Annotated in this window: 55 protein-coding genes and 2 tRNA genes (2 of these 57 cut by a window edge); 19 read left to right on the forward strand and 38 right to left on the reverse strand. The window is 36.9% G+C overall.

The features are described from left to right. A protein-coding gene (locus OO013_RS11270) for a DUF4407 domain-containing protein (protein ID WP_266056913.1) crosses the window boundary here: on the forward strand, window positions 1–226 show its end. Its footprint begins 788 nt before the window's first position; 226 of the gene's 1,014 nt are visible here — the last part of the coding sequence; the start codon falls outside the window, past its left edge; it ends in the stop codon at window positions 224–226. A gap of 32 nt (window positions 227–258) precedes the next feature. Here the strand turns inward: OO013_RS11270 and OO013_RS11275 are convergent, their stop codons facing one another. From OO013_RS11275 to OO013_RS11290, 4 genes are all read right to left on the reverse strand, one after another. Beyond that, window positions 259–1,953: a TolB family protein gene (locus tag OO013_RS11275; protein ID WP_266056914.1), complete on the reverse strand. Its 1,695-nt coding sequence runs from the start codon at window positions 1,951–1,953 to the stop codon at window positions 259–261. A gap of 141 nt (window positions 1,954–2,094) precedes the next feature. After that, the gene (locus tag OO013_RS11280; RefSeq protein WP_266056915.1) at window positions 2,095–2,850 is read right to left on the reverse strand and encodes a DUF6503 family protein; all 756 of its coding nucleotides are present in this window, start codon (window positions 2,848–2,850) and stop codon (window positions 2,095–2,097) included. A 38-nt stretch (window positions 2,851–2,888) separates the two neighbouring features. Further along, window positions 2,889–4,109 (reverse strand): BaiN/RdsA family NAD(P)/FAD-dependent oxidoreductase, encoded by a 1,221-nt coding sequence (locus OO013_RS11285; RefSeq protein ID WP_266056916.1) that lies wholly within the window; start codon window positions 4,107–4,109, stop codon window positions 2,889–2,891. A gap of 26 nt (window positions 4,110–4,135) precedes the next feature. Then, a tRNA-Val gene (locus tag OO013_RS11290) sits at window positions 4,136–4,210 on the reverse strand. Window positions 4,211–4,395: 185 nt separating this feature from the next. Here OO013_RS11290 and OO013_RS11295 point away from each other — a divergent pair. After that, complete coding sequence (locus tag OO013_RS11295; RefSeq protein WP_266056917.1) at window positions 4,396–4,854, forward strand: hypothetical protein; 459 nt, start codon at window positions 4,396–4,398, stop codon at window positions 4,852–4,854. A gap of 27 nt (window positions 4,855–4,881) precedes the next feature. On the opposite strand, the gene OO013_RS11300 is transcribed toward OO013_RS11295, so the two are convergent. Both OO013_RS11300 and OO013_RS11305 read right to left on the reverse strand, forming a co-directional pair. Next, window positions 4,882–5,268: a DUF3127 domain-containing protein gene (locus tag OO013_RS11300; RefSeq protein ID WP_266056918.1), complete on the reverse strand. Its 387-nt coding sequence runs from the start codon at window positions 5,266–5,268 to the stop codon at window positions 4,882–4,884. Window positions 5,269–5,415: 147 nt separating this feature from the next. Continuing rightward, window positions 5,416–6,858: a lipase family protein gene (locus OO013_RS11305; RefSeq protein WP_266056919.1), complete on the reverse strand. Its 1,443-nt coding sequence runs from the start codon at window positions 6,856–6,858 to the stop codon at window positions 5,416–5,418. Window positions 6,859–7,391: 533 nt separating this feature from the next. On the opposite strand from OO013_RS11305, the gene OO013_RS11310 reads away from it, so the two are divergent. After that, entirely contained in the window at window positions 7,392–7,805 is a 414-nt protein-coding gene (locus tag OO013_RS11310; RefSeq protein ID WP_266056920.1) for a hypothetical protein, read from the forward strand. A 4-nt stretch (window positions 7,806–7,809) separates the two neighbouring features. Beyond that, on the forward strand, window positions 7,810–10,653 hold the full coding sequence (locus OO013_RS11315; protein ID WP_266056921.1) for a T9SS type A sorting domain-containing protein: 2,844 nt from the start codon (window positions 7,810–7,812) through the stop codon (window positions 10,651–10,653). A 443-nt stretch (window positions 10,654–11,096) separates the two neighbouring features. Here OO013_RS11315 and OO013_RS11320 read toward each other — a convergent pair whose 3' ends face one another. Together OO013_RS11320 and OO013_RS11325 are read right to left on the reverse strand one after the other, a co-directional pair. Continuing rightward, window positions 11,097–11,348: a GIY-YIG nuclease family protein gene (locus tag OO013_RS11320; RefSeq protein WP_266056922.1), complete on the reverse strand. Its 252-nt coding sequence runs from the start codon at window positions 11,346–11,348 to the stop codon at window positions 11,097–11,099. A gap of 190 nt (window positions 11,349–11,538) precedes the next feature. Further along, window positions 11,539–11,611: transfer RNA gene (locus OO013_RS11325), tRNA-Met, on the reverse strand. A 106-nt stretch (window positions 11,612–11,717) separates the two neighbouring features. Here OO013_RS11325 and era point away from each other — a divergent pair. From era to OO013_RS11345, 4 genes are all read left to right on the forward strand, one after another. After that, complete coding sequence (gene era, locus OO013_RS11330; RefSeq protein WP_266056923.1) at window positions 11,718–12,611, forward strand: GTPase Era; 894 nt, start codon at window positions 11,718–11,720, stop codon at window positions 12,609–12,611. Between the two features lie 9 nt (window positions 12,612–12,620). Beyond that, window positions 12,621–13,934, forward strand: coding sequence for a ribosome biogenesis GTPase Der (der, locus tag OO013_RS11335; RefSeq protein WP_266056924.1), 1,314 nt, complete (start codon window positions 12,621–12,623; stop codon window positions 13,932–13,934). 61 nt (window positions 13,935–13,995) lie between these two features. Further along, complete coding sequence (locus OO013_RS11340) at window positions 13,996–14,274, forward strand: hypothetical protein (RefSeq protein WP_266056925.1); 279 nt, start codon at window positions 13,996–13,998, stop codon at window positions 14,272–14,274. A 71-nt stretch (window positions 14,275–14,345) separates the two neighbouring features. Then, the gene (locus tag OO013_RS11345) at window positions 14,346–14,978 is read left to right on the forward strand and encodes a SprT-like domain-containing protein (protein WP_266056926.1); all 633 of its coding nucleotides are present in this window, start codon (window positions 14,346–14,348) and stop codon (window positions 14,976–14,978) included. Here the strand turns inward: OO013_RS11345 and OO013_RS11350 are convergent. The 8 genes from OO013_RS11350 to OO013_RS11385 form a co-directional block, all read right to left on the reverse strand. Next, window positions 14,975–15,544: a hypothetical protein gene (locus OO013_RS11350; protein ID WP_266056927.1), complete on the reverse strand. Its 570-nt coding sequence runs from the start codon at window positions 15,542–15,544 to the stop codon at window positions 14,975–14,977. The two genes, OO013_RS11345 and OO013_RS11350, sit on opposite strands and share 4 nt — an antisense overlap. 5 nt (window positions 15,545–15,549) lie before the next feature. Further along, window positions 15,550–16,359, reverse strand: a complete 810-nt coding sequence (murQ, locus tag OO013_RS11355) for an N-acetylmuramic acid 6-phosphate etherase (RefSeq protein WP_266056928.1) — start codon at window positions 16,357–16,359, stop codon at window positions 15,550–15,552. Then, window positions 16,356–17,216 carry an N-acetylglucosamine kinase gene (locus OO013_RS11360; protein ID WP_266056929.1) on the reverse strand — a complete coding sequence of 287 codons (861 nt, stop codon included), beginning with the start codon at window positions 17,214–17,216 and terminating at the stop codon, window positions 16,356–16,358. Before OO013_RS11360 ends, murQ begins: the two co-directional genes overlap by 4 nt. Further along, entirely contained in the window at window positions 17,213–17,443 is a 231-nt protein-coding gene (locus tag OO013_RS11365) for a cytochrome b5 domain-containing protein (RefSeq protein ID WP_137088902.1), read from the reverse strand. The genes OO013_RS11360 and OO013_RS11365 overlap by 4 nt, the downstream gene beginning before the upstream one ends. Beyond that, the gene (locus OO013_RS11370; protein WP_266056930.1) at window positions 17,440–18,675 is read right to left on the reverse strand and encodes a 4-hydroxy-3-methylbut-2-enyl diphosphate reductase; all 1,236 of its coding nucleotides are present in this window, start codon (window positions 18,673–18,675) and stop codon (window positions 17,440–17,442) included. Before OO013_RS11370 ends, OO013_RS11365 begins: the two co-directional genes overlap by 4 nt. Window positions 18,676–18,720: 45 nt before the next feature. Then, on the reverse strand, window positions 18,721–19,863 hold the full coding sequence (locus OO013_RS11375) for a flavin-containing monooxygenase (protein WP_266056931.1): 1,143 nt from the start codon (window positions 19,861–19,863) through the stop codon (window positions 18,721–18,723). After that, complete coding sequence (locus tag OO013_RS11380) at window positions 19,860–21,065, reverse strand: J domain-containing protein (RefSeq protein WP_266056932.1); 1,206 nt, start codon at window positions 21,063–21,065, stop codon at window positions 19,860–19,862. Before OO013_RS11380 ends, OO013_RS11375 begins: the two co-directional genes overlap by 4 nt. A 102-nt stretch (window positions 21,066–21,167) precedes the next feature. Then, a complete protein-coding gene (locus OO013_RS11385) occupies window positions 21,168–22,529 on the reverse strand; it encodes an OmpA family protein (protein WP_266056933.1) in 1,362 nt (453 codons plus the stop codon). 214 nt (window positions 22,530–22,743) lie between these two features. Between OO013_RS11385 and OO013_RS11390 the strand changes: the two genes are divergently transcribed. Further along, window positions 22,744–23,154 (forward strand): TerB family tellurite resistance protein, encoded by a 411-nt coding sequence (locus OO013_RS11390; protein WP_266056934.1) that lies wholly within the window; start codon window positions 22,744–22,746, stop codon window positions 23,152–23,154. Here the strand turns inward: OO013_RS11390 and OO013_RS11395 are convergent. From OO013_RS11395 to OO013_RS11410, 4 genes are all read right to left on the reverse strand, one after another. Further along, on the reverse strand, window positions 23,151–24,068 hold the full coding sequence (locus OO013_RS11395; protein ID WP_266056935.1) for an aldo/keto reductase: 918 nt from the start codon (window positions 24,066–24,068) through the stop codon (window positions 23,151–23,153). The genes OO013_RS11390 and OO013_RS11395 overlap by 4 nt on opposite strands. A 3-nt stretch (window positions 24,069–24,071) precedes the next feature. Beyond that, a complete protein-coding gene (locus OO013_RS11400; RefSeq protein WP_266056936.1) occupies window positions 24,072–24,446 on the reverse strand; it encodes a co-chaperone GroES in 375 nt (124 codons plus the stop codon). Window positions 24,447–24,516: 70 nt separating this feature from the next. Then, window positions 24,517–25,086: a hypothetical protein gene (locus OO013_RS11405; protein ID WP_266056937.1), complete on the reverse strand. Its 570-nt coding sequence runs from the start codon at window positions 25,084–25,086 to the stop codon at window positions 24,517–24,519. Window positions 25,087–25,093: 7 nt separating this feature from the next. Beyond that, window positions 25,094–25,693 (reverse strand): DnaJ-like cysteine-rich domain-containing protein, encoded by a 600-nt coding sequence (locus tag OO013_RS11410; protein ID WP_266056938.1) that lies wholly within the window; start codon window positions 25,691–25,693, stop codon window positions 25,094–25,096. 109 nt (window positions 25,694–25,802) lie between these two features. Between OO013_RS11410 and OO013_RS11415 the strand changes: the two genes are divergently transcribed. From OO013_RS11415 to OO013_RS11430, 4 genes are all read left to right on the forward strand, one after another. Further along, complete coding sequence (locus tag OO013_RS11415) at window positions 25,803–26,213, forward strand: hypothetical protein (RefSeq protein WP_266056939.1); 411 nt, start codon at window positions 25,803–25,805, stop codon at window positions 26,211–26,213. Next, the gene (locus tag OO013_RS11420; protein WP_266056940.1) at window positions 26,195–27,025 is read left to right on the forward strand and encodes a hypothetical protein; all 831 of its coding nucleotides are present in this window, start codon (window positions 26,195–26,197) and stop codon (window positions 27,023–27,025) included. The genes OO013_RS11415 and OO013_RS11420 overlap by 19 nt, the downstream gene beginning before the upstream one ends. Before the next feature lie 65 nt (window positions 27,026–27,090). After that, window positions 27,091–27,765, forward strand: a complete 675-nt coding sequence (gene deoC / locus OO013_RS11425; protein ID WP_439651840.1) for a deoxyribose-phosphate aldolase — start codon at window positions 27,091–27,093, stop codon at window positions 27,763–27,765. After that, window positions 27,762–28,034 (forward strand): acylphosphatase, encoded by a 273-nt coding sequence (locus OO013_RS11430; RefSeq protein WP_266056942.1) that lies wholly within the window; start codon window positions 27,762–27,764, stop codon window positions 28,032–28,034. Before deoC ends, OO013_RS11430 begins: the two co-directional genes overlap by 4 nt. Before the next feature lie 3 nt (window positions 28,035–28,037). On the opposite strand, the gene OO013_RS11435 is transcribed toward OO013_RS11430, so the two are convergent. Both OO013_RS11435 and OO013_RS11440 read right to left on the reverse strand, forming a co-directional pair. Further along, window positions 28,038–28,544 (reverse strand): hypothetical protein, encoded by a 507-nt coding sequence (locus OO013_RS11435; RefSeq protein ID WP_266056943.1) that lies wholly within the window; start codon window positions 28,542–28,544, stop codon window positions 28,038–28,040. 72 nt (window positions 28,545–28,616) lie between these two features. After that, entirely contained in the window at window positions 28,617–31,157 is a 2,541-nt protein-coding gene (locus OO013_RS11440; protein WP_266056944.1) for a M14 family metallopeptidase, read from the reverse strand. A gap of 104 nt (window positions 31,158–31,261) precedes the next feature. Between OO013_RS11440 and OO013_RS11445 the strand changes: the two genes are divergently transcribed. Further along, window positions 31,262–32,599, forward strand: coding sequence for an alkaline phosphatase D family protein (locus OO013_RS11445; protein WP_266056945.1), 1,338 nt, complete (start codon window positions 31,262–31,264; stop codon window positions 32,597–32,599). A 24-nt stretch (window positions 32,600–32,623) separates the two neighbouring features. On the opposite strand, the gene fabF is transcribed toward OO013_RS11445, so the two are convergent. The 9 genes from fabF to ruvB all read right to left on the reverse strand — a co-directional run bounded on the left by fabF (window position 32,624) and on the right by ruvB (window position 42,407). Then, on the reverse strand, window positions 32,624–33,874 hold the full coding sequence (gene fabF, locus OO013_RS11450; RefSeq protein WP_266056946.1) for a beta-ketoacyl-ACP synthase II: 1,251 nt from the start codon (window positions 33,872–33,874) through the stop codon (window positions 32,624–32,626). 7 nt (window positions 33,875–33,881) lie between these two features. Further along, window positions 33,882–34,454, reverse strand: a complete 573-nt coding sequence (locus OO013_RS11455) for a TetR/AcrR family transcriptional regulator (protein WP_266056947.1) — start codon at window positions 34,452–34,454, stop codon at window positions 33,882–33,884. A gap of 26 nt (window positions 34,455–34,480) precedes the next feature. Continuing rightward, a complete protein-coding gene (locus OO013_RS11460; protein ID WP_266056948.1) occupies window positions 34,481–35,281 on the reverse strand; it encodes a TerC family protein in 801 nt (266 codons plus the stop codon). Window positions 35,282–35,357: 76 nt separating this feature from the next. Then, window positions 35,358–35,930: a NifU family protein gene (locus OO013_RS11465; RefSeq protein WP_266056949.1), complete on the reverse strand. Its 573-nt coding sequence runs from the start codon at window positions 35,928–35,930 to the stop codon at window positions 35,358–35,360. Window positions 35,931–35,979: 49 nt separating this feature from the next. Then, window positions 35,980–37,455, reverse strand: a complete 1,476-nt coding sequence (locus OO013_RS11470; RefSeq protein ID WP_266056950.1) for a dicarboxylate/amino acid:cation symporter — start codon at window positions 37,453–37,455, stop codon at window positions 35,980–35,982. 25 nt (window positions 37,456–37,480) lie between these two features. Next, on the reverse strand, window positions 37,481–38,560 hold the full coding sequence (gene aroC / locus OO013_RS11475; protein ID WP_266056951.1) for a chorismate synthase: 1,080 nt from the start codon (window positions 38,558–38,560) through the stop codon (window positions 37,481–37,483). Between the two features lie 85 nt (window positions 38,561–38,645). Continuing rightward, window positions 38,646–40,097, reverse strand: a complete 1,452-nt coding sequence (locus OO013_RS11480) for a BatD family protein (RefSeq protein WP_266056952.1) — start codon at window positions 40,095–40,097, stop codon at window positions 38,646–38,648. 344 nt (window positions 40,098–40,441) lie between these two features. Beyond that, window positions 40,442–41,377: a tRNA epoxyqueuosine(34) reductase QueG gene (gene queG / locus OO013_RS11490; RefSeq protein WP_266056953.1), complete on the reverse strand. Its 936-nt coding sequence runs from the start codon at window positions 41,375–41,377 to the stop codon at window positions 40,442–40,444. Further along, on the reverse strand, window positions 41,370–42,407 hold the full coding sequence (gene ruvB / locus OO013_RS11495) for a Holliday junction branch migration DNA helicase RuvB (RefSeq protein ID WP_266056954.1): 1,038 nt from the start codon (window positions 42,405–42,407) through the stop codon (window positions 41,370–41,372). Before ruvB ends, queG begins: the two co-directional genes overlap by 8 nt. A 92-nt stretch (window positions 42,408–42,499) precedes the next feature. Between ruvB and OO013_RS11500 the strand changes: the two genes are divergently transcribed. From OO013_RS11500 to OO013_RS11510, 3 genes are read left to right on the forward strand one after another with little or no spacing between them, the layout of a single operon-like run. Beyond that, window positions 42,500–43,540 (forward strand): FAD:protein FMN transferase, encoded by a 1,041-nt coding sequence (locus OO013_RS11500; RefSeq protein ID WP_266056955.1) that lies wholly within the window; start codon window positions 42,500–42,502, stop codon window positions 43,538–43,540. 3 nt (window positions 43,541–43,543) lie between these two features. After that, complete coding sequence (locus OO013_RS11505; protein WP_266056956.1) at window positions 43,544–44,284, forward strand: SAM-dependent methyltransferase; 741 nt, start codon at window positions 43,544–43,546, stop codon at window positions 44,282–44,284. A gap of 4 nt (window positions 44,285–44,288) precedes the next feature. Then, window positions 44,289–45,041 carry a ZIP family metal transporter gene (locus tag OO013_RS11510; RefSeq protein WP_266056957.1) on the forward strand — a complete coding sequence of 251 codons (753 nt, stop codon included), beginning with the start codon at window positions 44,289–44,291 and terminating at the stop codon, window positions 45,039–45,041. An 87-nt stretch (window positions 45,042–45,128) separates the two neighbouring features. Here OO013_RS11510 and OO013_RS11515 read toward each other — a convergent pair whose 3' ends face one another. Together OO013_RS11515 and OO013_RS11520 are read right to left on the reverse strand one after the other, a co-directional pair. Then, a complete protein-coding gene (locus OO013_RS11515; protein WP_266056958.1) occupies window positions 45,129–47,519 on the reverse strand; it encodes a ribonucleoside-diphosphate reductase subunit alpha in 2,391 nt (796 codons plus the stop codon). Window positions 47,520–47,600: 81 nt separating this feature from the next. Beyond that, on the reverse strand, window positions 47,601–48,596 hold the full coding sequence (locus tag OO013_RS11520; RefSeq protein WP_266056959.1) for a ribonucleoside-diphosphate reductase small subunit: 996 nt from the start codon (window positions 48,594–48,596) through the stop codon (window positions 47,601–47,603). An 863-nt stretch (window positions 48,597–49,459) separates the two neighbouring features. Here OO013_RS11520 and rplU point away from each other — a divergent pair. Continuing rightward, complete coding sequence (gene rplU / locus OO013_RS11525) at window positions 49,460–49,768, forward strand: 50S ribosomal protein L21 (protein WP_137088941.1); 309 nt, start codon at window positions 49,460–49,462, stop codon at window positions 49,766–49,768. 12 nt (window positions 49,769–49,780) lie between these two features. Next, complete coding sequence (rpmA, locus tag OO013_RS11530) at window positions 49,781–50,044, forward strand: 50S ribosomal protein L27 (protein WP_266056960.1); 264 nt, start codon at window positions 49,781–49,783, stop codon at window positions 50,042–50,044. Window positions 50,045–50,151: 107 nt separating this feature from the next. On the opposite strand, the gene OO013_RS11535 is transcribed toward rpmA, so the two are convergent. The 5 genes in view from OO013_RS11535 to OO013_RS11555 are tightly spaced (at most 31 nt apart) and all read right to left on the reverse strand, a layout consistent with a single transcriptional unit that may run on beyond the window. Continuing rightward, a complete protein-coding gene (locus OO013_RS11535) occupies window positions 50,152–52,365 on the reverse strand; it encodes a S9 family peptidase (RefSeq protein WP_266056961.1) in 2,214 nt (737 codons plus the stop codon). Between the two features lie 31 nt (window positions 52,366–52,396). Beyond that, a complete protein-coding gene (locus OO013_RS11540) occupies window positions 52,397–53,002 on the reverse strand; it encodes a rhomboid family intramembrane serine protease (protein WP_266056962.1) in 606 nt (201 codons plus the stop codon). A 2-nt stretch (window positions 53,003–53,004) separates the two neighbouring features. After that, window positions 53,005–53,988, reverse strand: a complete 984-nt coding sequence (locus OO013_RS11545) for a polyprenyl synthetase family protein (protein ID WP_439651842.1) — start codon at window positions 53,986–53,988, stop codon at window positions 53,005–53,007. Continuing rightward, a complete protein-coding gene (gene rnr / locus OO013_RS11550; protein WP_266056963.1) occupies window positions 53,981–56,149 on the reverse strand; it encodes a ribonuclease R in 2,169 nt (722 codons plus the stop codon). The genes OO013_RS11545 and rnr overlap by 8 nt, the downstream gene beginning before the upstream one ends. Before the next feature lie 21 nt (window positions 56,150–56,170). After that, window positions 56,171–57,671: the 3' portion of an ABC transporter ATP-binding protein gene (locus tag OO013_RS11555; RefSeq protein WP_439651843.1), read on the reverse strand. It continues 332 nt past the right edge of the window; the window shows 1,501 of its 1,833 coding nt (coding positions 333–1,833); its start codon lies beyond the right edge, outside the window; its stop codon occupies window positions 56,171–56,173.

Below are 57,671 nucleotides of genomic sequence, written 5' to 3' on the forward strand. Positions count from 1 at the left end.
CTTTCAATCGGGATTAATATTAAAGTTCCAGGCACTTGAAGCCGTTCTTAAAAGATATCCCGAGCAGAAGCTTGTACACTATTTTATAATACTTCTGTTTTTAGTAATTGAAACTGCCCCTCTGACTATGAAATTGCTTATGCCAACGGGTCCATGGGAGCATTTGATTAGAAATGAAGAAGAAGAAACAATCGAAAAAATTAATCTCAGATATTCAGCAGCATAACATAAAAAAAGAGCACATAAAGTGCTCTTTTTTTATTGTTGTATTTCATCATATCTAATTCGAACCCAGACATCCTTATCATAATCATTGGGGTATTCTGTCTCATTATCTTCTTCAATTGGAGCTACACTAACACTCCAAAGTTGTTCAGGAACACCTTTCTCCAGAAAATAATCCCTCATCATCTGGGCCTGTTTTTCCCGACGATCATTCGTGTAAAACGTGTCTACATCAACTGTATCGATCATTTTTTCAACCTGAAAATAGATCATACTTGAATCAATTGCCACGCTATCATAAAGATATTTGGACAATTCTTCGGGTCCGGTAATTTCGAGACTATCCATTACGACCGAAAGTCGGGATACCATCGTAGTGTCCAGCTCCATTTCAGTCAAATCAGGATCAGACTGTATACTATCCTTTTTAAAATTAGCTAAGTGAACGGTCATATTCACCTTCCAATTTCTGTTTCCTTTAAGTGTTTTAATAATTCTTTGTAAATCAAAAAAGGCTAAATCGTTAAGTGAGTCATATTCATTCTTGAATCCCAATCCATATAACCAGTATTCTTTTCCTGGCTCAATTGGTTCAAGAGTAATTGCTTTTCTTTCTCTTAGGCTATATGACAGAGTATCCAGCATTAATGGCCTGGCATAGATCATGTAAGACGGATCGAAGGAAGAAACAGAAAAATCATATGTTTCTCCTCCTGTTACAAATAGTTCGAATAAACCCGAAGTAGGCCCAGACCGATCATTGGTAATTAGTTTTCTATCACTCGCTCTGTAAACTTGAACAAAGGCTTCCATCGGATTGCCAGTAGCTCCATCGACAACACGTCCATCTACAAAAACAACTGAGGAAGGCTGGAATTCCTTCGGAAGCTTGGCCATCCATATTTGAGGGTAATTATCTACTTTTTTAGTAAAATAAATAATATCTCCTTTACCTGGGACATCAGCAAAAAGATCATCTCCCGGTGTATTTATTGCATCAATATTGATTGGTGTTGTCCAGACTCCATCTTCATATCGGGTAATATAAAGATCCATTCCCCCTTTACCTCCAGGCCTGTCTGAGCTAAAGATCAAAGTCTTATTATCAGACAATATTTTAGGATTCATTGTATTACCTATATTAATATGTTCCGGAAGAGGAGTTGGGTCATGCCAGTAAGTCCCCCCTCGTCTTTGAGCCATCATAATCTGACAACCACTGCCTGAAGTGTTATCCATTTCTTCACACCGCATAAAATACATGGTTCTACCATCTGGAGATAAAGAAGGACTCCCTTCATGCATTTCACTGTTTATAGGTTTACCAAGGTTTCTGGGCTTCATCCAATAGCCACCTTGTTTATCGACTTCGTACATATCATAGCCACCGAAACCGGAGCCCCTCGACGAAGTAAAAAATACTGATTCACCATCAAATGAGATACTGTAACCTCCGATATAATTTAGGCTTTTTGTTGCGTTAATCACTTCAACTGGCTCAGCCTTACTCCACCCTGAGGCAGTCTTTTCTGAATACATTACTTCAAGCTTTTGAGAGGGTGAATAACTTGAAGTATAAATCATGGCACCCCCATCTCCTCTCAAAGCAGGAGCTAAATGTTTTTGATTAGGAATATTGATGTTCCTGGATACAGGTTTTTGGGGAACCTTCTGAGCCAGAATGATCAATTGAGAAAAAATAAATACAGCTATCGTCAGTAATCTCATCTATTAAATATCCCTGTTAGGTTTATCGTTTAATAACTAATACGATAAAAACCATACCAAAATTTATTACCACACAAATTTTTTTTAAAGATATATAATTTATTTGTGCTGATAAAAAATCTATCTATATAAAAACCTACCTCAGTAAACTTCTACCTCAGGTTCTTCAGTTTTTATCACACTGACTAGTTCAAGATCTCCATTAACGAATAATTCATCAATATCCTGAACCTTGAGGCCTGAAACCGTTGGTTTGTAATTATTGTAATCCTGGATTACCACTCCATTAACATTTCTTTTATTGAATGCTTCACGAAATCGCATTCCTCCTCCATTGGTTTTATAGTCATAAGCCAAGTAGTCAATTAAGTCAGTATCCTTATTAATCCAGTAAACGAAAACATCCTCGTGATCTTGCCCTCCGCCATTTTCTTCAAAAGAAATCTTTATTTTATAGTATTCATTTCCTTTAATTGTCATATCTCCCAGATATTCCGGAACAACGGCATCATCTGAAAGTGATTGAGGAAGCGTAGCAAAATATACTACTGCATTAAGACCGTTTCTATATTTGACAACTTCAGAAGGGGTTAATTCAAGAGTATCTCCCTGATATAACCTCACAAATTTTTCATTAGTTAAAATATCTCTGTAAACTGAATCTCCTTTTGAAATAAGCCTTTCATATTTGAATTGGCCATTTTGTTCTTCTACAGTATAGTGACCATTTCTGAAAATAAAATTTAGTTTGCCATTTTCCAGAGCATTAGCGCCATGAGCTTCAATTGTGTTATTAATAATATTGGTTACCCTGTTGGCTTCTTCAGTTTGATTCTTATGCCCGGTACAGGAAATAAAAAATCCTGCAAGTAAAAATGCTGTAAAAATTCTTCTCATTAATAAAGGTATTTGACTATTAATACGACATGAAATAACTATAGTTTTGACAAAATAGCCTCAGATGCTACATATGCAGAAGACCAGGCAAATTGAAAATTAAATCCCCCGGTAACTGCATCAACATCTAAAACTTCTCCTCCAATATAAAGATTAGGGTGCTTTTTAGCTTCCATGGTATTTAATTCAACTTCTGATAACGATAGCCCCCCAGCTGTAACAAACTCCTCTTTAAAAGTAGTTTTACCTGAAAAATGAACCATACATCTGAACAAGTTTTCAATCATTTTGTTTTTCTGCTTTTTTGACCATTCTGCCAAAGGGCGTTCTTCTTCTATTCCGGATAATATGAGTAATTTTTCCATCAATCTTACAGGAATATCGCCGAACCGAAAATTCTTGGAAAGCTTATTTTTCTGTTCCTCAATACTTTGATTAAATTTCTCTGAGAAAACTTTTTCATCAAAATAAGGAGTCCAGTTAATCAGTAAATCTCCTTTATAATTTTTCTCATGGATCTCCCTGGCTCCCAGGGAAGATAATTTCAACGGAGCCGGACCACTGAAACCCCAATGGGTGATCAGTATAGGGCCAGAAGCTGCGAGTTTTGATCCCGCAAGTTTCACTTCACCTTTTTTCACAGAAACTCCCATCAATTTTTTAAATGCAGAGGCTGGGGAATTAAAAGTAAATAATGACGGAACAGGTGGAATTATTTTGAAATTTAAATTGTCAATGAACTTGTATTGATCACCTTTAGATAGACCTCCAGGTGCAAAAAAGACAGCTTTAGATCGATATTCATTATCACCACTATTTACCAGCCATATGCCATCTCTATTTTCTAAGCTATCTACTTTTTGCTTTACTTTTATTTCCGCTTTATCGGTTGCTTTTAGTAAAGTTTTGATAATAGTTTCAGATGAATCTGTCACCGGAAACATCCTTCCATCAGATTCGGTTTTTATTTTCACTCCTCTTTTTTCAAACCATTTGACAGTCGAATTCGTGTCAAACCGATTAAAAAGCTTTCGTAGTTTCTTTCCACCCCTGGGATAAGCATTGATCAGCTCCTGGACAGAGTCAACAGCGTGGGTGACGTTACATCTTCCACCTCCGGAAATTCTGACTTTATTTAAAACGTTTGGTGATCGTTCAAGGATAAGAATATTTAGTTTCTGGTCACTATGTAAAAGATTGGCGGCACAGAAAAAGCCTGATGCTCCTCCACCAACAATAATCACATCGTAAACAGGCATGGTCATTCAAATTTTAGAAATGAAAGTGGGATCTGAGGGATTCGAACCCACGACCTCTGCCCTGTCAAGGCAGCGCTCTAAACCAACTGAGCTAAGATCCCAAAGTGTGGCAAAAATACAGGATTTTATTAAAAATGATAAGATTATTGCTAAAAAATCAGAGGCAATCTCACTATTAAGCAGCTTAACCATTGGCAGATAAGGATTTAGCCCGGAATACAACGCCTGTTTCCAGCGAATTGTGTAAATTATTATAGTCAACAATTATTATTAAACCATTCAGATAATGAAAAACATTCTAATACTTTTCTCAGTCATTTGTTTATCATCGACAATACAGGCCCAAAGTGAAGCAGAAATTCTAATGGATATGTTTGAACTTGAAAAAAAAACTGCAATCGCTGAATTCATGGGCTTATCAGAAGGAAGAGCTGTTCACTTCTGGGAAATTTACAATGATTATGAGAGCAAAAGAAAAAAGATAAGTAAGGAAAGAGTCGATCTCATTAAGGATTATGCGGCTAATTATTCGTCTTTAACCGATGAGAAAATCGATAAGATGGTTAATGAAATGATATCCATACAGGAAGATGAGTTAGCCTTACGAGTTAAATATTATAAAAAGATCAAAAAAGAATTGGGAGGAACAGTAGCTGGCAAATTTTTCCAGGCTGAAGATGCTATCAACACTATGGTAAAAGCTTCAATTTATGATGACTTACCGATGTTACCAGATAAAAAATAAGGCAGTAATTATACTGCCTTTATATAGTTAAAATGGTAGATCATCTTCCGGAGAATCAAACGGCGGCTCCTCGGTAGGCATAGGTGCCTGTGGGTAATCAGGAGGCGCAGCTCCTCCACCTGTAGGTCCCTGACCTGCATTTGCAGGCTGAATTCTCCATGCTTTTACATCAGTATACCACCGACCATTATATTCTCTGCTTTCAACATTGAAAGCTATATTTAAAACTGCTCCCTCATTCAGAACAGAATCATCAATTTTATCGCCCCAAATAGAAACACAAACTTTTTTTGGAAACTTATCTTCAATAGTTTCTACAATAACATCTTGTTTCTTCCATGGGCCATTTTTTCCCTGACCTTCCTGTAATGGTAATTTTTGAACTAGTTTACCGTTGAATTCCAAATTTGCCATAATGATATTTAATAAAATACGGAAGCATTAATAGTCATAGATATTATAAGAACTTCCGGTATGAAAATATCTTCAAGGATACGAATAACATCAGTATAATTCACTAAAAAATTGGCTTTTCTAACCGTTTACTATGCCCAGTCTTCTTTATTCTTTTTTCAAAACTAGCACATCTATTCCTTCAGAAGTCAGGTAAATTCTGTTACCCTGGTAATGATACCCATTGACCATGCTCAAGTTATTTAAAAAGTTTTCTTCCCTGTTTCCCGGACATGCTCTCAAAGTCATCTGGCCATTGAGTAAAAACTTTATTCTTTCTCCATCGACAAGATATTCTCCAGAAAAAGAGTTACATCCTGTATTTCCCTTAATCGACCGGTTATTAGGTTCAATTTTCAAATAGGGGACGGGAAGAGCAGGTAAAGAATCATTGCTGGTAGTAAATCTTTTGTTTTCCACAATCCATTTTCCTTCTGGTAACCCGGGATTACTCTTATAAAGTTCTTCAGGGAGTTCTTTTGCAACTGTTAAATATGCCTGATGAAAATGGTGCTCAAATACATCATCTGAATGTTCAGGGAAACTATCCAGGTATATTTCTCCTGGCTCCATAATGATAGGTATTCCCGCTCTCATGTAATTATTTGTAGAAAGATATTCAGGAACTATAAGTCCGGGCAAATTCTTTTCAACCATTTTATAGGTCATTTTACCTAAGTACTTTTCATAATTTCGCTGTGCTTTTAATGTCGGTTTATTAAGCTTATTATAGGCATGTTTCAAAAACCAGCGTTTAGGAATTTCCTGCTCTTTGATCATTGATTCTGCATTTACAAACGGATTGGTAGGATTGAAATCCTTTAGCGTTTGGATTGAGATTGGCACTTCCGGCACCCAGTCATAAGGGTTTATTACCAAAAAAGCATATCCGCCCTGTGTAATGCGTTCAAAATCATATGCGTAATATAGATTTCCAGGTTTTGGAGATGCACTGCAGTAAGTTTTAAAAGTTAATTCCGGATCCAGGTTCCCTGCTTTTTGTTGATAGTGGAGATAAGAGGTTAGTAAATAGGCAATAGCTCCACCCTGGCTATGTCCCATTATTAGAAAGTCTTTTATACCCTCTTTATTCAAAGAATCTATTTTCGGAACAATTTCCTGAGAAAGATATCCGAGCCCGACTAACCAACCCACGTGAATCGCAGCATCCGGATCTTCAGAAAGCTTATAATTAAATGTATCGTCTACATTAGGTAAAGTAATCTCACCTTCAGCCGGAACCATCGCAGCATAAAAATTTTCCAGCCAGCTTTCCATTTTATCAGTCGTACCCCTTATGCTAATTACGGCTCGCCCCTTATCATTGATCCACAAGTCCCAGCTATTATCAAGCCCCAATTCACCTGACTGATAGATCATAGAATAATTATCAGGCTTTGGATACTTTTCGCGGTAATCTTCCCTTTTAGTTGACTGTATAGATATTAGGAGTAAATCAATGTATTCAGATTTTTCAAAACCCGGAGTGATGGGTTGGGAAGAGCCTGCAAGGAATTGCATTGAAAACATGAATAGAAATACCTTTTTCATACCATTATATTTTAATAATCACCCTTTTAACAGGTCTCTAAAAACACAATCACATTTTAGCGATTTTCTTTCATTTTTTATTAAAAAAATCCTATTTTTGTAATGATATAGATTTTAACATAAAATTAAAAATCGGCACCCGAGATTTTCTTTTATATCTACATTAGAAGGGAACTGCCTTTCTTATTCTATTGAATTATTGCAAGTTAAATACTCAATAATTATCAACTGAAATTTTAAGACAGGAGAGCAAATTACAACATAACCTACCCAGGTTAGAATCTTTCAAAGAAAGCGTATAGGCAAGAACTATTGGAATTATTATCTCACAATAGTTTTTGGTACATCATCTAGTTCAATACTTGCTCATATGGTTTAAGGACTATTCAAAAAAGAAAATCCCATTTATATACTAAAACACTGTATTAATCAGTATTGATCTACTTACACTTCCTGTATCCTGAAAACCATATTTAAATCTAAGTCAAATTCAAAGATACAGGGATTATAAAAAAATCTTAAGCCCCCATATCATGTCAAATTTATGGAAAGAAATTGGCTTGACAATTATGCTATTATCAGCTATTTCGACTCAATTAGAAGCCCAGGAAATTACTAATTGGCAAATCCTGGAAGATAATGACTCAGTAAGCATATATTATTCATCTTTAGTTTGTGGAGATGAAATAATATTAGTACCGGAATCCTCCGAATCACTTTCAATAAAAGTTGTTAGAAAAACCCCGGAAATCAAGGTGGTATCACTAATTCTGAAAACTACAGATGGAACAAATACCCATCAAGGATACTATACATTTATCTTCGACAATAGTGAAGAATCTGTTTACGATTGTACAAGGCTACCGCATCAATCACCAACCGGCCCATTACCTTTCAGCAGCAGCAGTTCATTTACACTTGTCGATTTATTTATTGAAACCCTTTAGAGCCATGAAAAATTTATACATACTTATACTCCTTGGGTTATTAATTGCCTTTTCCGGGAAATCACAATACCCTACAATAAATTGGCAAAAAATAGATGGAGGCTCATATTCTGATTACCCATATACTGTTATTCGGTTATCTGACTCTTCATATTTAACTGTCGGATTTACAATATCAGCAGGAGGAAATAAAAACGGCACGGGATTCGGCCCCACTTACGGCTGGGTTGTTAAACATGACAAACAAGGCACCACTGTATGGAAAAAGTCATACGGGGGGAATTCTCATGATAGAATCTATGATGCAATTGCATTACCTGAAGGAGGAGCTCTGCTTCTTTCATCAAGCTCTTCAATGCAATTTTCTGGTAATAAAACGGCTCCTAATAAAGGTGGATTAGATTATTGGCTTCTTAAAATAGATAATAATGGTAATATAATCTGGCAAAAAACCTATGGAGGAATAAATACTGACTTTGCCACTTCAATAGCAAGTTCAGCGGATGGGAATTTTTATATCTCAGGATATTCACTATCCCCTATTTCTGGAGATAAATCGCAAAATCTTAAGGGCTTTTATGACTACTGGATTTTAAAAATTGATCCTTTAGGAAATAAAATTTGGGATAAAACCATTGGAGGAAATTCAAATGATCTACCAACAAAAGTAATAGGGAACTATGATGGAGGTTGTACAATTGCAGGTATTTCTTCATCGCCAAACTCAGGTGACAAATCAGAACCATCAATTAAAGGTTATAATTATTGGATAGTCAGACTTGATGACAATGGAAACATTATCTGGGAAAACACCCTAAGATCATTGAACACATATTCCAATAATACTGGACTTATTGAAATCAATAATTCAATTTATGTTTTAGGAACTACTTCTGGACCTGCCGGATATGATAAAACTGTCGGAAATAATCGTAGATATGATTATTGGCTCATCAATCTAAGTAAACAAACGGGAAATCAGATATGGCAGAAATTATATGGAGGAGATGACAATGAATTATTAAATGCAATTATAAAAACCAGCAATAATGAAATCCTACTAAAAGGACACTCATTGTCAAACATTTCAGGAGACAAAACTGAACCTCGCCGAGGAGGTTATGACCTATGGTTATTAAAAATAGATAGCTCTGGTAATATAATTTGGGACAAAACTTTAGGAGGAAGCGGAAATGAAACGCCCCTTACCTTTGAAAAAGGGTTAATATCAGATTCTCAGGGTAATTTAACATTATCAGCTGCTACAACCTTTTCTATTGGTGGAGATCACTCATTTCCAGGTTATGGACTATATGATTACTGGACTATCCAATTAAAGGATAATATCATAGATAATACACCTCCGACTATAATAACTAAAGACATTACCATTCAGCTTGATTTATTGGGTCATGCAACGATTACCCCGCAAGATATTGATAACGGCACTTCAGACCCAAGTGGTATTGCTTTACTTGAAATTGATATTAACAATTTTGATTGCAGCAATGTAGGACCAAATACCGTAATTCTTACTGCAATTGACAATAGAGGAAATTCGGCTTCTGCTCCGGCAATTGTAACCGTAGTTGATAATATTCCTCCAACTGTACTCACTAAAAACGTTACCCTTAATCTTGATGTCACAGGTAATGCTTCACTGGCACCTATTGATTTAGATAACGGTTCAACAGATGCTTGTGGTATTGCTTTATTTCAAAGTAAAGAGAATTTTACCTGTGCAGATATCGGAGAGAATATAATTAATCTCGCTGTAACAGACGTAAATGGAAATATAGCAAAAGGTCAGGCTACTGTTACGGTTATTAACGATAATCCAATAATTAACAGCCTTTCCCTTCCTATTAATCCTAACCCGATAGAAACGCAAATTAATGCATCAGCTACCATAACTGATGATAATATAGTAGAAGCTGAATTTAATTGGGGAGATGGAACCAGTTCTTTGGGAACTCTTACAGGAAATGATGTTTCTGGTGAACATAGTTATCCAATTCCTGGTGTGTATGAAATTTCACTGACCATAACAGATGTCTGTGGACAAACGGATACAGAAATTTTCCAATATGTAGTTATTTATGATCCTTATGGTGGATTTGTTACCGGGGGTGGGTATATCTGGTCACATCCTGGCTATTACACACCTGATCCACTGGCCGAAGGAAAAGCAAACTTTGGTTTTGTAGCTAAATACAAGAAAGGAGCAACAACGCCAACCGGTAACACCCAATTTAAATTCACTGCCGGAAACTTAAATTTCCATAGTACTGAATACGAATGGTTAGTAATTGCCGGACAAAAAGCCATGTATAAAGGTTCTGGAACGATCAATGGATTCGGAAATTATAAGTTTATGCTTTCAGCAATTGATGGTACCACAAAAGCAGATGGAGACCGGTTTCGAATGCAGATCTGGGATATGTCTGATAATATAATCTATGATAATCAACCCGAAGATGATGAGAATGCTGATGCCGCAACCTATCTAGGTGGTGGTTCAATCACTATTCACGACGGAAATACAAAAGGAGGAACTTCAATGGCTGAGATTATTGCAGATGATCTCAATTCTGAATCTATTAAATTCTATCCGAACCCGGTTATTTCAACAATGAATATCCAGCTAACAAAGAAGTTTATTCAAGGAGATCAATCACTGGAAATAGAAATATTTGAAACTAACGGAAGATCAGTTGAGCTCCGTGAGTATAGTGATATTTCTTCAGAGAAAATCCAACTTCAATTGGAATACTTAAATAAAGGCATTTATCTCATGACCTTAAGAAAAGGAGAGTTCCTGGAGTATTTCAGATTTATAAAAGAATAATTCCTGATTTATGTTAAATAAAAGCGCACTGAATTTTCAGTGCGCTTTTATTATCTTTTCAATGTTCAAGTTGGATAACTTCCCAGACTGATATTTAGCAGTGTTTTTTTCATGTAATGTTCTAAAACAAGTAGCCAATTGGCACTATAATGTTCTTATCTCAAATATGAGGGGATGTATTATTAATAAATTACTATAATGGATCTTAGTTGATATAAATCAAAAAAGCCGATCAATATTGACCGGCTTTCGTAGTAGCGGGTCAAGAATAATAGCCTATAAGGCTTTTATTCGAAGATCCTGACAAGCTTTAGCTTCGTCATGGAAGCAGGACATTAAATAGCTAGAAACAAAAAAAGCCAGTCAAAAATGACCGGCTTTCGTAGTAGCGGGAGCAGGACTCGAACCTGCGTCCGTCAGCTGACGGATATGAGCCCGACGAGCTACCCGAATAAATTATAAGTATTTCTAATGAAATCTCTTCCCCTACTAGACTTGAGCTGTTTTTCCCTCTTTATCGCCAAAGTTTTACTATCAAGCTCTTCAGTGTGAATTAATTTCCAGGGTCGATATCTAATTGTAAATCCTTTGGTCGCCTTCTGGTTATGCGATAGGATTCTATCTTCCAGATCACTAGTATAACCGATATAAAGTTTATCATATTGCTCGGAATACAATACATAAACGGTAAACATATTTTAACTTGGTTTGGTTGAAATAAAAAAAGCCAGTCAAAAATGACCGGCTTCTGTAGTAGTGGGTCAAGAATAATAGCCTATAAGGCTTTTATTCGAAGATCCTGACAAGCTTTAGCTTCGTCATGGAAGCAGGACATTAAATAGCTAGAAACAAAAAAAGCCAGTCAAAAATGACCGGCTTCTGTAGTAGCGGGAGCAGGACTCGAACCTGCGACCTTCGGGTTATGAGCCCGACGAGCTACCAACTGCTCCATCCCGCGATGTATCTTTGTTGGAACTAAATTTGTTCCTTCGTTTCTCAATTGGAGTACAAAGGTAGGTATAATTCTGATAAAATCAAGTACCTTTGCAAAGAAATTTTTAATTATGTCAAAAACTAATCACAAAGCCGGCTTTGTAAATATAATAGGGAAACCTAATGTGGGTAAATCAACCTTAATGAATGCGCTGATCGGAGAGAAATTATCCATCATCACTTCAAAGGCTCAAACTACCCGACACAGAATTATGGGTCTTCTCAATGGTGAAGATTTTCAGGTTGTTTTTTCTGACACCCCGGGAATTCTAAAACCACAGTACGAACTACATAAAAGCATGATGGGCTTTGTGCACACTGCCCTGGAAGATGCTGATATATTATTATTTGTAACAGACCCTTTCGAAACGCTCGATGACGCTGATCAAATAATTGAGAAAATAAATAATAGTGATGTTCCTACTTTTGCGGTAGTCAACAAAACCGACCTTAAGAAGGATGATCAGGTAGCTAAACAGATCGAGCATTTGCAAAAGCATCTTAAGGCTGATAAATTTTTCACTGTCTCAGCTTTAAATGGTGAAAATGTCGCATTATTATTTGATGCCATCTTAGAGCAATTACCAGAACATCCGGCTTATTATCCAAAGGATGAAATGTCTGACAGACCTGAACGATTTTTTGTCGAAGAGATTGTCAGGGAAAAAATCTTCTTAAATTATAAGAAGGAAGTGCCGTATAGTTCTGAAGTGGTCTGCACTGACTTTGAAGAAGATGATGAAATCATCAGAATATATGTAGAAATATACGTTGAAAGAAAAACCCAGCGTGCAATCATCATCGGTCACAATGGGGAATCGATCAAAAAAGTAGGAATACAGGCAAGGGAAGATCTTGAACGGTTTTTTGGAAAAAAAGTATATTTAGAATCTTATGTCCGGGTTGAGCCAGACTGGCGTAAGAAACAGAATAAATTGAATAAATTCGGATATAACAATCAATAAAGAATACTTATGGCAAATATAGTTGCAATAGTAGGACGACCTAATGTAGGTAAGTCGACCCTGTTCAATCGACTTATCGAGAAAAAGCAGGCTATTATGGATGATCAACCGGGAGTAACCCGCGATCGACATTATGGTTTCGGACACTGGACAGATAAATATTTTACAGTAATAGATACAGGTGGTTATGTTACCGGTTCTGCAGATCAATTTGAAGGAGAGATCCGTAAGCAGGTAAAGACTGCAATGGAAGAAGCTTCAGTGATTGTATTTATGGTTGATAGCCATGTAGGAATGACTGACCTGGATAAAGAATTCGCCAATGTGGTTAGGGAAACTAACAAACCTGTGGTTGTAGTAGCCAATAAGGCTGACAACCTGGAATATCAGATGATGGCTAATGAGTTTTATGCTCTGGGTATCACTGATGAGATTTTTCCTATATCGGCAAACAGCGGATCCGGAACAGGAGATCTCCTTGATCATATCGTCAGTCACTTTGAAGAACAAGGCGATGAAAACCCTTATGAGGGAATACCACGAATTGCAATTTTAGGTAGACCTAATGCAGGTAAATCATCATTTCTGAATACCATTACAGGTAATGTAAGGAGTATCGTTAATGAAGAAGCAGGCACCACTCGTGATGCTGTCGACACACACTATAAGATGTATGGCCAGAATTTTATTCTTACTGATACAGCAGGTATCAGGAGAAAATCCAGGGTGAAAGAAAATATCGAGTTCTACTCTGTAATGAGATCGATACAGGCACTACAAGATAGTGATGTGTGTGTAGTAATGATTGACGCTACCAGGGGCCTGGAGTCTCAGGATGTGAACATTATCTCTTTAGCTGTGAAATATGGTAAAGGAGTCATGATCATGATCAATAAATGGGATCTTGTTCAGGATAAAACAAGTAATACTGCCAAAGAATACAGCGACAGAATTTATGAACGAATCGGAGACTTAAGATTCATCCCAATAATATTTACTTCGGTAACTGAAAAACAACGTATTTTTCAGGCAATGGAGCTTGCCGTCAAAATATTTGAGAACAAAAACAGGAAAATTCCTACATCAAAAATAAACGATATATTACTTAAAGAAATAGAAAAGACTCCTCCACCAGCTACAAAAGGAAAGTACATAAAAATCAAATATATCACTCAATTACCCTCTAAAACGCCATCTTTTGCATTTTTCTGTAATTTACCGCAATACATCAAGGCACCTTACCAGAGGTTTTTAGAGAATAGAATTCGTGAAAAATTTGAATTTACTGGTGTTCCTTTAAAAATCTTTTTTAGGAAAAAATAATATTATCATTATCTTTGTTGCCATCAATATATTTTTGTTCAATTACCAAATTATTTGCACGATGAAAAAATTATTTGCCTTATTATTAGTAGCAGGATTTATGACTGCGATGGTTTCATGTGGTGGAAATGCATCTTCAGAAGGTGAAGAAGCAGCTACTGAAGTTTCTGCTGAGGAATCTGCAGTTGAAGAGAACGTAGAAGAAGCTACTGAAGAAGTAGAAGAAGCAGCTGAAGAAGCTACTGAAGAAGTAGAAGAAGCTGGCGAAGAAGCTACTGAAGAAGCTGAAGAAGCTACTGAAGAAGTAGAAGAAGAAGTGACTGAAGAGTCTGCTGAGTAATTTATACTCACTTCTATAAAAATTATGGAGCCTTGATTTAATCAGGGCTCTTTTTTTATCTTTGCTACCGTATGATTGAAGCGCTGAAAAAGAAATATGCTTCCGGTCGAAAAACTTTTGAGAAATATTTACCGGAGCCCGCTGTAGAATATTGCTTTGAACTCTGGCTAACTTATTCTTTTCGATTTAAGATCACCAAAGACAGGCAAAGTAAGCTTGGTGACTACAGATATGATCCCGGCACCAAAATCCACTCTGTTTCGGTAAACCACAATCTTAATAAATATCAGTTCCTGATCACATACATTCATGAAGTTGCCCATCTGGCTGTTCATAAAAAACATGGCAACCGTGTTTCCCCTCATGGGCAAACATGGAAAAAGCAGTTTAGAGAACTTTTTTTACCAGTCTTAAATGACACGGTATTCCCCGATGACATTTTGAGAATATTGGCAAGGCATATGAAAAACCCAAAAGCCTCAACTCATGCTGATGCAAATTTATCTATGGCACTTGCTGCATATGATGATAACAATGAAGAAATCACTTTTCTAGAGGCTGTACCAGAGGGAAAAAACTTTATTTTCAGGAGTAAAAAATATCAGAAATTAGAAACCCGTAGAACTCGTGTGGTATGCTTAGAAGTATCCAGTGGGAAAAAGTACCTTATTAATAAAGTTGCCAGGGTCACCACAGATTCCTAAAGCCCTAGTCTTTTAGAAAATTCTCTACTGATTCTTTCCATCAGCATTGCTGGCTTAAAAGTGCGCCAGTTGATCAATTCAAGTGAGCCTCCAAAATCTATATAGGAATCAATACCATAATTCTTCCATTCCTGGTAAACGTGCTCATGAAACCCAACAGCACATATCCAACCATCTTCAATATCATCAAACCACTCCTCGTAGTAACTATCATCATCACCGTGGAAATTAAAAACATTTTCTCCTATTAGAAGAAATTTGTTAATTCCCTCATTGATCAAAGGGTCAATTACATTCCGTTTTAAGTGCATTGAGTCGTTTGTAATTGCATCATTCCATTCACCAATAAACTCAATTATACAAGTACTCCTCTCATAATCTACATAAAGCAGTTTGGCATACAAGGTGTCGCTACCTATATAATCCCATGCAGGATCGATATAATAGCCATAGATGTTATCTGTATACAGGTCAAAATTATAGGTCTTGCCATAAAACGGAGATCGTTCATCATCTTCCGGTTTATAGTATTTCAACCAGTTCTCATATGGAATGAGATCATGCATGAAATTTACTTCTTATAATGCTCTATCACTTTTCTTACTGATCCATAACTCGATAAGAGTTCTTGTGCTTCAACCCTCGAGATGTTTAAAGAATTCATCAGCATTCTACATCCACGGTCAACGAGCTTATCATTACTTAGTTGCATGTCAACCATTTTATTACCCTTAACACGACCAAGGCTGACCATCACCCCTGTAGAGATCATATTAAGAATAAGTTTTTGGGCTGTCCCTGCTTTCATTCGTGTACTTCCCGTGACAAATTCAGGTCCTACTACCGCCTCCACTGGTACCTCAACTGCCTGGGCAAGCGGGCTACCATCATTGCAAGTAATACATCCTGTGAATAAGCCATTTTTTCGAGCATCTTTCACACCACCAATTACATAAGGAGTAGTTCCCGACGCTGCAATCCCGATGACTGAATCATTAGGCCCTATATTATATTCACTTAAATCTTTCCATGCCTGTGCTGTATCATCCTCGGCAAACTCTACAGCCTTGCGTATTGCACTATCTCCCCCTGCAATAAGTCCAATCACCATATCATGAGAAACTCCAAAAGTAGGAGGGCACTCTGATGCATCTACAATACCAAGTCTGCCACTAGTACCGGCACCGATATAAAATAATCGTCCTCCGGCTTTCATCCTCTTTGAAACCTCAACAACTATTTTCTCTATCTGGGGAATACATCCTTCAACTACCTCTGGAACTTTCTTATCTTCCTTATTGATGGAATGCAGTAGTTCACCAACAGGCATATTTTCAAGGTTGTCATATAAGGAGTCTGATTCTGTAGTTCTGTCTTTCATTTTTCAGATGTACTTCTTTCAATTAAACTTTTGTGGTAAAGGGTTAATCCGGCAATTGGTGTTTCGGTAATATTTCTGACAGTGATGCCATTATCATTGGCCACCTGTCTTAGTAAGTTACTAAAATAGAACGCTATTCCTCCTGTAAAATGAACAGGAAGTGAATTAATTTGCTCAGGAAAATGCTTTTTTAATTGCTTAAAAAACAAATCAAATCGTGAATAGATCATTCTTGCCATCCATGGTTTTGCCATATGCTGGATCATGAACTTTGAAAATCCTGCCAGGTATCGTTGTTTATTTTCCGCCTGGTAAAGTTCTGTCAGGACTTTATCGGGTTCGCCAAAACGCTTATCAAAAAATGTTGCTAGATCATCTGGCATACTTCCTTCCTGCCTGCCTTTAATCAGCATTTTTCCCAGATCTGCCCCACTTCCTTCATCTCCTAATATATAACCTAACGATGGAGAAATCTTAACTATTTTCTCTGCATCAAAGTATGCTGCTGACGCTCCGGTTCCCAGAATGCAAGAAATACCCTGAGAACTCCCACAGGAGCTTCTGGCTGCAGCAAGGACATCACCATGAACATGGATTTTAGCATGCCCCCAAAATGACTTAATATGATTTTCAACTATTTCAGCAGGGGCTTTTCTATGACAACCTGCGCCATAAAAATAAATTTCTTCCGGAGCTTTTTGAGATTGCTCATTTACCTTTAGGAATACCTTTCTAAAATCATCATCGGAAGATATATTAGCTTGTAATCCTTCTGTGCGGAGTTGGCTAATCTCACCTTTTTCAGATATGAACCGCCAATCTGCTCCTGTTCCTCCGGAGTCTACAATGTAGATCATTTTTTTACTTTTCCTATTTTCTGAAATCGTTCAAATACCTTTTCGGTGTGCGGAGCTTCGGGTAGCTCATCTGTGAGATCCTGCCCTGCCCAGTGTTCATAGTGTTTACCGTTTTTCCACAACCTGGAACTGGAAACATCATAAATATCCCCTTTATAAGCAACATACACTTCCTCCTTATCCTGTCCGTTATAAAGAGCCAGTTGAGACTTAGTTAATTCCTTCAATTTGAATACTTGTTCGCCAAAGATTTGATCACTTCTTCAACAGGCAATGCATTATCGTAGTACCCTATAATCTTTCTGATAATATCATCCACCATGGCATCAGGACATGATGCCCCGCTGGTAATCAGAATTCTGGAAGGTTTATTTTCAGGCAGATAACCTTCAGTAACTTTCTCCTCTTTATTCTTATGTAAATAATGAGATATTAATTTATCCGAAAGAATTTTATCTGCTGAGGAAATATGATAAGTTGGCAACTTTTCTTCACATAGATCTACTAAATGAGAAGTATTACTACTGTTATATCCGCCAACTACTATTGCGAGGTCCGCATCAACCTCAAGCAGGCCTTTTACAGCTTGCTGGTTATCAGAAGTAGCATAACATAAAGTATCCCTGGTATTTGCGAAGTGGTCATTTATATTTTCTGCCCCAACTCTCGATTCCATTACATTCTTTAGATGATCGGTAATTTCCTGGGTATCCTCTGCCAGCATGGTAGTTTGATTTACTACTCCAATGCGATCAAAATGAATTTCAGGGTTAAAACCTTCGCTATACCGATCAGCAAATTCTTCGTAAAATTCTTCTTTGGATTTTTGTTTTAATATGTATGGCTTAAGCTTCTTAGCTTCTTCCAGGTTTTGCACTACCACAGCAGGAGCGGTTTCTTTAGCATGTGAAAAAGTAGCACGAGTTTCTTCATGATATCTTTTACCATGGATTACTACAGTGTAATCATCATCACCTAGACTTCCCGCCCTCTTCCATACTTTGACAACAAAAGGACAGGTGGTGTCAAACCTTCTGACCTCTATATTTTTCTCTTTTAATAATTCCTCAATTTCAATGGTTGTACCAAATGCAGGAATAACAACAATATCATCCTCTTTAACCTCATCCCATGGAACAAATTGATTTCCCTGTGTATCCATAATAAATCGTACACCCATGTCGTGGAGATCCTGATTTACTTTTGGATTATGAATCATTTCACTTAATAAAAAAATCCTCCTGCCGGGATTGTCATTAACGGTTTTATAAATTATCTCAATTGCATTTTCAACACCATAGCAAAAACCAAAATGCCTGGCTACATTTATTTGCACTGGACCAAAATCCAGAATTGAGGGAGTAAAGTCTTTTTTGGTTCTATCATTTAGCTTACGTAGTTCCTTGATTTTAGAAATTATCGGACTTCTGTAAAAGCTTGGTATATCAAATTTTTTCATACTTCTTTTTCTTAACGAGAATGAACCTTCAAAGTTAACAGCTCATTAGAATTGTCTAAGATAATCTTTTAAATGATTTACAATTTTAGGACTTTCTTTTTGAATGCTATATAAAATGCCACTCTTATATGCATTAAAACCCAAAAAGTACATGCCGGACCATTTACCACCCGGAATTGCTGAATAAGGATTTCCAAAAGAGTTAAGAAGCTCTTCTCCTCCTTCCACAAATTCCTCTACGGCAGACTTGAATCCTGTAGCAAATATTATGGCATCAATATCAATCATGCTTTCATCGCTAAACCAGGCCCAATGTTCCCTGACTTTCGTGAGTTCAGGCTTGACCTTTATTTTCCCCTGTCGGATATAATCCATGGTACCTTGATCTATTACCGGAGTTTTACCCTCTTTTCTAAGCATTTTTCCGGGAGGCTTTTTATCTATATTCAACCCATACTTAGACATATCGTGATAGTGACAATTTTTAATAAAATTCCCTATTATATCTGTTATAAATGAGGGAAGATATTTATTCAGAACAATACTGGTATGTTGTGTCGGCCGTCCTCTGAATTCCAACGGCACCACATTAATAGGACTGCGAACTGAAACAAATGTATTTGCTCCATGATCTGTAAGATCCATCGCTATCTCTGCCCCAGTATTACCCATACCCACAACCATTACATTCTGATTACTAAAAACTTCACCACTTTGATAATCCGAACTATGAAGTTGAGGCCCCTTAAATACATCATACCCATCTGGCTTAGGCATCACCGGCTTTCTATTAAATCCGGTACATATTATAACTGCTTTGGAAACCCATAAATTTCCATTATCTGTCTCAACAATAAACAAATTATTATTTTCTTCTTTAGCAACTCGGATTACCTCTTCGTCAAAAACAGGTTCAATGCCGTATCTGGTTGCGTATATATCAAGATAATCTACGAAATCTTGTTTAGGAACATAATCAGGAAAGGCTTCCGGAAAAGGAAGACCAGGTAAATGTGAATATTTCTTGGATGTATGGAGACGCAATCTGTCATAATGGCCTTTCCAGCTACTACCAACAGAATCATTTTTTTCAATGATAACAAAAGAAATGCCAGCCTGTCTCAATAATGCTCCTTCTGCCAGACCGGCAGGACCTGCACCAATAATTACTACGTCAGTTTCAGTCACAAGCAAAAATTTTTATATTCTTCATATGCCTCCTGATTTCCCAGGGTAGCAGCTTTTCGAAAATCTCTGCAGGCAGATTCCATATTTTTCTGTCCAAGATGACAATATCCCCTGTAAAGAAAGCCATACGGATTAAGATTTCGAATATAAATAAGCCAACTAAATATTTTTCTAGCTCTTAAAAAATAACCTTTATGTAATAATAATAAACCATAATTTAAATACACCTCTGCATGTAAGTCAGGTACATTTCTAGGGGGCATTATTACAAACCAGGCCTTTCCATAGATTTGTTCGTAACTTCTTTCAATACGTTTCCGAGCAAGCCTGAAATATGAAAGAGCTTTAGTTGTATCATTCAAGTCCTCCAGATAAATTCTGGCTGTTTTAAAAGCGACTGTAACACCTGTCGAATCAGCCCTGGCAACTCTTTCGAGGGCCTTAATCAAATCTTTTTTATTACCAATCGCCTGCATGCATTGAATCATGTTCTTACCAATCCTGATAAGAAATACTCCTCCCTGATCCAAATACAAATTATATAACTGATAAGCCCTTGAATAGTTTTGTTCTTCAAAATGAAAATCTGCTCGCTGATTTAAATAATTCAATGCTTCAATTCTTCTCCATTCCCAGTTTATAGCAAGCCTGTCCTTCTCAGGTATGCTGGAAAAAGCTGCAAAGACTTCAGTGAAAGCTTTAGGTGTATCTTTTTTTTCAACATTATCCATTGCTTGAGTAATGGGCTCAAGCTTTTTCTCAAAAATATAATCTTTGTACCAGTCGTAACTAGTCTTGGTTATAAACACCATAACAAAAATCACCATTACTATACTAAAAGCATAAATAGTCGCTCTTTTATTCTCTTCAGGAGATAACTGTTTTCCCCCTTTAGAAAATGGATTAGGTGGTCGGAAAGTATTTCTCGGTCTTCTTCTGTAATTCCTTGTTACATTAGTTCGGTAATTCTTAACCTGCTCTTCATACCGCTGATATTTTAGTTTATCATCATAGATCTTTTTTGATTGCGGATCAGACAATATTTGATAAGCATTCAGAATATCTTTGAATATCGCTTCAGCACGAGGATTATTGGGATTTACATCAGGATGGTATTTTTTGGCAAGTCGCTTATAGGCAGACTTTATTTCTTGCACGTCCGCGCTCTCTGAAATTGATAATATGGAGTATAAAGTCTGCATCGCCAATAAAACGCTAAATCCCCCTGTCTCCTTATATAAAAATATAAAAACCCGGACAAAGAGCCGGGTTTATTTTCGGTTAAATTAAAGAACCTTTAAAAATTACAAATCGATGATCTTAAACTCTACGCGGCGGTTTTCTTGTTTTCCTTCGTCGGTAAAGTTATCTGCAACAGGCTTTGATTCTCCATAACCCACTGCCTCAATTCTATCTTCAGAGATGCCTTTCTCTATCAAATATGTTCTTACAGAATTAGCTCTCCTGTCACTTAATTTCTTATTGTATTCATCTGAACCATCGCCATCGGTGTGTCCCCCTAGCTCAACTCTCATACCAGGATTTTCTTCAAATATTTCAATCAACCTGTCTAATTCAAACCTGGACTCATCTCTTAAGGTTGCCTTGTCATAATCAAAAAAGATATTATTCAACCTCAAGATACTTCCAACCTGAATAGGAACAAGATAAATATCCTGTACTATCTCTTCATTTGGGCGATACTCCCTGGTATCAATATTAAACGAAGCCGGTAAATAACCTTTAGCCTTAGCATAAAATGCATACTTACCGCCTATATCAACTTGTTTTTCATAATCACCAAGTCCATCTTCTGTAACCATGGACCCAATTGACCTTCCTGTTTTAAGATCTTCGAAAGTGACTTCTGCTGATATCGGAGTTAAAGTATTTTCATCTATCGTTTTACCAACAATCATCATTTTATTACAAAATGATCGTTCTTCAGCCCACAAGGCGTCTATTTCGGCAAAACTCAGGCTACGCCTCCAGATTTTTATTTCATCGATATATCCTTCGTATGGTCTGTCTTGCCCTACTATCTGTCTTCCCAATTTAAATGACACATCCGATACTCCGTTGTATCCATCTCCATGCTGCCTGTCAATTCTGTCCATTTTACCATCGACGAAGACACCCATTTTTCCTGATTTATTCCAGACCAATATTACATGGCGCCAATCTTCAATACCATACCTGGTTCTGCCATAAACCCCAGTTTCGTAGTTAACTCCATCGGCTACGGTAAAGGATATAAGGTTTTCAATATTAAAAAATGCAGCAAACTGATCTCGGTGCTTATCGAAAGCCCATTTACCAAGTATGAGGCCGAAATCTTCACTGTAAAGGCGTGTTGGCCTAAACCAAAATGATATTGTTAAACCACTGCGACTTCCATTTAAGACCTGGTATTTGTCATCATATTCAATGTAATCATCAATGCCATCAAAGAAATAAGCATTACTGCCACATCGGCATGATTCCTCTAATTTTGCTCCATAAACTGACCCTGTAATTTCATTTCCGGTCACATCATCAGGCCCTTCATTCAGAGGGAAATGTGCAATAAGATCCCTTTCAAGGTCTATCTGTGCGGTTTCCTGGGCATAATTTGATGAAACAAAACATAAAAAGCATAGTAAAAAAAAGAATACTGTCCTTGCCATAGCACTTTAAAAGCTAAATATTCTAAAAAAATGAAATCAAATATAGTACAAATTATTAGCCCGGAATATTTAAAATCACTTAAAACCCTACTTGCATCGATATTTTTTCATCATTGGTCGAATATTTTTTTTAATCAGTAGAAGAGGAAAAATCAACGGTATATTAAAAATCAATTTAATTCAATATATTAGTTAACATAAAAAAGGAGGAATAATGATTTTGAGCAATGAAAAGCAGCTTCGGATTTTGATCGAAATTGCGAAATCTGATGGAGAATTACATCCAGATGAATTAGCCTTGATTCTAAGGATAGCTGAAGGAAATGGAATCGATCATGACACTGTAAAAAATTATATTGCCGAGCCTAAACCTTCAGGCAAACTTGAAGCGCTGACCTTTGACCAGAAGTTTGAATACCTTTACAACATTATTCTTCTTATGAAAGCAGACAGAAGAATCACATTCAAAGAAATAAAACATTGTCAGAACATCGCTAAAAAACTGGGATTTAATCCGAGTGTAGTCAGTGAATTGTCTGCCCATGTTTATAGTGACCCATCGATCTCAGCAGATATAAACATGCTTCATAATAAAGCTAAAAAATACCTGGTAAATAAAGCTTAAGGTATGTCTTCACCAAGTGAGGCAGAATAGATATCAAACCATTCCTCATTTGTTAAATCGATTTGAAAAGCCCCCAATGCTTTCCTGAGCCTTGAACCCTTGCCTGTCCCAAGAACAGGCAGAATTTCCGCAGGATGTTTCAGATGCCAGGCTAAAATGATCACATCTATACCCTCATTATACTTCTCCGCGATTTTTGCAATACTTTTTTTAACTCTAAATGTCTTCTCATCTGATGAATCGTCACTAAACATGCCCGTACTACCTAATGGCGACCAGGCCATAGGCTTTATCTTTTCTTCAATGCATTGATCAAGTGTACCATCTGTGAGGCAATCCAAATGCAGCGGTGAAATTTGAACCTGGTTTGTAACTAAAGGAAAAACGGAATTCACCATCGAAAATTGGGAAGGAGTGAAATTAGATACTCCGAAATTTTTTACTTTCCCTTCATGTTTTAATTTATTAAAAGCTCCGGCAATCACATGAGGATCCATTAATGGACTTGGCCGGTGTAAAAGCAACAGATCAAGATAATCAGTATTCAAATTCCGCAAACTCCTATCAACTGATTTTACTATGTGTTCTTCTGAATAATCATAACTTTTAATACCATGTTCCGGACGGTTTGGTGAAACCATTTTAATACCACACTTTGAAACAAGTTCAATTTGATCACGATCAATCCCTGTTAAGTCAAAGGCTTTACCAAAAAGTTCTTCATCTGTGTAATCGCCATATATATCAGCATGGTCAAAAGTTGTAATTCCTGAGTTTACAGAATCTTTAATAAGCTCTGAAACTTGTTCTGGATTGTAATTGTGGCCCCATTGTCCCCATTTCCAAACTCCGGCAATTATCCTTGAAAATTCAGGGCCATTCTTTGAAAGTTCTATCCTTGGACATTTTTCCATAATCTAAAGATCTTCTTCTCTTTCCAGCATTAAAATAGAAGCCTGTGGCACTATGAAATATTTTTCGTTGTCATATTCTAATTCAACAGCTCCTTTTTGAAGAAAAATGGCAAGATCACCCTCATGAGCTTGTAAAGGAATATACTTAATCGTTTCTTTTTCCCCTTTCCATAATTCTTCTTCATCACCAGGCATAGGAATAGGGTATCCAGGTCCTGTTTTCATCACATACCCAGTCTGAATTTTTTCTTTTTCCCTCACTCCCGGAGGCAGAAACAATCCACTTGCCGTCTTTTCTTCAGCTTTAACCGGTTTAATCAGCACACGGTCTCCGACGACTATCAGTCTTTTAAATTTATTATCTGGAGTAATATGCATTTTTATCAAATTATTTTACCTCGATGCAAATTTATAATTCAATAAAATATTAGTGTAGTTTTAAGAACCGCTATTTTATTTCTTCTGGCTCTACTTCATCGATTTTTTCAGAGTTGTTCCGGATAAATTCTTTTGCTGTCTGTTTAATAACAGGACCGCTTAAAGAATTTAATAGATTGTGTTCTTCAAGGGTAGCAACAATCCTTTTGATCTTATCGGTAGTGAAAACAGCATCATAGTATGGCTTAAATTTGTTTGTTTCCTCTTCATCTAGAGTTACATTCTCCATTCCGATATTCCACGCTTCTTCTGTAGAATTAAAATCAGCCTCACTTAACGCCTTGACAGCCGCTTTCATCTCACTCACCTTTACTTTATCGATAAAATTGATCAGTTCTTCGGAAGATACTTTTTCTACTTCTTCCGGCATTGAGGCTTTCACTTCTTCAAACTTCTCAATGGTAACATTAAATTCTTTCTGAGCTACCCTGACATCTTTTTGAACTTTCTCAGGCAATAATGAAATATCAGCACCTTGGGTATCATTAAGCTGATTTGCAAGCCACATAGGGATCACATATTGGTATACAACAACCCCCAGACACATTAGAAATACCGCCAGATAAATAAATTTTTTCACTTTATAATTATTTAGTGATCAGGTTTCCATTCAATAATTGATTATAATCCTCACATTTCATAAATCCTGTTTCATTACAGTAATTACAAGGATTATAGGTTTTATGTAAAGGTCCCTGCCTTATTATCACACCCTCACCGCCACAAACAGGACACGTAATAGTCGCATTAGGATCTAAACAGTCAATACTGTTAACTCTAACAACTTCTATGCTTTCAGGCGACAATATTGGTTCATCTGAATCCATCCCTTTTTTATAAGCCTCTTCCGCCTTTTCTAGATATTTGGCGGCATCATAATAATCTTTTCCTGATGTACCTTTCAATTCAATATATTTACTAAGCCAGTTGATGCTTTGCTTATATTTTCCAAGGTAATAACTATTCTTTCCAAACAAATACGTTAACTCAGCAGGCAGAACTGCTAAACCTTTAATAACCTCTTTTAAATTTTTATCTGCTTCGATATAATGACCTTCACTCATCGCTACCTTAGCATCATCCATTTTTTGCAGTAAGATCAGCTCATTTCTTGACCTGACATCCTGACTAAATGCAGTTAGAAACGCAAAATTGAACAGTAAAATAAAAAATGTTATTCGCTGCACTATTATCTTTTTAATCACTCTAAACTCCAATATAATTTAATTAAAGATATACGAAATGTATCGTTTCTAACGTACTACTAGAAGAATAATATGTTAAAAATTCAAAATCATGCAATTTAGAGCTCTTTTTTATACGATTGTAATAACGCTGAACGCCATCCCATTATTCTCTCAAAACCAGGACAACTCGAGAGATCCGGCAGAAAACAAACTCACAGATGAAGAAGCTATCGAGATTTTCATGACCACAAGAAGATCTAAACTTCCTGTTTTCACTACCCTGTCTGAAAAAGAAAATGATAATGATAATGATAATGAAACTATCAATGATTATTATGATAGATTGATTGACGAACACTATATTCGCATGCAAACTAATGCAGCTAAGTTAAGAGAGAATCAAAAGCTGCGAAAATTGCCAAAATATAGTGACACGTCTTATTTTGGTCACGATAAAAAGCCAAAAAAAAGGAAACGAGGTAAACGTAAATATTGTGAGGAATGCGGAATCGTTCATTAAAGAGAAAAAAGAAAACTAAAAAATCGAAAAAGCTTTATTGGGCGTTATTGCACCTTATCTCTTTTTTAATCCTCACTTTAGTCAGCCAGACCGGGGGAATAATATACCTTGTTTCTATCTTCATTTACCGATTCTCATCTAATTACAAAAAAAGTGTCATAGCCTTTATCTTAATGTATGCACTGGTTTCAGGAGTAGTATTACCCTGGTTCTCTTCATATGGTGGTCGTGTACCTTTGCCGGTTAATCACCCCTACCTAAAACCTGCCAATTGGTTTACTGTAATAACAAACAGACATTATGTGTCTCCATTGGTAAAGCAGGAGTTAATAAGCACAGCCCAGGATATTGCGATTGATTATGAGGGATATAAAATGGTTTATCTTGATGCAAATTTTCCTTTTATTAACGGATTTCCTCTTATACCGCATTTAAGTCATGACGATGGCAAGAAAGTGGATATAGCGTTTGTTTATTCAAAAGAAGATCAAATATCAAATAAGTTACCTTCCATTTGGGGTTATGGTAACTATGTAAATCCGGATTATTCACCAAAACAAGTTTGTCCCAATGCCGGAACGATATATGGGTTAACTGAAAAACTACCATTCACGGATTATAATAAACACCTGACAATCAATAATCAATTAAATACTGCGGTTGCTAAAAGATTATTAAAAGCACAAAGGATCGAAAAAATCTTCGTAGAATCATATTTAAAACAAAAGTGGTCTCTTGATCATCCCCAAGTCAGATTCCAAGGTTGCCATTCAGTAAGGCATGATGATCATTTCCATATACAGTTCAAATAAATAGGCTTACAAAAACTCCTCCTTCCAGTGATCTTTTCATAAATTAGTTGAGAAACTTTTGAATGATGAATGACATTAAAATCAACAGGTATATAGAACACACTAAGCTTTCTCCAACATTTACTGATAACGATGTGTACAGTCTTGTGGAAGAAGCTGCTGAAAATGAATTTTTAGGCATTTGCCTCCCTCCGTTTTGGGTTAAAAAGGCAAAGAGAGAAATCGGAGATCAGGATATCCAGCTGGTAAGCGTGGCAGGTTTTCCACTTGGATATAATATGACTGAAACCAAGATCGAAGAAATGAAAAAAATGATCGATGATGGCGTTGATGAAATTGACATGGTTTTTAACGTTTCATCCTTTAAAGCGGGTATGATCTGGCCAAAGATAGAAGTAGCCAAATGTGCATCACTGGCCCACGATAATTTTAAAATTCTTAAAGTAATTATTGAAACGGCTTACCTTAATGAAGATGAAATAAGAACTATTTCAAAGATCTGTGCTGATGCCGGCGTTGATTTTGTTAAGACTTCAACAGGGTTTGCTCCCAGCGGGGCACAAACTAGTGATATAATTACAATGAGAGACTGTCTTCCTTCAAATGTAGGAATCAAGGCTTCTGGAGGGATTTCTTCTTATGATGAGGCTTTGAAAATGATCAAAGCAGGTGCAGACAGGATCGGCACGAGCAAAGGAATCAAAATAATGGAAGAATTTAAAAAAGCGACCAAAGCATGAAAACTGTTTGCATAACAATAACCGGAAAAGTTCAGGGTGTATTTTTCAGAGCTTCAACAAGAGATAAAGCCAGGAGCCTTGGATTAAAAGGATATGTCAAAAATCAGAAAGATGGCTCTGTTTATATTGAAGTTTCAGGAGAAGAAATGAAAATTCAAAAATTAATAGACTGGTGCAAAACTGGACCCGAAGAGGCCGAAGTAGAAAATGTTAGTGTGATTGAATTAAATCAGCCTGCCCACGAAATTTCCTTTGATATAGTCCACTGATAATCAGGCTATTTTATATGCCTGTGCCCCTCTTTTCTTTCGGATCTGAACTTCAAAATTTTCCTTGAGTAGATTATTTAACCGGTAAGTCAGTAATTCATGATTTTTTGTTCCATCATTGAAAACTGTTAACTCAAGCATGATCTTTAAAAACACAGGTTGTTTTAAAGATAAAGATTCGATCATGAAATCAAGCCCGTCTGCCCACTCCTGTAGATAAATCTCATAATGAGAACGCCCATCAAAATTTAAAAAAAGTTGGTTATCTGTCGCAAACTTAAACCGGTACACTCCTGCAACAGCCAGATAAAAAGGCTTAAGGTGTGAAAGGTCTTCAGGCTGATATGATTGTATCTTTTCAATTGTATTATCTATCAGTCCTAAAGGATTATGAAGCCTGCAATAAGTCTCCTTTACTTTATTGACCATTCTTAAAAGAAGCTCATCGGTAGAGTCTGACTGAGCTTCTTTTAAAATATAATTTTTATCGAGTGGAAAATATCTCAACATAATCGGTTCTCTTACAAAGACAAAAATATGATTTTTTAATCAAAAACCGGAAAATATTTCCTTTAATAAATGTTACTTGCCTATATTTTTTCCAAAAAAGACAGCATTAAGAAACATTTTATTTGTTCCATACCAGAAAGCCCTGAAATTCAGGTTATCAGAAAAAACAATAACTTTCCCGCTTCCATATCCTGAAATATGAACAGCAGCTGTTTCTGAAAGCCGGTCTAAATTTTCTTTTGAAATATACCCACTTATCAACGGATCAGAAGTATAGGTAATTGGATTAACATACGGATTCTTTTTTGATACTTCCATTACAGTAGTATTTCTACGAAACATTGGTAGTTCAGAATCAGAATATCCATAAGCCAGAGGATGAGTCAAATCCAGCTTAGCTTTAAAAATATTCCCCCCGATATATTGGGCACCCCGATACCGGTGTCTTAGCGCATAAGGGATCTGGACCTGAGTTGTATCTTCTTCTTCTTTTTTATATTCGGCGTTATTTAGTCCTAATTTCTTCAAATATCCTCCGGCATCTCTCATTGCTACGATAGTACCTCCACTTTGTACCCATTGTTTAAGAGATTTACCTCCACCATCAACAGTTCTGTAAGAGCCATCAGGCATAACGATCACAGAATATTTATTGAGATTTATATTGTCTAATCTTTCGGGGGCTACTATGGTCACTGGCATATCCATTCTGACATCAAATAAATGCCAGATTTCACCTGCATCATAGGAATTCACACCTTCTCCCGCCACAAGCAATACATTAGGCTTATTCAGGTTATCCATATTTGGGCTTCCAAGGTTTATACCCTGAGTATATCCTGTATTTATCCCATAAACTTTCACTTTATAATACTTCTGATATTGATTTACCAGGATGAATATCTGATCAGAATTCAATTGCTGATTTTCCACAGGCACCATTAATGTCCCTTCCGGCATAACTGTTCCATCAGGTAAGGTGAACTTTTTTGCATTATATTTTACCCTGATTCCTTTATTTAATAATTGATATACCATCGCAGGAGCATAATAATCTCTCCAATCAATGATATAAGCATAGTCTGAAGATGAAATATCAGACCTGGATTCTTCTTCTAATGTAAACTCACTCCCTATGAGATCTTTATCTATATTTCGTTCGAAATAATTATAGTCAAGATTAAAGGAGAGCAGATAACTCCACGCAGAAATATCGTAGAACAAGCTGTCGGTAAATTCTGTCCTGGTTTCAGTCATTGCTTTGATCAACCTGTACTTAGGCTGGTCGAAAGGCACTATATAAGCTTCTCCCTTTTTAAAATTTTTACCTGCCGCTGAATAATCTTTTTCGGTTTCGAAAATTTTGATATTATGCCTTTTAAAAACCTCTGCCAGATTTCTTGCCCTGATCGGGTCATGTTCAGCACCAAAGATCAATCCTGTCCTGGCATCATCAGATGCATCTTCAAGACTGTTTTCATAAAATTCAGATTGATATTTTAAAAGTTCTTCTTTTAATTCCTTTGCTGCACGAAAAGTACTCAAAGAGGTAATGAATTGATTTCTTATACCAAAAGGAAATCTTAATATTCCATTTACAGTTTCCTGTGCATGACCTCTTGATGATGCTTGCTCAAATAATATCCCTATACTTCCCTGAATATCTGGATACGTACTCCCTTTTCCGTAGTAAAAATCATCAAAGCTTTCTTTGGTATAATATAAGCTTCCGATTTTATCGAGAGCTTCTGCATGAAATTCACCAATCCGTTCAGTAAGGCTCTGATTCATTCCGGGTGTAAGGGGGTGAGTTCTTTGTGGAATCCCCGGCTGAAAGAAAAAAGTACTATTGGAGCCCATTTCGTGATGATCAGTCAAAACATTGGGCATCCATTCTTGAAAATAGGCTATTCTTGCTTTTGAAGATGGTAACTGAACAGGTAGCCAATCCCTGTTTAAATCAAACCAATAATGGTTGGTTCGGCCTCTCGGATAACTTTCATCAAATTCCCTGTGATCAGGATCTACAGTTTCTGTAAGATTTCTATTTGAATTTACCCAGGTAGAAAACCGTTGAATACCATCAGGGTTTATAGCGGGGTCTATAAGTACCACAACATCTTTAAGGTCTTCAAGGACGTTTCCTTGCCCGGCAGCAAAGTGATAAGCAGCTAACAAACCTGCATTTGCACCGCTCGCTTCATTACCATGAACAGAATACCCCATCCAGACAACAACAGGAACATCAGAAAGGTCCGGATCATTTGAAGGGTCTCCATCGGTAATAAGAGCATGTTTTTGTTTAATATCATCCAGACGGGCTATATTATCAGGATGAGATATAGCCATTAATAAAGTTGGACGGTTTTCATAGGTTTCACCGGTTTTGAATAACTTAACACGTGAACTGGATTCAGATAGTTCATAAGCATAACTTACTATCTTATCATGTGAGGCATGCCATTCACCTACTTCAAAACCCAAAACCTCCGAAGGTTTAACCACAGATTGGTCATAGGTTTGACCTTCCGGAAGGTAATATGAAAGTTCAACCTGGCTAAATATATTCTGGAAAGAGATAAAAAATAAGACTAATATTGAAACACGATTCATTAATAAATATTTTGAGTTAACTGATTTAATATTATCACTTAATCACATCATCACACTTAAATATAAGGGACTAAATGTTAAATTTGGATCAAACGATCAACATAATGAAAAAAAGATACAAAGCTTATTGTTTTCTCATTTTACTATTTTCTTGTTTAAACATCAATGCACAAAAGGTGCAATCGGGCCCGATGGTCGGCTATTCAACAATGAAAGAGGTACTCCTTTGGATCCAGACCACGGATCAGGCAGAGGTATATTTTAAATATAATGAAATAGGGAGTTCAAAAAGCTTTAAGACTGAAACTGTAGAGACTAGTGAGAAAAACGGATATATTGCTAAAATCGTGGCAAAGAATCTGGAAGAAGGCAAAGAATATGAGTATACTCCATATATAAATGGCAAAGCCTTCAAACCAGGCTACGAAATGTCTTTTCAGACCCAAACTCTATGGCAATGGAGAAAAGATCCTCCTGAATTATCATTTGCCACCGGAAGTTGTTTTTATGTAAATGAAAAAGAAGTTGACAGACCTGGTAAACCCTATGGAAGTGATTACGAGATACTAACATCGATTCACAAAGATGATCCGGATTTTATGGTCTGGATGGGTGACAACACCTATCTGAGAGAAGTTGACTGGAACAGCAAATCGGGAATATTTCACAGATATACACATACCAGGTCACTGCCTGAACTGCAACCACTCTTAGCAAACACTCATCATTACGCTGTTTGGGATGACCATGATTATGGTCCTAATGATGCTGACAGAAGTTATTGGGGAAAACACATGACAGAAGAAGCATTCAATCTTTTCTGGGGGAATTTGAATACCGGATTGATCGGTGGGGAAGGTGTTACTAATGTTTTTCCATGGCAGGATGTCGAGTTTTTTATGCTGGACAACAGATGGTTCAGATCAGCTAATGATGACGTGGATTATGAAGACAGACAGATATTTGGCGAAAAGCAACTTCTCTGGTTAAGAGAAGCATTAGTAGGAAGTCATGCTTCTTTTAAATTCATTGTTATGGGAGGTCAGGCTCTTCCTGAGAATCCCAGGTTTGAAAGATTCTCGACTTTTGAAGAGGAAAGACAAAAGTTTCTTAAAATGTTAAGAGAAATAAACGTTCCTGGCGTCATCATACTGAGCGGGGATATTCATCATACCGAAATAAATAAAATGGAAAGAGATGGGTATTATCCTCTATATGAAATAACTGTGAGTAGTCTAACTGCAGGAACTTACGCATTAAAGCCTCCTTACAATAACCAGTATCTTCTTGAAGAAACGATAGTTAACGAACACAACTATGGTTTCTTTACAGTTTCAGGCCCTCGAACTGAAAGAGTTCTGAACATTAAGATCAAAGGAGTGAATGGAGAATTGAAATGGGAAAAGGAAATTACTGCTGAAGAACTTTCTACAAAAAAATAAAGCAAAATGCCTGAGTAAAATTACTCAGGCATCCCATTTTTTCATTACTATACTTGCATTGTGGCCCCCGAACCCAAAAGTGTTACTTAGGGCATAGGTCATTTTATGACCCTGTGTTTCTTTTATAATTAATGATCCTTCAGGAAGGTTTTCATCAAGCTTGTCAAGATTAATAGTTCCAGGGATTATTTGTTCTTCTAAAGTTTTCACAAGGGCAATCCCTTCAATCGCACCAGCTGCTCCAAGCAAATGTCCGGTTATTGATTTAGTAGCAGTGACAGGTATGTCTTTGAATCTACTTCCAGTCAATGACTTCACAGCTTTTAATTCAGAAATATCACCCACAGGAGTTGAAGTAGCATGTGCATTTATATGATCAAGCTCCTCGACAGTAATACCTGACTCATCCAGCGCCTGCTGCATACTCCACACAGCTCCTGCACCATCGGGATGAGTTGCGGTCATGTGATATGCATCGGCACTCATTCCTCCACCGGTAATCTCAGCTAAAATATTAGCTCCTCTTGCCTTTGCATGATCGAACGACTCAAGTATTAATGCACCAGCACCTTCAGACATCACAAATCCATCGCGGTCACTATCAAAAGGTCTGGATGCTTTAGCAGGATCATCATTTCTCGTTGAAAGCGCTTTCAAAGCACTAAAGCCACCAAGAGCAGCATGGGTAATAGGAGCTTCTGACCCACCAGCTACCATTAAATCTGCCCTTCCTTCTTTGATATTTCTAAACGCTTCAATTATGGATGCAGTAGAAGACGCACAAGCTGAAACAGGACAGTAGTTCACCCCCATCAAACCAAATTCCATGGCTATTAATCCTGAAGCGGTATCTACAAGAATTTTAGGAATAAAGAACGGACTGTATCTTGGGACCTCTGGATTTTCAAAATATTCCTTGGTTCCCTGCTCAAAAGTGGTAATACCACCATTAGCTGAAGACCAAATTACACCTGCTCGTCTCGGGTCATCAATATCATCTTTTGTAATCCCTGCATTATTCATCGCTTCACGAGCCGCCACCAGGGCATAATGGCAATAGGGATCATATTTTCTGGCTTCTTTTCTATCAAAATGGTCAGAAACAGTGAAATTTTTCAGTTCGCCGGCAAAATTTGTTTTAAAATACTGCGGATCGAACTTAGTAATCCTGGCAGCTCCCGGTTTTCCATTTAATAATGAATCCCAGAATTCTGAAACTGATTCCCCTACAGGACTTAAAGCCCCCATTCCGGTAATTACAACACGCTGGCTCATAATAATTTTAGTTCATTAAACTTTGTTTGACGCCATTAATAATCTTTGAAAACTGATCATCTCCAAACATCCTTGCTAATAATAATCCTCCAGACATATTTGACAAGATCATTAGTGCTCTGGCATCTGGCTCTCCATTAAACTGGAAAATACCTTTGTTTTTACCTAATTCAAGAAGATCAGTCAGCCAGCCAACTGCACTGGCAATAAACTGCTTTGCATTCTCCTGCATCGTATCCGGTAGAGTGTAGAATTCAGCACCAACAGATCCGATCAGGCATATGTGTTCCTCTTGTAAATATTCAGCATAAAATTCCAAAAAATCCGAAAGCTTCTGCCATTCGTTTTTTTCTGTACCATCAACGCTGGCAATAAAAGATTTTAGCCTCTCTTTTGCCTTATTAATAATCTCATTTCCAAGGTCTTCTTTTGTCGGATAGTGATAATGCACTGCCGCTTTCTTTAAACCTAGTTCATCAGAAATGTCTTTAAAGCTAAATGAGTTAAAGCCTCTTGAACGAAGAAAATCATCTCCGAGCTCAAGGATCTTTAATTTTGTATTACTTGCTTCCTCACTCATAAAAATTTCATTAACCGCTAATACCTTTACTTTGGTTCTTCATAATGGCTGTCAGCCAAATGAACCGGATTTTCTCTTTTCTTTTTCATTCTTAGGTTTAAGACTTCTACCAAAAGAGAAAAGAAGATAGCAAAGTAAACATATCCTTTCGGAACATGCACATGAAAACTTTCAACAAATAATAAAAGACCGATCATCAACAAAAATGAAAGGGCAAGCATCTTGACAGTTGGATGTTTCTCAATAAAGTCTGAAATAGATTTTGCTGCTGCCAGCATAACTATCATAGAAATAACTATTGCTGATACCATTATTATAAAGTTAGCCTGAGTATTAGGATCATCTACTAATCCAATTGCAGTTAATATAGAATCAAAAGAGAAAACCACATCAAGTAAAATAATCTGTGTAATAGCTTTCCCCATTGACATGGCTGCCGCTGTCTTTGCATCTTCAGTTATCCCTTCCAGTTTATGATGTATCTCTGTGGTACTCTTGTATATCAAAAACAATCCTCCCAGCAATAAAATCAGATCTCTTCCAGTAAATTCAAAATGATCAATTAATTCACCTCCGAAAATTGTAAAGTCATCGATTATAAACAACGGCTTTTGAAAACCGACTAAAATACTAATCCCGAATAAAAGAATAATCCTAACCAGCAAAGCTGCACTAATGCCAATAATCCGTCCTTTTTTCTGATCTTCCGGCTTCATCTTTCCGGTTAGAATTGAAATAAATATAATATTATCAATGCCTAAAACTATCTCCATCAATGCAAGTGATAAGAAACTGATCAAAGCACCAACTGTAAATAATTCCTCCATGTGTGTAGAATTTATTAATAAAAAAACCCTTAAGCTATTTCACTTAAGGGTATATAAAATTAATTGAAATTTGCAATTACATATTGATCGCTTCAACTTTTTTTACTTCAGGCATCATTCGCTGAAGTAAATTTTCTATTCCTGCTTTCAATGTTACAGTACTTGAAGGACATCCTGAACAAGCTCCCTGTAAAATAACTTTTACAACACCATCTTTAAATGAATGAAAAGTTATTGCCCCGCCATCACCTTCTACAGCAGGTTTTATATATTCATCAAGAATCATCATGATCTTTTCATCATAAGGAGACTTTTCAACTTCCTCCTCTTCTTGAAGTGCTTCAGGTAAAAGTACTGGCTCACCACTTTCAAGATGTGTTTTTATTAATGATTTGATCTCATTCTGAATCTCCACCCATTCTTTATCTTCCGGCTTTGTGATAGTCACAAAATTTGACATGTAGAATACTCTGTCTACAAAGGGTAATTCAAAAAGTTTTTTTGCTAACGGTGCATGCTTTGCTGACTCTGCATCAGGAAAGTCTAAACTTTCACCGGCTGGTAGCAACATTATATTAGCCACGAATTTCATGGAGTTGGGATTGGGATTTGCCTCCATGTATATATTGATCACTTCTTGAGTTTGCATATTATAAATACTTATCTAATAATTCCTTTTAATGCCACTAACGAAAATATCAATCATGGGTTTTAGAATTTTCCAATGGCCCTTCGCTACTTGCCACTAATGTTGCCACTGTTGCATCACCAGTTACATTCACTACTGTCCTGAACATATCCAGGATACGATCAACCGGGAAAATAATTGCAACCCATGCAGGATTTAACCCAACAGAATTAAGTACGATGATCATCATAACCAGTCCGGCACTTGGAACAGCCGCTGATCCGATAGATGCTAACGTGGCGGTTAAAACAATAGTAAGCTGCTGCCCAAGGGTTAAATCAACCATATGCAACTGCGCCAGGAAAACTACAGCTACAGCCTGATACATACTCGTACCATCCATATTTACTGTTGCTCCAATTGGAAGCACAAAACTTGAAATCTTCTTCGGAACACCTACATTGTCTTCCACACATTCCATTGTTACAGGAAGTGTAGCCGCACTGCTTGAGGTAGAAAAAGCCAGGAATTGGGCCGGACTAATTCGCCTAAGAAAACTTCTATAGCTTAGCTTGCCTACCAGCAATGATACAACCAAAGGATACAAAAAGATCATAAACAATAACCCAAAAAGTAAGGTAAGCGAATATGATCCCAAACCTTTAAAGATTTCTAAAACCTCCGCTGGTGTGTCAGCCATTTTAGATATAACCCCTGCTAAAAGAGCAAAAACGAAGAAAGGGGCTGCTTTCATGGTCAAATCAACCATTTTAAGAATCACCTCATTAGCACCATTTACAAAGTCCACTACACCTTTTACTTTTTCATTGGGTAAAAGAGCTAACGTAATCCCAAAGAACAAGGCAAAAAAGATGACTTGTAACATACCACTGTTCGTTCCAAAAGCAGCAAAAATATTTTCGGGTACCATATCAACGAAAAATTGCAATGGCCCTTGATCAACTGTTTTATCCGCAGATTGTGCTAATTGCTCGACACGCTTTTTGTCATCATCAGATTTCTGTTCAACAGTATCACTTTCAGCACCATTTGTCACCTTCTGTAAAGAATCTATTTCCCCTTCATCCATTGCTTCGGAAACAAGATCAGCATATCTTTCATCTTCCAGGAAAGATCTGCCATCTTTCGGACGTGGCACATCCGGATTATCATTCACCCATAATTCGTATTTTATCCTGTTTTTAACTCGCTGATCTTCATCTACAAAATCACCTGGTTTTACCAGATTCACCAAAACCAGTCCCAGGCCAACAGCTATCACTGTAGTAGTCAAATAAAACCCGATAGTTTTAGCTCCTAATCTTCCAAGATTAGATATATCATTTAAACTGGAAACTCCACTGATAATGGATAATAAAACTAATGGAACTGCAATAGCCTTTAATATTCGTATAAAGATTGTACCAAAGGGATCGATCCAGTCAATAGTGAATTGATTCCATCCCAAATAACTTGAAATAAATGCCCAGACTATACCTAGTGCAAGTCCAATGATAATTTTAATATGTAAAGGGAGCTTCTTCATTTTAAAAAATTTAAGATCTTCTTAATTATATTTTTCGGGTTCTGTTTATCAATATATTATCAGCAATAACAAGAGCAGCCATCGCCTCTACAATAGGCACAGCACGTGGCAAGACACATGGATCGTGTCTCCCTTTACCACTGACAGTCGTTTCTTTTCCTTCCTGATCAATGCTTTTCTGGTCTTTCATAATGGTAGCCACCGGCTTAAACGCGACATTAAAATAAACATCTTCGCCATTGCTAATACCTCCCTGAATACCGCCAGAGTAATTTGTTTTGGTTCGGACTTTGCCTTCCTCATCAGTATAAAACTCATCATTATGTTCAGACCCAAGCATAGACACGCCATCAAACCCACTGCCATACTCAAAACCTTTAACTGCATTTATACTGAGCATAGCATGGCCAAGGTTAGCATGAAGGCGGTCGAATACTGGTTCCCCAAGTCCAACCGGCACATTTCTAATTACTCCGGTAACCACTCCTCCAATTGTATCTCTGTCCTTTCTCACTTCGTCAATCCTGTCAATCATTTTCTCAGCCATTTCTTCATCGGGACATCGAACAATCGTATGGTCTATTTTTGACAAATCAAGTTCCTGGTAGTTTTTATCCAGCTTTAAGTCTCCAACTTGTGAAACATAAGCCTTAATATCAATGCCGTACTGTTTTAATAATAACTGGGCAACGGCTCCTGCAGCAACTCTTGCAGCTGTTTCACGGGCACTACTACGACCACCACCTCGATAATCACGGACACCAAACTTTTCCTGGTAGGTATAATCTGCATGTGATGGCCTGAATTTTTCAGCTATATGACTATAATCTTTACTTCGCTGATTACTATTGGGAATGAAAAGAGAAATTGGCATTCCGGTAGTCACCCCTTCAAACACACCACTTTTGACTTCGAAAAGATCTTCCTCCCGACGTTGAGTAGTTATTTTAGACTGCCCGGGTTTTCGGCGTTGCAATTGCAGTTGAATAAAATCTTCATCAAAAGTAATACCTGCAGGACAGCCGTCAATGACTACTCCTACTCCGGCTCCATGTGACTCGCCGTAAGTTGTTATCTTAAACAACTTCCCAAAACTATTGCCCATTTTGACTGATTATGATAAAACGATCTGCAAAATAAAGACAAAAAGCTAAAAAATCGAAAAAGGCTGATGGTTATTAATGATTATATCAGGATTTGAACATAAACCAGCCTGCAAAAGCCAATAGCAAGATAGCCAGTCCATTAAAAATATATGGAATCAGATCATCCAGACCATCTCTCGACTTAAGATCATTTTCAGATTGACCAATAAGGTCATAAAAAGAATCTAATGCCTTTGAAGAAATCTCCCTGTCTACCAGGCTTTCTCCAGTCACAATTATTTTTATATCTGACTTCAAAGTGTCATATCTTTCTTTTACCGGGTCAAAATACACCCAGGAAAAGTATTCACTCATATCATACTCACCAGGTATCTGAGGGATACCAAAGTAACTATAAGATGCATTACCAATAACCGAATTTCCTCTTCTGATAATATTTCTGGATTCCTCCGGATCAAAAAGATCCAGTTTTTTATCATTGTCAGGATTTAATTTTATACCTGCAATGTTCCCTTCTCCTTCAATTGTAATATTATACTTGAAACTTTCTCCGGTATTCAATGTCTTCTTATTAATCGACTCTTCCAGCCTGAAAACTCCAACACTTACTTCATCTTTTAAAGGGTGATCAGGTAAAGGCTTAACCTTAATTGTTTTAGACTTACTTTTGTAGGTTTTTATCTCTGCCTTTCTACTGGGCCCAAAACTAAAAAAGCTTCTGTTTTTAGCAATTTTGGATTTTTGCATATCAAATTCCACGGCTGGAATCTCAATATCTTCTCCTGTAAGAGGATAAAAGGTTGCTTCAAAGAGATCATATCGATAATAAGGCTTGCCATTAATAGATACTCTGTCTTCCTGTATCTGTCTTATATCAAAGTTTTCTTCCCAGCTATTTTCAGGTTTAATTACTTTTTGAATTTCTGACAACTGCTGATCCATCTCATGCCAGCTTAACGGTGCTTTATTAGCCAGAGCTACATAAAATGAAAAACGCATATGAAATCCTTCGCCTACATATACTTCGTCTTTATCTGTTGTCACCGCCACAAAGGCATCATCTTCCAGCTCTATAAACTCAGGTTCCTGACGATTTGGAGAGCGATCACCGAAAATATCACTGAAAGGATCATAATATTGTTGTTGTTTCTTTGGCCCTACTTTAATCGTTTTCCCGGAAACTGGTATATTTTCTTCGTTAGCCTTTATGGTAAAATCAGGAACTCTGAACGTACCTTCCTTTTGGGGTAGATAGTTTTGGGTTATACTAAATGTTCGTGTAACCTGAGAATTAACAATCGTTGTGGAAGAGCTTCTTGATGTTCCACGCTTAATAAATCCCGGAATTTCCGGAAATCCACTTAGATTTCTTACCTGGCCATCCTGAACAGATACAGTAATTGTGAACATTTCATTTAATGCCACTTCACTCTTTCCAAGCTCCACTTTTATGTCCTGAGCGTTAATTCCAGGCCCAAAACATAAAAAAACAAGAACAAGTAAATACTTAAATATTTTTCCCGACGTTCTTAGCATGTATAATGATCGATCATTTTATTACTTCTCAAAGTTATCCTAAAGTTTTAAAATGATTAAAAAAATTGTAAATTATACTGATTGACTTAACAAAAATTAACCCCTAAAACGATATTTGCCCATGAAAATGCTAGAGTACGTTAAAACAATCTTATCAAAGGTAAGTTTTAACCGCGAACTATTTGAAAAGGAGTTAAAAAAAGCATTAAACATGTTATTGCCAAGAGAAATACACCAGCTAAAGAAATGGTGTTACCGTAGATTTTACACTAAATACCCTTTAGTACTTCAAAAAGTTTTTGTTAAATAAAATAGAAAAGCTACCTCAGGGTAGCTTTTTCATTTTACCTTTTTATAAATTCTATATTTCTTTTCAAACCGGTAAATTTTGTTCTTTTAACGGGCGATTTTCTAAAAACTTCATTAAATATTTCCTGAGTCATTTCGTGCCATTCCTGCTTAGTGGCATTTTGAATAAAATCATTTGGAAGGAAATCTTTTTCATGATGAGCAGTAGCAAATCTATTCCATGGACATACTTCCTGACATATATCACAACCGAAGATCCAATCATTCATTTTGCCTGAAAATTCAGCAGGAATATCATCTTTAAGCTCAATTGTGAGGTAGGATATGCACTTACTACCATCTACAAGTCCTGATTGAGGAATTGCATCAGTCGGACAGGCATCCATACATGCCGTACAGGTACCACAATAATCTTTTGTCGGGGCATCCGGGATTAACTCAAGATCAATGATCAGCTCAGCGAGAAAAAAATAACTACCCATAGACCGGTTTAATAACAAACTGTTTTTTCCAATCCAGCCTATTCCACTTTTCTCTGCCCAGGAACGTTCCATCACAGGCGCAGAATCTACAAATACACGACCATCTACCTCACCAACTTTTTTTTTCAGATCGTGAACTAGTTCCCGAAGTTTATCTTTTATTACATAATGATAATCTTTACCATAGGCATAACGAGCTATTTTATAAGTGTCTTCTCTCTGATGCTTTTCTTCAGGCGGGCAATAATTATAAATAAGACTAACGACACTTTTGGCTCCAGGCACTAATAAAGTTGGGTCGAGACGTTTATCAAAATGATTTTCAAGATAAGACATTTTACCCTGATAGCCCCTTTTAAGCCATTCTTCAAGCCGGCCAGCTTCAGATTCCAGAAACTCCGCTTTGGATATGCCACAAAATGAAAAGCCATAATCCGAAGCAAGCTTTTTAAGTATTTCAGTATTTTTTACAGCTTTAATACTACTCATCTGTATCGAATAAACTTCCTAGTCTACCCGGCATGTTGATATTGAGATGCTTATATGCAAGTGGAGTTGCTTGTCTACCCCTTGCGGTTCTTTTGATATATCCTTCCTGGATCAGGAAGGGTTCATATACTTCCTCAATAGTTTCACCGTCTTCACCACAAGCTGTTGCGATCGTAGTAATTCCGACCGGGCCACCGTTAAACTTCTCGATAATGGTTAGAAGTATCCGGTTATCCATCAAGTCGAGACCATTTTTATCAACTTCCAAAGCATTAAGAGCCATTTCTGCAATCCCTTTGGTGATCGTTCCATCTCCTTTCACTTGGGCGAAATCCCTGGTTCTTCGTAGAAGATTATTTGCGATCCTGGGTGTACCCCTGCTCCGTCCCGCAATTTCTCCCGCTGCATTGTCTTCGATCGGTGTAGAAAGTATTCCGGCAGATCGCTGAACTATAGTTTTCAACATGTCAGCATCGTAATACTCTAATCTTGCATTGATACCAAATCTCGCCCGCAGTGGGGAAGTCAGTAAACCTGACCTGGTAGTTGCTCCGATTAAAGTAAAAGGATTAAGGCTAATCTGTACGGTTCGTGCAGAAGGGCCACTATCCAACATGATATCTATTTTATAATCCTCCATAGCTGAGTACAAATATTCTTCAACTATTGGATTCAACCTGTGAATCTCATCGATGAACAAAACATCATTTGGCTCCAGGTTGGTTAATAATCCCGCAAGATCACTTGGTTTATCTAAAACAGGACCCGAACTGATCTTTATATTTGCTCCAAGTTCATTGGAGATAATATGCGACAGGGTAGTTTTTCCCAGGCCGGGAGGGCCGTGAAGTAAAACGTGATCCAGTGCTTCTTCTCTCTTCCTTGCAGCCTCAACAAAAATCTTGATGTTTTCAACTACTTTCCGTTGCCCGGTAAAGTCTTCAAAAGATAAAGGTCGTAATGCCTTTTCGATCTCTTTATCTCCGGGACTTAAAAAATTCTTATCTGGCTGTAAATATTCCTCTCTCATTCCTAACAGGATTCTCTATTATACAAAAGTAAGCAACTAAGCAGGATTTTCATAAATTGACTTGTAAATTGCAACATAATTGCAAAAAGAAAATGATCAACAACCGAATTAAAAACGCGATATATACTGTTGTATTGCTTGTAGCTATTTTTGTTGTCTATCAGTGCCGTAACCAGGAAAAGACAGACAACGAAACTAATTTAGTAGCTGTTACTGGCAAAACCATGGGTACTTATTATAATATAAAGTACCTTGATAGTCTTGAAAGGAACTTTAAACCAATAATAGACTCTACCCTGGAAATTTTTAATGAAAGTTTATCAACTTATATCCAGGACTCAGAGATCAGCGTATTCAACAGGCAGGACTCACTGGCTTTTGATCTTCCTTATTTTTATCCTGTATTAAAAAGATCCGAAATTATTTACCGGAAAACAAACGGAGCTTTTGATCCAACTGTAATGCCACTGGTAAGACTTTGGGGCTTTGGACCTGATGAAATGGCAAATGTAGATAGTACTGATATCGAAAACGCTCTTGACCAAGTAGGCTTCAACATGATTCAATTCACTGAAAATTACGTAGTTAAGGAGAAAGAAGGAGTTGAATTAGATTTTAGTGCCATTGCCAAAGGATATGGTGTTGATGTAATTAGTGAACTACTAATTAATGAAGGAGTAGATAATTTCCTTGTTGAAATTGGCGGTGAAGTCCGATGCAAAGGAGTTAATCACGAAGGGCAACCCTGGGCCGTTGGAATTGACAGACCAATGGAAAATGCTGAACAGGGAAAAAACATGAGTGCGATTGTTAACCTGAAAAATCAGGCATTAGCCACATCAGGAAACTATAGAAACTTTTATGTTAAGGATGGAATAAAATATGCTCACACGATCAGTCCTATTACTGGCTACCCGGTTTTTCATCAATTATTAAGTGCTTCAGTAATAGCTGAAGAGTGCATGACAGCTGATGCTTATGCTACAGCTTTTATGGTTTCAGGATTAGAAAAAAGTAAAGAAATTGCTGAAAAAGAAAATCTCCAGGTTATTTTAATTTACAATGATCAGGAAGGAAAATATAAAACATATGTCAGTCCTTCACTGGAAGAAAACATCAAACTAATAGAGTAATTCATGGGAAATAATAAAGAATGGTTTGATGAGTGGTTTGACTCTCCTTATTACCACATTCTATATAAACACAGAGACCACGAAGAAGCCCGGTTTTTTATTGATAACCTGGCAAGGGTTCTGAATTTTAACAACGGCGAAAAGATATGCGACCTTGCCTGTGGTAAAGGAAGGCATTCAATTTACCTGAATAGCCTGGGCATGGATGTAACAGGGCTTGATCTTTCTGCTGAAAATATTGCTAAGGCTAATAAATTCGCAAACGACACCCTCAAATTCAGACAACACGACATGCGTGAAAATTTTGCTGATGAGGAGTTTGATTATGTTGTCAATATGTTTACCAGCTTTGGGTACTTTAAATCAGAAGACGAAGACCAGGCTGTGATCGATGCTGTATATAAAGCATTAAAACCAGGAGGGAAATTTGTTTTAGATTTCCTGAATCCTTATACCATTATTAACAGCCTTACTCCGCAAGAGCATAAAAACCTTGAAGGTGTTGACTTTCACATCACTAAGGAATTTGATGAGCAAAGTTGTACTATCATTAAAGAAATCAAAATCGAAGATGATGGTGATATTCATGAATATGAAGAAAGAGTTAAAGCGATAAGAAGAATTGAATTTCTGGATCACTTCAGAAAGGCTAATTTCAAAGTGAAAGAAATATGGGGAGATCATGATCTTTCTCCTTATGAAGCAACATCCAGTGAAAGAATGATCTTTTTATTAGAGAAATAAAGTAATGATTTTAAACGCCATCATTTTAATACTTTTTACGGTAGGTGCCGGTTTGACTGCCTTTTATTTTGGTAATAAAAAACTGACATTTTATAAACCAGCCCTGACTTTTGGAGGTGCATATCTTTTCTCCATTACCATAACCCATATTCTACCCCAGGTTTATTACATAAATAATAGTGCCTCACTGACATTAGGCATATTTATATTAGGAGGATTTTTTCTTCAGTTATTATTAGAAAACTTATCCCACGGGATAGAGCATGGGCACCGTCATGCTTTTGATATAGAAAGCAAACCATTTCATCCCACAGCCATTAGTTTAATGATAGGGTTGTGTATTCATTCTATTTTGGAAGGAACATTGATCGGACATCCGTATACAATCCAGCATCATCATAACCATGGAGATGGAAGCGTCCTGATTGGAATTTTACTGCACAAAATGCCCGCTGCTTTTGCATTAACGCTTGTGCTTTGGGAAAGTGTTAAGAGTAAAAAAACTGCAGTGATCTACCTTGCTATCTTTTCAATAATGTCTCCGTTGGGTATGATTTCAGAATACTGGTTGGGTATGAATAACTTGGTCACACCTGAAAGCATGAGCTATGTATATGCATTAGTAAGTGGTAGCTTTTTACAAATATCCACTACGATATTTTATGAGACTTCGCCGGAACATAAGATCAATCCAACCCGGTTTATAGTAGCTTTAGCTGGAGCAACATTAGCCATATTGACGGAATTCATATTCTAAATGCTAGAAAAATATAATAGGTCTGAAATTAAAAAAAGCCATTTCGTTTGAAATGGCTTTTCTATTTAAAGATGTTAATCTGCTAAATTAACCGCTGCAAGACTCGCAATTTTCCGGATCGTCCAGAGAACAAGCCATGTCATTACGTTTTTGTAGTGCTTCAGCTTCTCTTTCTTCCAATGATTTAGCTGTTGGTCCCTCTTCCTGAGCCTTCGATTTCTCAACAGTAAACTGGATAGCTGAAGTTGCAGCTTTAGATCTTAAGTAGTACATACCTGTTTTAAGACCTTTCTTCCATGCATGGAAGTGCATTGAAGTCATTTTACCAAAGTTAGGATTATCCATATGGATATTTAAACTCTGACTCTGGCAGATGTATGGTCCACGATCCGCAGCCATTTCAAGGATCTGCTTCTGAGAGATTTCCCAGACAGTCTTATAAAGATCTTTAATTCGCTGAGGAATTTCAGGCATATTTTGAATAGAACCATTTGCTTCAATCAGTCTATTCTTCATTTTATCATTCCAGATACCCAACTCGATCAGGTCTCTCATCAGGTGTTTATTAACAACAATAAATTCACCTGAAAGAGTACGACGAGTATAAATATTAGAGGTATATGGCTCGAAACACTCATTGTTTCCTAGTATTTGAGAAGTACTGGCAGTTGGCATCGGAGCCACTAATAATGAGTTACGAACACCATTCTTTTTAACTCTTCTCTTAAGGTCCGTCCAATCCCATCTTCCTGATTTTGGATTAACGCCCCACATATCAAACTGGAAAATACCTTTTGAAACCGGTGATCCTTCGTATGTCTGATATGTACCTTCTTCGATAGCCATCTCCATAGAAGATTCCATGGCAGCATAATAAATTGTTTCGAAGATATCTTCATTAAGGCTTTTAGCTTCTTCAGAATCAAATGGATAACGCAATAACATAAAGGTATCAGCCAGACCCTGAACCCCCAGACCAATTGGTCTGTGTCGCATATTTGAGTTTTTAGCCTCTTCAACAGGGTAGTAGTTTCTATCAATAACCTTGTTAAGGTTTTTAGTTACTACCTTGGTGATTTCATAAAGCTTCTGATGATCAAATTTACCATCAGTAACAAATTTAGGAAGGGATAGAGAAGCCAGGTTACATACAGCAACTTCATCAGGTGCTGTATACTCGATGATCTCAGTACATAAGTTACTTGACTTAATTGTACCAAGATTTTTCTGGTTTGATTTTTTATTTGCAGCATCCTTGTAAAGCATGTAAGGAGTTCCTGTTTCAATCTGAGACTCAAGAATCTCAAACCAAAGTTCCTGTGCTTTTACAGTCTTTCTGCCTTTACCTTCTTTTTCATATTTAGCATAAAGCTTGGCAAATTCATCACCATATGCCTCGTGCAGTCCCGGAGCTTCATCAGGGCTGAAAAGAGTCCAGCTCCCATTCTCTTCCACACGCTGCATGAATAAATCGGGAATCCATAGCGCATAAAAAAGATCTCGGGCTCTGAGTTCTTCTTTACCATGATTTTTCTTTAGATCAAGGAAAGAGAAAATATCAGCATGCCATGGCTCTAGGTAGATGGCAAAACTACCTTTACGTTTTCCACCACCTTGGTCTACATATCTGGCAGTCATATCAAAGTTTCTTAACATCGGAACGATACCGTTTGAAACTCCATTTGTTCCTTTAATATAAGCACCGGTTGCACGAACATTATGGATGCTTAGACCGATACCACCTGCAGATTGCGATATTTTAGCACATTGCTTAAGGGTATCGTAAATACCGTCAATGCTGTCATCTTTCATGGTTAATAAAAAGCAGCTTGACATTTGTGGCTTAGGAGTAGCCGCATTAAATAATGTCGGAGTTGCATGGGTAAACCATTTTTCAGATAACAGATTATATGTTTCAATTACTGAATCCAGATCATCCATATGGATTCCAACAGCAACACGCATCAACATATGCTGTGGACGCTCCACAATTTGACCATCTAGCTTGAGTAAGTATGATTTTTCTAAAGTCTTGAACCCAAAATAATCATAATTGAAGTCCCTGTCATAAATGATAGCTGAATCTAACAGGGCTGCATTTTTCCTGATTACTTCATACGCTTCTTTTGAAATCAATGGAGCATGATCTCCAGTATTTTTATCTTCATATGTATACAAGCGTTTCATTGTATTTGAAAATGATTTGCTTGTAACCTTATGAAGGTTTGAAATAGCTATTCTGGCAGCCAGAATCGCAAAATCAGGATGTTTAACAGTTAAACTTGCAGCTGTTTCAGCAGCCAGGTTGTCCAATTGGACAGTGGTAACACCATCATAGATACCAGAAATTACTTTTTTAGCAATGTCAACCGGCTCTATGTAGTTACGGTCCAATCCGTAACATAAACGTTCGATACGCGCAGTAACTTTATCAAATTTTACTGATTCACGCCTTCCGTCTCTTTTAACTACATACATTTGGGCTCAGGTTTTAATTTTTTAGCAGATAAATTAATCTTTATCAAGATATAAACTTAAAATAAATTTTATAAGATTTTTTTAAAAATCTTCATCAAGACTGAAGCGAGGTTTGTCTCCTCCTGACTTGTCTTGCATTACGCCAGCTTTTTGATAATCACCAACTCTTTTTTCAAAGAAGTTTGTCTTACCCTGAAGAGATATCATCTCCATGAAATCAAAAGGATTTGTTGCATTATAAACTTTTTCGCATTCAAGCTCACTCAATAATCTGTCAGCTACAAATTCAATGTATTGACACATCAAGTCAGCATTCATTCCGATTAGTTTAACTGGTAATGCATCAGTAACAAATTCCTTTTCGATTTCTACTGCATCAGTAATGATCTCTCTTATTTTATCTTTGGATAATTTGTTCTTAACGTGATTGTTATAAATGAGACAAGCAAAATCACAGTGCAGACCTTCGTCTCTGGATATCAACTCATTAGAGAAACTCAACCCTGGCATAAGACCTCTTTTCTTCAACCAGAAGATCGAACAGAAACTTCCGCTGAAGAAAATACCTTCAACTGCAGCAAATGCTACCAATCTCTCTTGAAAGCTTCCGTTATCAATCCATCTCAACGCCCAGTCAGCTTTCTTTTTAACACAATCCATCGTCTCGATTGCGTTGAATAAATAATCTTTTTCTTTACCATCTTTTACATAAGTATCGATCAATAAAGAATATGTTTCCGAGTGAATATTTTCTATTGCAATCTGAAAACCGTAAAAGAATTTGGCTTCAGTATATTGTACTTCTGCAACAAAGTGCTCAGCAAGATTTTCATTTACTATACCATCACTGGCTGCGAAAAACGCAAGTACGTGTTTAATGAAATGTCTTTCGCCGTCATTCAGGTTTTCCCAGTCTTTCAAATCCTGGCTCAGATCAATCTCTTCTGCAGTCCAAAAACTTGCTTCAGCTTTCTTATAAAATTCCCAAATATCATTGTGTTGAATTGGAAACAACACAAATCGGTCTGGATTGTCTTGTAAGATTGGCTCGTCAACGTTTTTATTTACTTCACTCATAATAATTAGTCAGGTTTTTTAGATACAAACAGTCTTAACACGCAACTGTTGTGCGATTCTTATACTTATCTAAATAAAATCAATATCGTAGTGATTTTGATGGCTGTCGAATAATCTCTCAGGGTGTAAACCTCCCTCGCGTTTTTCCCTGTAGCCACCATCTGATACTGTTACAAAATTGTAAAATGAATACATAAAATCAAAGTAAGATTTCAACAAAAAAATATTCGATTAATGGTCTTGATTTTATAATTTTTTTTTAATATCATCTATGTTTAACTGATTGATTTTCAATTGATTAATGTTATTTATCTATTTTCAATGCTTGTGTCCTTTTCTGTCATTTAATGGCTGTTTTTCGAGTTTGATTTATTAAGAATTCTTAAATAAAAAAGTCTTTATTGATGTTTTCAAAACTGAACAATTTTGACTCAATTTTTTTTTATTCTTTTGCTGAAAAAAATTTTTTTTGATCAATTTTCAGAAAAAATTCCGTTCTTTTTCAGGGTATTTTTGTCTCTTTTACTCAAAATTATCTCTCTGATTATCCGAAATAGAGAAATCCAACCCTTTTGAAAACTTTACAAACCAACGACTCTCTTAAATTAGCATTTATATTAAGAAAACCCAATAAAAGAAACGATAAAAAGTCAAGTATGTTGTCAAAAATAAATAAGATTTGATTTTTAATATTCCAGAAATACCTTATGAATTATTATACCTTAATATATAGAGCAGGAATATTTTTGATAGTAAAATTTCAAACTCCAACTAACTAATTATCATAAAGTTTAAGCATTTCTTTGTTTTATTTTATTAGTTGACTATTTTTGCAGACCATTTAAAAATGTAAAGTTTTTATCATGTACGCAATTGTAGAAATAGCCGGAAAGCAGTTCAAAGTAACGCAAGACCAGTCTATTTACGCTCCAAAGATGGAGGGTGAGGCAGGCGCTTCCGTAGAGTTTGACAAAGTATTGTTGACTGACGACAATGGCACCGTAAGTATCGGAGAGCCAACAGTAAAAGGTGTAAAAGTTAGCGGTAAAATCGTTGAGCACGTGAAAGGCGATAAAATTATCGTATTTCACAAGAAAAGAAGAAAAGGTTACCGTAAGAAAAACGGACACCGCCAGCAGTTCACTAAAGTATTAATTGAAAAAATAGCTTAAACGAATTAAACTATGGCACATAAGAAAGGAGCCGGTAGTAGTAAAAACGGTAGAGAGTCGGAAAGTAAACGACTAGGCGTAAAAATATACGGTGGCCAAAACGCTATCGCAGGAAACATCATCGTTCGTCAGCGTGGTACTAAGCACCACCCGGGTGAAAATGTAGGTATGGGTAAAGACCACACCTTATTCGCTCTTACTGACGGAACTGTTGAGTTCAAGAAAAGTCGAAACAGATCTATCGTTTCTGTTACTAATGGAACGGCAGAAGCTTAAGAAAGCTACGAAAAAAACAAAAGCTCTTCTCTAAATAGGGAAGAGCTTTTTTTATGACTAATTTTAATAAAAATAAAAACCCGGAGATTTCTATCCCCGGGCATTTCTTAATTCAAATTTTGTTTATTACTTCTCAAATACTTATTCAAGTAATCTACATACTGCTGATATAATAGCACGTAGCTTGGGCCACTATAAGCAACTCCATGCGCTCCCGGAGGATAAATTCTCAGGTCAGCATCTTTGCCATTGTCTATTAGCTTCTTTACTAGCTGGAAAGTGTTTTGAACATGTACGTTCTCATCCATTGTACTGTGTGCGATAAACATATGGCCATCAAGGTTGCCTGCATAAGATTGCGGACTCGCATTAAACCATTTCTCATCATTGCCATCGATTAATCCCATATATCGTTCAGCGTAAATGCTATCATATAGTCTCCAATCTGTAACTGGAGCACCAACCAATGATACCTTGAAAATTCCTGGATGTCTTAGCATAGTCATTGATGACATATACCCTCCATAACTGTGCCCTCTGATTGCCATATTCTCACCATCTATCCAATCATGGATTTCGGAGAGATATTTTACTGTAGACACAAAGTCTTTACTTTCATAATTCCCCAGGTCTTCATAAACGATTTTTTCAAAGGCTGAACCATAACCCCCACTTCCTCGGTTGTTCACACTTACTATTACATATCCTTCCTGGGCAAGATATTGTTCCCAGCCATTAGTGGCAAAATCATTATAAACAGATTGTGCTCCAGGACCTCCATATATATTTAATACTAACGGATATTGTTTTGTCTCATCAAAATCTACTGGCTTGATAATATATCCATCCAGTTTGGTTCCATCATCAGAGGTAAATGAAAAGAGCTCTTTTTGAGAATAAACATGCTCCTTTACATATTCTTTAACTGATTCATTGTCTACAAAATGCTTGACCGTGTTATTCTTCTTAACATCTTTTAAAATCACCTGTCTCGGTGTATTGACATTACTGTAATAATCAAGATACATCTCTGAAGAAGGAGAAAAGTCTATTTTATGTCGACCTGGCTCGCTCGTCATTTTCGTTTTCTTCTTTCCATTGAACTTTATGCTATATAAATGCCTTTCCAATGGAGACTCCTCTGTTGAACTATAATAGATCGTTTTTGATTTAGGGTTTACCTCGTGTACAAAAACAACTTCCCAGTTACCATCAGTTACCTGGTTGATCAATTCACCGTTGTAATCATACCGATAAATATGACTGTATCCATCTCTGTCTGATATCCAGAAAAACTCTTCTGTATCTTCAGGGAAAAAGAATAAATGATCTATACCAGCAAAAAAGTCAAAAACATCAATCCAGGCATCTGACTTTTCTTCAAAAACCACCTTTGAATCACCAGACTTTATATCCGACATAAACAGTTTCAAATGGTTTTGCTTTCTGTTCATATGAACTATTGCAAGTTTGGAATCGTCAGCTGTCCAGTAAATTCTTGGAATGTAATCATCATTCATCGGGATCTTCATCCATTCTTTGGATCCTGAAGAAATGTCAATTACACCAATCCTTACTTTCGGATTAGTATCACCAACTTTTGGATATCTGATCTTTACGTAATCATTATGACCAACATTTTGATAATCAGTCATTCTGAATACCGGCACTTCTCTTTCATCTGACTGCCAGAAAGCTATATTTTTACTATCCGGAGACCATGACCATGCCTGTGCAAGACCAAATTCTTCTTCATATGCCCAGCCAAAACGACCATTGTAAAACTGATCTTCTGCATCATTAGTTAACTGAGTTTCTTTCTCTGCACTAAGGTCGTATACAAATAAATTCCCACCTCTTTCATACCCGACTTTTGAACCATCCGGAGATAATTCAGCAGTTTGAGCATCTTTAGCTACTAACTTGAAACTCTCCTCTTCCAGACTATACAGGAAATAATCAGATATTCCTGACCTTCTCCAAACCGGCCTGAAATTGGTTTTAAAAAGAATAAATTTAGAATCCTTTGACCACTGAAATGAGTTATAAGTAAACTCTGTGGCAGTGTTTGGAAATGTCTTACCTGATGGATCGAATATGACACTTTCACTTCCTGTAGAAGGATCATATTGCTTAATAATATTTCCATCCATAAAAGAGAACTGCTCTCCTTCATTGATCCAATTGACACTCGCCGGTCCAGATTGACCAGATAGTTTTCCGGCATTGTATAAAGCATCTCTCAGGTCACTATATCTCTCTTGAGCGTTTAAAGCGATAAAAGAGATAAAAAACAATACAGCTATAAAACGTTGCTTCATGAATTTATCTTGGTTTATTGTTGTTTACTAGTTAAAATAATTCACCCAAAAATGACCCCAGAAGGCCAGGTTCAAGTATCAAGGTAAATATTATACCAAAAACCGCACCATAAAAATGCGCATCGTGATTGATCTGATCCTTTGCATTCCTTGTCTGGTACCATGAATAAAGTAAAAAGAGTCCTCCGAAAACTATTCCGGGAACAGGAATAAAAAACACATATATATTATTCATCGGATCAAATAAAATACTTGAAAAAATCACTGCAGCTACTGCTCCGGAAGCACCCAGGCTGTTATATCCCGGATTCTCTTTGTGCTTAAGAAATGTTGGAATTTCAGATACTATTATCGCAACCAGATAAAGTCCCAGGAATACATATGGGGCTGAATCACCAACAAGCATCCTAAAATAATATTGCTCCAGATTTCTACCGAAAAAATAAAGAGTGAACATATTAAAGCCCAGATGCACATAATCAGAATGAATAAATCCAGACATCAGAAACCTGTCATACTGGTTGTTTCTTTTAACCTGATATGGATTCATCATCCATCGATGATATTTATCCGGATTATTCCAGGCATAAAAACTGATTATTACCGTAATGGCAATTATTATTATTGTAAGACTCATAATTAACTTTCTCTTTGAATCAGTGCGTTCGCCAGCAACCTGATTTTATCCTTTTTACTTTCAGCAACAGGGAAGTGATCAAGGTTATTGAATGCTTTATTGAAATAATCATTCATTCTCTCTTCGATGGCTTCTTTAATACCTAACCTGTTGTATAATTCAGTTACCGCTTTTACTTTTTCTTCATTGTCAAAATCTTTGGCTTTAAGCCAATCTTCAAGTTCTTTCTTATTATCACCTTCTGCTCTTCTTATCGCTTCTATAAGGAGCATGGTTTTCTTGTTGGCAATAATGTCTCCACCCACCTGTTTACCAAATTTTTTCTGATCGGCATATACATCCATCAGATCATCCTGAAGCTGAAAACCAATACCAAGGTTTATACCAAAATCTCTTATTTGGCGACAAACCACCTCTGTAGCCCCGGCAATTTCTGCTCCTACTTCCAGTGCGAAGCCTAAAAGAACTGAGGTCTTTTTCCTAATCATCTCCAGGTATTCGGACTCAGTAACATGATCGCTGGTTTCGAAATTCATATCTTCTTGTTGTCCTTCGCAAACTTCTGCTGCACAAACATTGAATTTGCCCAGGATGGATTTTAGCTTTTGAGGGTCGACATCAAGCTCAAGAAAATGATCGTATACTTTCACTAGCATTACATCTCCGGACAGGATACCGACATTTTCGTTCCATTTATTATGAACTGTCGGTTTTCCTCGTCGCAATGGTGCTTCATCCATAATATCATCATGAACAAGGGTGAAATTATGAAAAAGCTCCACAGCAACTGCTGCAGGCATGGCCTTTTCAATATCGTCGGAAAAAAGCTTATAACCCAAAAGAGTAAGCAATGGTCTCATTCGCTTACCCCCTAGATTCATTATATATTTTATCGGATCATACAGTTCTACCGGTTGATGTGGTAGGGACATGTCATCGATGTGCTTGTTTAGCTCTTCAATGAGCGGATCGAATTTTTCAATCATTATTCACTAATTCGAGATCTATGTTTCGTTTATCTAAATCTGTTCTTACTACCTTAACTTGCATTTTATCTCCAAGGGTAATAATTCGTTTATTTTTCTGACCTATAAGGCGCATATTTTTCTCGTCAAACTCATAGTAGTCATCTTCCAGGTCTGAGACACGAATCATCCCTTCACAGGCTGTATCTATAATTTCTATATATACACCCCAATCGGTAACTCCTGATACGATTCCTTCGAAATCTTCACCAATGTGGTCTGACATATACTCAACCTGCTTATATTTTATACTCGCCCGTTCGGCTTCGGTAGCTCTTCGCTCCATTTCAGAACTATGTCTACACCTGTTTTCATAGAGTCCCTTTTCAGCTGACTCATTATCATCCAGATATCGTTGTAATAATCTATGCACCATCACATCCGGATAACGTCTGATAGGTGATGTAAAGTGAGTATAATGGTCAAAAGCCAAACCAAAATGACCTTTTGGCTCCGTGGTATAGATAGCTTTAGCCATCGTTCGGATAGCAAGTGACTCTAAAATATTCTGCTCAGGCTTCCCTTCAATATCATCCATCAGGCTATTCATGGCCTTGGCAATATTGTCCGAATTGAGATTTAATTTATGACCAAATCGACCAGCAAATTTACTGAATGTTTCGAGTCTGTCCGGATCAGGATTATCATGCGTACGATAGACGAATGTCAGTTTATCATTCCCTTTTTTCTTATGATAAACTTTTTCAGCCACTGATTTATTGGCAAGCAGCATGAATTCCTCAATCATCTTGTGAGCATCTTTTCTCACCTTTGGAATAACACCAAGTGGCTTTCCTTCCTCATCGAGCTTGAATTTCACTTCAACTGTTTCAAAGTTGATTGCACCTTTATTGTATCTTTTTTGTTTTAGTTCCTTGGCTATATTATTTAGAGTCCGTACTTCATGAGCAAACTCACCTTCTTTTCCTTCGATCAGTTCCTGTGCATCTTCATATGCAAACCTCTTGTCTGAATGAATTATTCCTCTACCAAACCATTTTTCCTTTACATCTCCTTCGGCATTCATCTTGAATGTTGCTGAAAATGTAAGCCTGTCTTCGTTTGGTCTTAATGAACATAGATCGTTTGAAAGCCTTTCCGGTAACATTGGAATAGTTCTATCCACAAGATACACTGATGTTGCCCTGGAAAATGCTTCCTTATCAAGAATGCTATCAGGTGTCACATAGTGTGAAACATCAGCTATATGAACTCCTATTTCGTACATCCCATCTCCAAGATCAATAAAGCTTAAGGCATCATCAAAATCTTTAGCGTCAGCAGGGTCGATGGTAAATGTTGTTGTATCTCTAAAATCTCTTCGCTTAGCTATTTCATCCTTAGTAATTTCACCAGGGATCTTATCTGCTGCTTCGACAATCTTATCTTCAAATTCAAATGGCAAACCGAACTCAGCCATGATACTATGCATTTCTGCAGTATTATCTCCGGCTTTACCAAGTATATTAACTACTTCTCCGATTGGGCTTTTTTCATCTTCAGGCCAGCTTATTATCCTGACAATAACTTTATCATTATTCTGAGCTCCTTTGAGTTTACCTTTATGCACAAAAATATCAGTGTGCATCCTTTTATTATCAGGTATAACAAATGCAAAGCGATCGCCCATATCAAGTCTGCCGACGAACTCCATTCGAGACCGTTTAATAATCTGAACTACTCGTCCCTCAGGATTTCGCCCGTCAACTCCTTCTTTAAAAACCTGGACTTCTACTTCGTCTCCATCAAGTGCCTGCCCCATATCTCTGGAAGATACCTTGATATCATCCTCTTCGCCTTCTACTACAATAAAACCAAATCTTGGATTTACAAAGTCAACCTTTCCAGTTAATAATTCCCCTTCAAATATAGAAGTGTAATACCCTTTACCGGTTTCCCTGATTTTTTCATCGAGCTCTAAGTCCACAAGGGCGTGAACAACCATTGCTCTGGCTTTCTTATTATCTGCTCCTGTTTTTCGGGCTATTTGTTTTTCGGTAAATGCCTTACCGGAATTGCTATTTAATAATTGGAGTATCTTATTTTTATAAAATTCAATATTATCCTTTGTGCGCTTTTTCTTTGAACGCTTATTACTTTTTCCTTTTCTTTTTCTACTCATGTTGTGAATATTTTTTTCACATTAATAACCGTATGTGTCGGTTTTTGCTTTTCGCTGGAGAGTACGCCTTCGTATATCTTCGATATTACCATGTGGGATAGCATTCATTAATTTGATGGTATAATCAGATTTTGGCGCATCATATATACTTTCTGAAAATCCTGACTCAACTATCTTGCCATCATTCATAACCATGATGCGATCTGCCATAAATTTTACTACCGACAGATCGTGTGAGATAAAGATATAAGTAAAGTCGTGATTTTCCTTAAGTCTGTTGAGAAGATTCAGTACCTGGGCCTGAACAGACACATCAAGTGCTGAAACCGACTCGTCGCAAATTATGAACTTAGGGTCTACAGCTAAAGCCCGGGCAATCACAATTCGCTGCCTCTGACCTCCGCTGAACTCATGGGGATATCTGGTATAGAAATTTGGAGAAAGCCCTACCTCTTCAAGAAGATTTTCCGCTATACTTCTTCTTTCTTTATCAGAGGAACCAATCTTATGAAATCGCATCGGTTCTACAATCGCATCTCCAATGGTTTGTCTTGGGTTTAATGACGAGTAAGGGTCCTGAAAGATAATCTGCATATCTTTTCGTAGCTGCATCATTTCTTTCTTATTATAATCCAGTATGTTCTTGCCAAAGAAAAGAACCTCTCCTTCTGTTGGTTCGATAAGCCTCATCATGCTTCGCCCCAGGGTTGTTTTGCCACATCCTGACTCTCCTACAAGACCTAGCGTTTCTCCTTCGAAAACCTTAAAGCTTACATCGTCGACTGCTTTAATAACTTCTTTACTCTTTTTAAAGATTCCTTCTCTTACTGGAAAATAAGTTTTTAAATTCTTAACCTCTATTATGGGTTGATCCTTCAGCATTTTTAATTGCTTCTCCTGGATCTCATCTTCTGTTACCAGGTTACTCAGAACTGCAAATGCCGCAGATTTATATTTTGAATCTTTCTTTTCAACAATTTCACCTTCCGGGTTCACTTCCATAAAGTCAGAAACTGTTGGCAACTCTCTCAGTTTCACATCAAGTCTTGGTCGACATGCAAGTAATCCTTTTGTATAGGGGTGCTGAGGATTATTAAAAATGTTAAAAATAGGCCCTTGTTCTACGATCTTTCCCTGATACATTACAACCACCTTATCTGCGATATCAGCGATAACACCTAAATCGTGAGTAATGAAGATGGTTGCCATATCATTATCCTCGCTCAATTCTTTCATGAGGTCTACTATACTTTTCTGAACTGTTACGTCCAGAGCGGTTGTAGGCTCGTCGGCGATTAGAACTCTCGGATCACAAGACATTGCCATAGCGATCATCACCCGTTGTTTCTGGCCTCCGGATATCTGGTGCGGATATGTATCAAATATTTTTTCAGGACGCGGTAGTTTTACTTTCTTAAATAAATCTATTGTTCTGACCTTAGCTTCTTTTCTACTTACATTTCTGTGGAGCATTATAGCTTCCATTACCTGATCGCCGCAAGTGTATACCGGGTTTAATGAA

It is taken from the genome of Mangrovivirga halotolerans, assembly GCF_026241165.1.
GTDB lineage: Bacteria > Bacteroidota > Bacteroidia > Cytophagales > Cyclobacteriaceae > Mangrovivirga > Mangrovivirga halotolerans.

Coding starts and splice junctions, on each gene's coding strand:
- OO013_RS11275 (WP_266056914.1), bottom strand. CDS start 1,953: ATGAGATTACTGACGATAGCTGTATTTATTTTTTCTCAATTGATCATT.
- OO013_RS11280 (WP_266056915.1), bottom strand. CDS start 2,850: ATGAGAAGAATTTTTACAGCATTTTTACTTGCAGGATTTTTTATTTCC.
- OO013_RS11285 (WP_266056916.1), bottom strand. CDS start 4,109: ATGCCTGTTTACGATGTGATTATTGTTGGTGGAGGAGCATCAGGCTTT.
- OO013_RS11295 (WP_266056917.1), top strand. CDS start 4,396: ATGAAAAACATTCTAATACTTTTCTCAGTCATTTGTTTATCATCGACA.
- OO013_RS11300 (WP_266056918.1), bottom strand. CDS start 5,268: ATGGCAAATTTGGAATTCAACGGTAAACTAGTTCAAAAATTACCATTA.
- OO013_RS11305 (WP_266056919.1), bottom strand. CDS start 6,858: ATGAAAAAGGTATTTCTATTCATGTTTTCAATGCAATTCCTTGCAGGC.
- OO013_RS11310 (WP_266056920.1), top strand. CDS start 7,392: ATGTCAAATTTATGGAAAGAAATTGGCTTGACAATTATGCTATTATCA.
- OO013_RS11315 (WP_266056921.1), top strand. CDS start 7,810: ATGAAAAATTTATACATACTTATACTCCTTGGGTTATTAATTGCCTTT.
- OO013_RS11320 (WP_266056922.1), bottom strand. CDS start 11,348: ATGTTTACCGTTTATGTATTGTATTCCGAGCAATATGATAAACTTTAT.
- era (WP_266056923.1), top strand. CDS start 11,718: ATGTCAAAAACTAATCACAAAGCCGGCTTTGTAAATATAATAGGGAAA.
- der (WP_266056924.1), top strand. CDS start 12,621: ATGGCAAATATAGTTGCAATAGTAGGACGACCTAATGTAGGTAAGTCG.
- OO013_RS11340 (WP_266056925.1), top strand. CDS start 13,996: ATGAAAAAATTATTTGCCTTATTATTAGTAGCAGGATTTATGACTGCG.
- OO013_RS11345 (WP_266056926.1), top strand. CDS start 14,346: ATGATTGAAGCGCTGAAAAAGAAATATGCTTCCGGTCGAAAAACTTTT.
- OO013_RS11350 (WP_266056927.1), bottom strand. CDS start 15,544: ATGCATGATCTCATTCCATATGAGAACTGGTTGAAATACTATAAACCG.
- murQ (WP_266056928.1), bottom strand. CDS start 16,359: ATGAAAGACAGAACTACAGAATCAGACTCCTTATATGACAACCTTGAA.
- OO013_RS11360 (WP_266056929.1), bottom strand. CDS start 17,216: ATGATCTACATTGTAGACTCCGGAGGAACAGGAGCAGATTGGCGGTTC.
- OO013_RS11370 (WP_266056930.1), bottom strand. CDS start 18,675: ATGAAAAAATTTGATATACCAAGCTTTTACAGAAGTCCGATAATTTCT.
- OO013_RS11380 (WP_266056932.1), bottom strand. CDS start 21,065: ATGCAGACTTTATACTCCATATTATCAATTTCAGAGAGCGCGGACGTG.
- OO013_RS11385 (WP_266056933.1), bottom strand. CDS start 22,529: ATGGCAAGGACAGTATTCTTTTTTTTACTATGCTTTTTATGTTTTGTT.
- OO013_RS11390 (WP_266056934.1), top strand. CDS start 22,744: ATGATTTTGAGCAATGAAAAGCAGCTTCGGATTTTGATCGAAATTGCG.
- OO013_RS11395 (WP_266056935.1), bottom strand. CDS start 24,068: ATGGAAAAATGTCCAAGGATAGAACTTTCAAAGAATGGCCCTGAATTT.
- OO013_RS11400 (WP_266056936.1), bottom strand. CDS start 24,446: ATGCATATTACTCCAGATAATAAATTTAAAAGACTGATAGTCGTCGGA.
- OO013_RS11415 (WP_266056939.1), top strand. CDS start 25,803: ATGCAATTTAGAGCTCTTTTTTATACGATTGTAATAACGCTGAACGCC.
- OO013_RS11420 (WP_266056940.1), top strand. CDS start 26,195: ATGCGGAATCGTTCATTAAAGAGAAAAAAGAAAACTAAAAAATCGAAA.
- deoC (WP_439651840.1), top strand. CDS start 27,091: ATGAATGACATTAAAATCAACAGGTATATAGAACACACTAAGCTTTCT.
- OO013_RS11430 (WP_266056942.1), top strand. CDS start 27,762: ATGAAAACTGTTTGCATAACAATAACCGGAAAAGTTCAGGGTGTATTT.
- OO013_RS11435 (WP_266056943.1), bottom strand. CDS start 28,544: ATGTTGAGATATTTTCCACTCGATAAAAATTATATTTTAAAAGAAGCT.
- OO013_RS11440 (WP_266056944.1), bottom strand. CDS start 31,157: ATGAATCGTGTTTCAATATTAGTCTTATTTTTTATCTCTTTCCAGAAT.
- OO013_RS11445 (WP_266056945.1), top strand. CDS start 31,262: ATGAAAAAAAGATACAAAGCTTATTGTTTTCTCATTTTACTATTTTCT.
- fabF (WP_266056946.1), bottom strand. CDS start 33,874: ATGAGCCAGCGTGTTGTAATTACCGGAATGGGGGCTTTAAGTCCTGTA.
- OO013_RS11455 (WP_266056947.1), bottom strand. CDS start 34,454: ATGAGTGAGGAAGCAAGTAATACAAAATTAAAGATCCTTGAGCTCGGA.
- OO013_RS11460 (WP_266056948.1), bottom strand. CDS start 35,281: ATGGAGGAATTATTTACAGTTGGTGCTTTGATCAGTTTCTTATCACTT.
- OO013_RS11465 (WP_266056949.1), bottom strand. CDS start 35,930: ATGCAAACTCAAGAAGTGATCAATATATACATGGAGGCAAATCCCAAT.
- OO013_RS11470 (WP_266056950.1), bottom strand. CDS start 37,455: ATGAAGAAGCTCCCTTTACATATTAAAATTATCATTGGACTTGCACTA.
- aroC (WP_266056951.1), bottom strand. CDS start 38,560: ATGGGCAATAGTTTTGGGAAGTTGTTTAAGATAACAACTTACGGCGAG.
- OO013_RS11480 (WP_266056952.1), bottom strand. CDS start 40,097: ATGCTAAGAACGTCGGGAAAAATATTTAAGTATTTACTTGTTCTTGTT.
- queG (WP_266056953.1), bottom strand. CDS start 41,377: ATGAGTAGTATTAAAGCTGTAAAAAATACTGAAATACTTAAAAAGCTT.
- ruvB (WP_266056954.1), bottom strand. CDS start 42,407: ATGAGAGAGGAATATTTACAGCCAGATAAGAATTTTTTAAGTCCCGGA.
- OO013_RS11500 (WP_266056955.1), top strand. CDS start 42,500: ATGATCAACAACCGAATTAAAAACGCGATATATACTGTTGTATTGCTT.
- OO013_RS11505 (WP_266056956.1), top strand. CDS start 43,544: ATGGGAAATAATAAAGAATGGTTTGATGAGTGGTTTGACTCTCCTTAT.
- OO013_RS11510 (WP_266056957.1), top strand. CDS start 44,289: ATGATTTTAAACGCCATCATTTTAATACTTTTTACGGTAGGTGCCGGT.
- OO013_RS11515 (WP_266056958.1), bottom strand. CDS start 47,519: ATGTATGTAGTTAAAAGAGACGGAAGGCGTGAATCAGTAAAATTTGAT.
- OO013_RS11520 (WP_266056959.1), bottom strand. CDS start 48,596: ATGAGTGAAGTAAATAAAAACGTTGACGAGCCAATCTTACAAGACAAT.
- rplU (WP_137088941.1), top strand. CDS start 49,460: ATGTACGCAATTGTAGAAATAGCCGGAAAGCAGTTCAAAGTAACGCAA.
- rpmA (WP_266056960.1), top strand. CDS start 49,781: ATGGCACATAAGAAAGGAGCCGGTAGTAGTAAAAACGGTAGAGAGTCG.
- OO013_RS11535 (WP_266056961.1), bottom strand. CDS start 52,365: ATGAAGCAACGTTTTATAGCTGTATTGTTTTTTATCTCTTTTATCGCT.
- OO013_RS11540 (WP_266056962.1), bottom strand. CDS start 53,002: ATGAGTCTTACAATAATAATAATTGCCATTACGGTAATAATCAGTTTT.
- OO013_RS11545 (WP_439651842.1), bottom strand. CDS start 53,988: ATGATTGAAAAATTCGATCCGCTCATTGAAGAGCTAAACAAGCACATC.
- rnr (WP_266056963.1), bottom strand. CDS start 56,149: ATGAGTAGAAAAAGAAAAGGAAAAAGTAATAAGCGTTCAAAGAAAAAG.